The organism is Arthrobacter sp. D5-1 (assembly GCF_017357425.1).
Lineage (GTDB): Bacteria > Actinomycetota > Actinomycetes > Actinomycetales > Micrococcaceae > Arthrobacter.
In genome coordinates, this window is record NZ_CP014571.1 from 2745413 (window position 1) to 2801489 (window position 56077).

The window sequence follows — 56077 nt, forward strand, 5'->3', positions numbered from 1 at the left end:
TGTCCGCCCGCACGCGGGCAAACAGGAAGCCGGCGCCTACCAAAGCAGCCACGGCGACCAAGGCGCCGAGCCAAGGGACGGCGACCGCAATCAAGGCCGCCGGAAAAACGGCGGAGACAATGATCATGATGAAAACCGAGCTCCGGGCATGCACCCACAGGCGAAGCGTGTCGCGGGCCAGGTCCGGGTCCGCGAGCAGGGTCAGTTCCTCTTGGAGGGCAACGTCGTCCTCGCGGGTCCAGCGCGGGTCCGGCTTGAAGGCGAACATCATCACGACGCCCAGGGCCACCGCGGCGCCACTGCCCATGGCCAGCACGATCGGGTCCACATGGGACTCGCGCGCGTCCCCCAGCCCGGACTGTCCCACCAGTCCGGCTGCCACCACCGTGGTGATGAAAAGGCTCACTGTCAGTCCCAGGCCCATCATGACGCGCCTCATGACAACAGGCCTGGTGATGGACACCGCCTGGAGGAATACCGCCCATCCGCAGAAGGTGATGAGGGCTGCACCGCCGGTCACATAGGCGCCGAACGGCGCGAACGAGCTGCCGCCGTCGGCGTTCCACATCACGGCAACGGGGTTGGGAAGATCGTTGCGCAGCATTTGGGCGCACACCACGAATCCGACGGCGAGGAGCAAAGGAAAGGCAACCGCAAACCTCAGTGCGCGGAAGTCGAGAGTGTCCCGGAACGATCCCATAATCCAACGCTACTCCGTGGGGCGACACTGTGGTGTTCCCTCCTTGCCTTCGGGCCGTGGAGTGAAAGAATGGCTTCACACCAGCGTCCGGCCTCGAGTGGCCGGGCATCCCAAATCTTCCGGAGGCACCACTTGCCAGGCCTGAACCTCACGCGCGACGAAGCCGCGATCCGCGCCCGACTGCTCAATGTCGAGTCGTACAACGTCACTCTGGACCTGACCAAAGGCCCTGAGGTCTTCGGTTCCACCACGGTGGTGAAGTTCTCCGCGGCCCCGGGATCCACCACCTTCATTGATGCCATCACCCAGGCCGTCCACAGCGTGACCTTGAACGGAACCGATCTGGACCCCGCGGAAGTTTCGGACGGTATCCGTATCCACCTCCCGGACCTCGCCGCCGACAACGAGCTGGTGGTGGTCGCCGACGCTCCCTACATGAACACGGGCGAGGGACTGCACCGTTTCGTTGACCCCGTGGACGGCGAGGTGTACCTCTACACGCAGTTCGAGGTTCCGGACTCCCGGCGTATGTTCGCCGTCTTTGAGCAGCCCGACCTGAAAGCAACCTTCACTTTTAACGTCACAGCGCCGTCGCATTGGGATGTCATCTCCAACTCCCCCACGCCGGTTCCCGTTGAAGCTCCTGCCGGAGAAGACGGCGGCGCCCGGTCCGTGTGGGCATTCGCGCCTACTCCCCGCCTGTCCTCGTACGTCACTGCGTTGATCGCCGGACCGTATCAGTCGGTCCGTTCCGAAGTCACCAGCGCCGACGGGCGGGTTGTGCCGCTGGGAGTCTTTGCCCGCAAGTCGCTGATGCAGTACCTCGATGCGGACAACATCTTCACCCTGACCCGTCAAGGATTTGAGTTCTTCGAAGCACAGTTCGGCTGCCCCTACCCGTTTGAAAAGTACGATCAGTTGTTCGTCCCCGAGTTCAACGCCGGGGCCATGGAAAACGCCGGCGCCGTGACCATCCTGGAGGGCTACGTATTCCGTGGAAAGGTCACCGGCGCCCAGGTCGAACGGCGTGCCATCACCGTGCTGCACGAACTGGCCCACATGTGGTTCGGGGACCTGGTGACCATGCGGTGGTGGAACGATCTCTGGCTCAACGAGTCCTTCGCCGAATACATGTCGCACCTGGCCGCTGTGGAAAACACGGAATTCGACCGCGCCTGGACCACTTTCGCCTCGGTGGAAAAGTCCTGGGCGTACAAGCAGGACCAACTGCCCACCACCCACCCGATCTTCGCGGAAATCAACAACCTCGAAGACGTGGAGGTGAACTTCGATGGCATCACCTATGCCAAGGGGGCTTCCGTGCTCCGGCAGTTGGTGGCCTGGGTAGGTCCGGAGCAGTTCATGGCCGGCGTCCGCAGCTACTTCGCCAAGCACGCCTGGAAGAACACTGAGCTCACCGATCTCCTGGTGGAGCTTGAGGCGGCCAGCGGCCGCGACCTGGATGGGTGGGGCAAGCTCTGGCTTGAAACTTCAGGCGTCAACACCCTGGCTCCCGAGGTCAGCGTTGACGCTGACGGCATCATCACCGGATTCGCGATTCTGCAGACCGCGATCGACGAACAGCCAACCCTCCGTCCGCACCGCCTCGCGGTTGGCTTCTACTCGCTCTCCGGTGACGGCAAGCTGGAACGGTCCCACCGGGAGGAGCTTGATGTCGATGGCCCCCGCACGGAGGTCCCTGCCTTGATGGGCAAGGCACGTCCGGACCTCATCCTGCTCAATGACGACGACCTCGCCTACGCCAAGGTCCGCCTCGACCCGCACTCCCTTGCCACCGCCACGGCCCACCTGAAGGACTTCTCAGCCAGCCTGCCGCGCACCTTGGTATGGGGCTCGGCCTGGGATGCGGCGCGCGACGGCGAAACCCCCGCCCGTGGTTACGTGGACCTGGTCCTGGCCAACATTGCCCATGAAACGGATTCCTCGGTCATTCTGGTCCAACTTCGCCAGCTGGCCACCACCTTGACCTATTACGTGGCCGCCGAACACAAAGCCGAGGTCACCATCGCGGCCGCAGAAAAGCTGTGGGAGCTTGCATCCTCGGTGGAAGCGGGCTCGGATGCCCAGCTGCAGTTCGCCAAGTCCTTTGCCCAACTCGCGCGCGGCGGGCGCCAGCTGGACCGCATCCAGGCGCTGCTGGACGGAGCCGAAACCCTGGAAGGCCTCACGGTGGACCAGGACATGCGCTGGGAGCTCCTGACCGCACTGGTGGCCGGCGGGCGCCAAGGCCAGGAACGCATCGACGCCGAACTTGCCCGCGACAACACCTCCAACGGTCAAAATGCAGCCGCCCAAGCAAAGGCTGCCATCCCCACTGCTGAAGCCAAAGCTGCAGCGTGGGACGCGATCGTTGTCACCGGAGAACTCTCCAACGCGCTGCAGGCGTCAGCCGTGGCCGGGTTCATGCGGGTCCCCACCACTGACTTGCTGGAGCCCTACGCCGAAAAGTACTTTGACGCCGTGCCTGGAATCGTCAAGGAGCGCACTCACGCCCTGGCGCAGCAGATCGTGGTGGGACTCTACCCCGCGCAGCTTACGACGCAGGCAACGGTGGACCGTACGGACGAGTTCCTGGCGGCGCTTCCGGAGGACAGCGCGGCCCTTCGCCGGATGATGCTGGAGCACCGTGACGGCGTGGCCCGTGCTCTCCGCGCACGGGCTGCCGACGTCTAGGCCCGCACCTGACGAGGTCACTGCGGACAGTCGATGCCTGCTGGCTAGACTGTCCGCATGGGCCTCAACGAACACCATTACGCTCTGACAGTCCGCTGGACCGGAAACCTGGGTGAGGGCACGGCCGGCTACCGGGCCTATTCACGGGACCACGACGTGGAGATCCCGGGTCTGCCCACCCTTCAGGGCTCCGCTGATCCCACCTTCCATGGGGACCGTTCACGCTACAACCCGGAGCAGCTGCTGCTCGCTGCCCTCTCGCAGTGCCACATGCTGTCTTTTCTCCATGTGGCCGTCAAGCACGGGGTGGTGGTCACCGGCTACGAGGACAATGCCGAGGGCCTGATGAAGCTCAACCGGGACGGCAGCGGTCAATTCGAAAGCGTCACGCTCAAACCCCACGTCACCATAGCCGATGCCAGCCATTCCGAGTTGATGCCCCAACTGCACCATGAAGCCAACCAGGTCTGCTTCATCGCCCGCAGCGTCAACTTCCCGGTCCTCCACGAACCACGCACGACGCCGGCAGCGGCCTAGGTCTGTTGGGCCCGCCATAGTGCCACGAGACGTCGTTCGGTTTCGCGGCTGAGCCCGGCTTTGCGTTCCCTGTCCAATCCCCGGCTCCTTTCATCCTCGAGCGTGGCCGCCAACGTCTCCTGCCAGGGCCGCAGGACCATTCCGCGCTCACGTGCAGCTTTGTTGGACCGGGCCTGGAAGCCATCATGGTCCGCCGGCAACCACAAGGGAAGCGAGTCCGGTCCTGCCCAGTAGTCGACGCCGTGCTCAAGGAGCCACCCTTCGCCAGCCCGGACAACGTCCTGCACCGCTCCATCCCCGGTTCCGGTTCCAGCCGCCTGCCGGGACTCGGCCAGGTAGTCCTCAAAGCGCACGACGTCTCCCAGCGCGTTGTAGGTACCGGTCAGTCCTCCACCGGCGGATTGCAGGATCCAGGCGGCAAGATCCCGGACGTCAATGATCTGTGTTGCGGCATCCGGGATGTCAGGAACCAGCACCGGGTCAGTGTCAGCAGCGAATCGGGCGGGCCAGTATCCGTACCTGTCAGTGCCGTCCCCCGGGCCACTGATGAGACCCGCCCGCACGATGTGTGCCTTCTCCCCCACCACAGCCAGAGTCATCTGCTCAATAGCCGATTTGGATTCGCCGTAAGTCTCCGGGGTACCGGCCTGTCCCGCCGGCAGCGGCTCAAGCAGCTCCGCGCCCTCATCCGCGCCGGGTATCGAATGGTCTGCATAAACAGAGCAACTCGACACAAACGTCCAGTGCGCGGCGGCGGCTCCCAGCACGTCCAACGCCTCGCCCGCCTGCACGGGATCCCGCGATACCTCCACCACCGCGTCCCATCCGCCGTCGAGTTCAGCATAGGCCGCCGCGCCCAAGGCGCGGTCCCCCCTGACCCAGGTGGCGCCGTCGGGCGGGGTCATTGAGGTGCCACGGGCAATGCAGGTGACGTCATGTCCGGCGGCAACAGCCTGCCGGGCGGTTTCTGCGGACAGGAAGGCGGTACCGCCAAGGACCAGGATGCGCATACCGTCACGCTACGGCGCTAGGGTTGTAGGTGGACAGAGTGTTCCGCGCCCGGCGAACACGGGCCGACGACAAGGAGAAATTCACCCTTGACCTCCATCCCCCTGGCAGAAATTGTCACTTTGGAACCCGAAAAGATCGACCTCGTTTCAATCCTCATCACCGTAGGCGTGGGCCTGGGTGTGTGGATCGTGGCGCGGTTCATCATCTTGCGCATCACCCGGCGGGTTTCCGCCGGAAGTTCCTTCTTCAAGAAAGCGCACTTCAAGTGGGTGCAACCAGCCATCCGCGCGCTCGACCACGAGCGCCGCTCACAGCGCGCCGAGACAATCGGCACCTTGCTGACGAGCCTGGTGAGCGTTGTGGTGGTGGTGATCGTCATCATCTACGTCCTCAAGTACATGAACGTCGACGTCGCGCCGCTGCTGACCAGCGTGGGCATCCTGGGTGTCGCCATCGGCTTTGGCGCCCAGCAACTGATCCGTGATTTCCTCGCCGGAATCTTCATCACCATCGAAGACCAATACGGAATCGGCGATGTCATTGTCACCAGCGAAGTGATTGGTACCGTTGAATCCGTGGGCCTGCGCATCACCCGGGTCCGCGCTGAAGACGGAGCCATCTGGTATCTGCGCAACGGCGAGATCCTCCGCGTGGGCAACCGCTCGCAGGGTGACTACGTCCCACTGGAAACACCGGACACCACCATTGAGCCCGGCGCTGCAGCAACTGCGCCCGTCACAGCAGGCGCACCCCGCGTCACCAAAGCCGAGGAGAAGTCCAATGAGTAGCACAGCAGGCGGGCAACCCCCGGCACCCCAAACAGGCCCCCGACGCCAGCTGATGCAGAATGATCCCTTCAGCCAGCCCGCCTACACGGACAGTTTTTACGCCGCAGTGGGCGGTCACGAAACATTCGTCAAGCTCATCGACGTCTTCTACGACGGCGTTGCCACGGATCCCTTGCTTCGGCCCATGTACCCGGAGGAGGACCTGGGGCCGGCCAAGAGGCGCTTCCTGATGTTCCTGGAACAATACTGGGGCGGCCCCACCACCTATGGCGAAGAACGCGGCCATCCCCGGCTCCGCATGCGCCACATGCCGTTCCGGGTAACCCCCGAGGCCAAGGACCGCTGGCTGTTCCACATGCGCACGGCGGTGGACTCCCTGGAGCTCTCCCCTCTGCATGAGGGAACGTTGTGGGACTACATGGAACGGGCTGCGCTGACCATGGTCAACAGTCCTTCGTCCGGAGCCTGACCTTTAGAAGCCGAGTCCCAGGCCTGCGCCTGTGCGCACCAGCACATGGCCGCGGGGGCCGCTCAAACGGAACCAGCGGCCATTGCGGAAGACCTTCTGCTCGGCGTCGCCCAGGAAGCCCAGAGCGAAAGCAGCGAAGGCCGCGCCGGCAGGAAGGTTGCCGGCGTCTGGAAGCTCACGACCCCATACTGCTGCCCTAGCGCTGTTGACCACCGCCGCACCCGCCAGAGCCGGAATGACACCGGCCACCTCGGCTATGCCGGCCTCGGCCGCCGACCTGAGGTCGGCGTCGAGTATTGATCCCTGCGCTTCCCACCCGGAGCGCGGCGCCCCAACGCCGGCCCAGGACTCGGAAACGGTCGACGGCGGAATGGGCAGCTCCACGTCGTCGGCACCCGAGCGGGCCAACCGGTCCATAACGGACGCAAGCGTCACCGTCACATCGGCCTGGGCCGGCTCAGCCAGGGCCATGGTCCGCAGGCCGAGGATGGTGGGAGTGGACTCCCCCAGGATGCGCGGCCGCAGGACGCACACGTATGCGGCCAGGACACTGCCCGCGGCCTGGAGGCGGATGGCGCCGTCGTCGATGCTCTTTGCCCGCGTCACAAAGGTCTTCAAGTCAGCGAGGTCACGGGGATCGGCGAAGCGGAAGGACTGGGTCAAGACGTCTGTCACATCATCGACTCTACCGGCATGTCCCCGGTTGAGAGGGGTCGGGGCGGCGTCTAAAGTCGAACCATGACTGAGACGAATGCTGGCCTTGAAGTGGAAGCACCCGCAGAAGACCCCATGGATGTGCTGATCGGCCTGCTGGACCTTGGTGACTTTGACGGAGCCCGGACCAACGAGGACATCTTCCTGGGCCCATCGCAGAAACAGCCGAGGCACAGGGTCTTTGGAGGCCAGGTTTTGGCGCAGTCGATGATGGCAGGCATGCGAACAGTGGAACCGGACAGGGTGGCACACTCCATGCACGGCTACTTCCTGCGGCCGGGGGACGCCAACAAGCCCATCACTTTCGGTGTTGAGAGGTTGCGGGACGGGCGTTCGTTCTCCGCCCGGCGCGTTCACGCGTACCAGGACGGCGTGCCGATTCTCTCGATGATCGCGTCATTCCAGGTGGAGGACACCGGCCTGGACCACCAGGCAACCATGCCCGAAGGCATCCCCGACCCGGAATCCCTGCCCAGCACTGCGGAGCTGTTGTCGCAGTACGACCACCCGATGGCGCGGCACATGTCATCGGAACGTCCGTTCGACGTCCGCCACATTGACCCGGCGCTCTATGTTTCCCCGCCCACCCAGCACGTGGCAAGCAACGCCGTGTGGATGAAAACCATGGGACCGTTGCCCGATGATCCCAACCTGCACCGCGCGGCCTTGGCCTATGCCAGCGACTACACGCTGCTCGAACCTATTCTCCGCGCACATGGCCTCGCATGGATGACGCCGGGAATGAGCGTCGCCAGCCTCGACCACGCCATGTGGTGGCACCGCCCGGTACGGGTGGACGAGTGGATGCTCTACGTCCAGGAGTCCCCCAGCGCCCAAGGCGCGCGCGGACTCGCCACGGGCCGCATCTTCAACCGTGACGGACTGCATGTTGCCACCGTGGCCCAAGAGGGTATGGTGCGGATCCCGTAGGCTTTCGAGGCGCCGTGTGACGGCGGGAAGTTAAACCAGAAAGGCCGGTCCCTTGCGGGACCGGCCTTTCTGTGTGTACCTGGAATTCCTAGTCGCGGGTCAGGCGGCGGTGCGTGACGCGGTGCGGCTTGGCGGCATCGGGGCCAAGGCGCTCCACCTTGTTCTCTTCGTAGGAGTCGAAGTTTCCCTCGAACCAGTACCACTTGGACGGGTTCTCGTCGTCGCCTTCGTAGGCGAGAATGTGGGTCGCTACCCGGTCGAGGAACCAGCGATCGTGCGAAACAACCACTGCGCAACCAGGGAATTCGAGAAGGGCGTTTTCAAGGCTGCTCAGGGTTTCGACGTCGAGGTCGTTGGTAGGTTCGTCAAGCAGCAACAAGTTGCCACCTTGCTTGAGCGTCAAGGCAAGGTTGAGGCGGTTGCGCTCACCACCGGAGAGGACACCGGCCTTCTTCTGCTGGTCCGGGCCCTTGAAGCCGAACGCCGACACGTAGGCACGCGAAGGCATTTCGACCTGACCGACCTGGAGGAAGTCGTGGCCTTCCGAGACAACTTCCCAGAGGGATTTGTTCGGATCGATGCCGCCACGGGACTGGTCCACGTAGGAGATCTTCACGGACTCGCCGATCTTGAGCTCACCATCGTCCAAAGGCTCCATGCCGACGATCGTCTTGAACAGCGTGGACTTACCCACGCCGTTGGGTCCGATGACGCCAACGATGCCATTGCGGGGCAGCGAGAAGGAGAGGCCATCGATCAGGACGCGGTCGTCGAAGCCCTTCTTCAGGTTCTTGGCCTCGATGACCAGGGAACCCAGGCGCGGTCCCGGCGGGATCTGGATTTCTTCGAAGTCCAGCTTGCGCGTGCGGTCGGCCTCTGCAGCCATTTCTTCGTAGCGGGCAAGACGGGCCTTGGACTTGGTCTGGCGGCCCTTGGCGTTGGAGCGCACCCACTCAAGTTCTTCGGTAAGGCGCTTGGACAGCTTGGCGTCCTTTTTGCCCTGGACCTCCAAACGGGCCTTCTTCTTCTCCAGGTAGGTGGAGTAGTTGCCTTCGTATGGGTAGAGGTGGCCGCGGTCAACTTCTGCGATCCACTCTGCCACATGATCCAGGAAGTAACGGTCGTGGGTCACGGCAAGGACAGCACCGGGATACTGGGAGAGGTGCTGTTCGAGCCACAGCACGCTCTCGGCGTCCAAGTGGTTGGTGGGCTCATCGAGGAGCAGCAGGTCAGGCTTCTGGAGGAGCAGCTTGCACAGGGCCACGCGGCGGCGCTCACCACCGGAGAGGACAGTGACGTCGGAATCGGCCGGCGGGCAACGCAAGGCGTCCATAGCCTGTTCCAGCTGGGAATCGATATCCCAGGCATCGGCAGCGTCAATGGCTTCCTGCAACTTGCCCATTTCATCCAGGAGCGTCTCGTAATCAGCGTCCGGGTTGGCCATTTCTTCGGAGATCTCGTTGAAACGCTGGATCTTGCCGTAGATCTCGCCTACACCTTCCTGGACATTGCCCAGGACAGTCTTTTCCTCGTTCAGCGGCGGTTCCTGCAGGAGGATGCCCACGGTGTAGCCGGGGCTCAGGCGGGCCTCGCCGTTCGAAGGGGTGTCCAGTCCGGCCATGATCTTCAGGATGGTGGACTTACCAGCACCGTTCGGTCCCACGACGCCGATCTTCGCGCCAGGGTAGAACGACATGCTGACATCGTCCAGAATAAGTTTGTCGCCAACGGCTTTGCGAGCCTTGGTCATCGTGTAAATGAATTCCGCCATGCCCTTAAATCTAATGGCTCGGCCTGCTTAACTCACATTCGCGCCCCGAAGAGCCGCTAGCGGGCGTCTCCCACGAAGCATTTACCGGTAGCCAGCACGGGCAGTACGGTCACCAGGACACCACCGTCTCGGATTTGCCCCACGACGCAGCTCCCTCCGGTCAAAGCGGCTGCCTCCAGGGCATCGACGTCAAGGCCCGTGGGCGTACGGCTGACAGAGACTTCCACGTTGGCCTTCGGAATCCCGGCCGACACCAAGGCCGATCGGAGTGCTTCCTGGTCCGGCTTGGGGTTGCCGGCCACGAGGTTTTTCAACGTGGTTTCGACGGTTGCCGAGGTGGCGGCCACGGCAGGATCCACCGGAGCTGTGGCTTGGGCAGAGGTGGAGGGGGCCGGGACGGTCCCTGGTTGCGCCGTGGACCCCGTGCTTGAAGTGCAACCAGTCAGCGCAATTGTTACCGCTACCGACAGCGACAATGCTGCACCGCGGATTTTCGCTGCCCCCGTTGACTTGCCACCCGGCGTCGTTCCCCTGCTCATCACTTAGACATTGTGCCATTCACACGGGGGGCTCACCGGCAGGGTTCGGCTGAAGGGATTTTGGTAACCCGGCTGAGGAATGGCGCAAACCACCATGAGCGGAAGGCCCGTGATGCCGTTGCATCGAAGTTCTTGAAGCGAGGCGATAAAGGAACATCCCCCTTGGAAGCTTGTCCAAGGGGGATGCGGTGGTGCCCCAGGAGGGAATCGAACCCCCGACCGGCGGATTAGAAGGCCGCTGCTCTATCCCCTGAGCTACTGGGGCGCACTGACGCCGTCACCACCATGGGCGGCTGGCGCCACAAAGAGTTTACAGTGCCATCGGCGGGTAGCCCGCCATCTCATCACCAGCGGCCTCCATTCCTCCACAAGGGCCCGTTCGCCAGGGTTATGCACATAGGCCCCCGCGGCACTGCCTTCGACGGCTTCACTGGATGAAGCTGAAAGAGCCGGACAGGCACTCCCTACATCCAGAAGGACCACCAATGAATGACATCATCACCGTCCGGGGCTTCGTGGCCTCGGAGGTTAAGAGTTCAACAACCACACGGGGAACGGCTACAGCATCGTTCCGCCTGGGAACCACAGAGCGCCGCTATGACCGGGCGAGCAACACGTGGGTTGACGGCAACACCAATTGGTATACGGTGCAATCTTTCCGATACCTTGCCGGACACGTTGGGTGCAGCGTCAAAAAGGGGCAGCGTGTGCTGGTCATGGGAAAGCTCCGGTTGAGGCAATGGGAACATGAAGGCCGCGTCTACCATGTAGCGGAAATCGACGCCGAATCCGTGGGACACGACCTCATGTGGGGCTCCGCCAACTTCACCCGCATGAACGGCACCTCTGCTCCAGCGGACTCCGCCGCTGCAGACACTGTGCCCTCGGACGAGGCTCTGTCCAGCCCCGCCCCGGGTGGCCCCGGGAGCAGCGGCGAGTGGGACACTGAGGATGCCGAACAAGCTCCTCCGGAGGACGAGTCAGTAGCAGCCGGGATGGATGATCCCGATGGAACCGGGCCATTGATGGTGAACACCTCGACAGGAGAGCTGGTGGGTGCTGGCGCTTGAACCTTGAGCCTGGTGCCCGTAACCCGCCATTCCGGCCGCGACGGTGAGGCCTATTCTGGGTCCATGGCACAGCACGAGGATGCACTCAGGCTAGAGACGGCACCTGCGTCCTGGGCGGCAGTTGAGGAGCTGTTTGGGACCAAGGGCGAACCATCCCGGTGCTGGTGCCGGTGGTTCGTCCTTGCCGGCAAGGATTGGGACACCACGTCTCCGGATGATCGAAAGGAAATGCTGAAGTCAGCTTTCAGCAATGAACCGGCGCCGGGGGTCATGGCCTTCAGGAACGGTGATCCAGTGGGTTGGTGCGCTGTTGAGCCCCGGGCAACCTACGGACGGCTGAAACGGTCACCAGTCCTGAGGGCAGTACCATCGGCCACCACGGACGACACCGCGCTTTGGGCCATCAGCTGTTTCGTCGTGGCACCACGTCATCGCCGCACCGGGGTGTCGGCCGCGCTCCTGGCCGCCGCCGTAAGCCATGCGTTCACCCACGGCGCGGAAGTCGTGGAGGCCTATCCCGTCGACACAGGGCTCAGGACCAAGGCGACCTCAGCGGAGCTCTACCACGGCACTCTGTCGCTTTTCCTGGCTGCCGGATTCGGCCCGGTCTCCGAATCCGTGCCAGGCCGGCCCGTGGTGAGGCTGGCCAAGGGCCAGGCGGCGCCCTGAGGCCGTGCCTGATTCAGAGCGTGCCTGATCCAAAGCCTGCCTGATTCAAAGCGTGGCCTGTTATGCGGCAGTGCCGGAATCAAGGGAGGGTCAGGATCATCGGGCCGTCCGCCGTGATGGCAACCGTGTGCTCGCTGTGGGCTGCTCTACGTCCGTTCGCCGATCGCAGGGTCCATTCGTCCTCATCATGGTAGTAATCGTCCTTGCCTCCCAGAATCAACATGGGCTCGATGGCGATGACCAGGCCCTCCTCCAGCTTCATGCCCCGCCCCGGACGCCCGATGTTGGGAACGGGAGGTTCGGCATGCATGGTCCGGCCGATGCCATGTCCGCCGTGATCGGCCAACAGGCCGTAACCTGCGCGTTTGGCTTCACCACCTATGGCGTAGGCAAGATCCCCCATTTTGTTGCCCACGCGCGCTGCTTCTATTCCCCGCGCCAGTGCGGCATCCGTTGCATTTATGAGTTCCTGGTCCAAGGGATCGCCCTCCCCGACAATGAAGCTGATGGCGGCGTCTCCGCACCATCCCTCCAGGAAAGCACCGCAGTCAACGCTCAGCAGATCGCCGTCTTCAAGGGCATAGCCGTTAGGGATACCGTGCACCACGGCATCATTGACACTGGCGCAGATCACGCCGGGAAACGGCACGGACGCCCAGCGGGGATGATAGTCGAGGAAGGCGGGCCTGGCGCCGGCGTCGGACATCACTGCCGCCGCGACGTCGTCAAGCTCCTTCAGGGAAACTCCCACGGCAGCGTGCTTCTTGACGGCCTTCAAAGCATTGGCCACCACCCTGCCGGCCTCACGCATCAACGTAATCTGCTCGGGAGTTTTCAGCATTGACATCAAAGGTCCTCCGTTGCTGGGCGTGCCCTCAGGGGCTGGTTGTGCGGCCAACTGCGGCCACGTTGCCCACTCTACGACTCCCCGGCTATGCCTGGGAGGGTCTCCGGGCAATGGCAGGAGACCCTCCGCCATATATCGGTCCTACAGTGGACGCATGACCAAGGAACTGGTGGACTCGATCCGCTCCTCACTCCGCTCGTCCGGGGACGCTGAACGGGCGCTTGGTGCCCAGAAGTACATGAAGTCGGCCATGCCCTCACTCGGGGTCAGGGTTCCCGAGGTGCGGAGCATCGTCAAAGCAGCAGCAAGAGAGTTTCCTGTCTCATCCCCTGACGAGCTGCGGGAGGCGGTTCTCCTGTTGTGGCGCGATGCCGAGGCACGCGAAGAGCGGTACGCAGCCATTGACCTGACGGGCCAGCGGATGGTGAAGGAAGACCTGGACATGCTGCCCGTGTACGAGGAAATTATCCGGACAGGAGCCTGGTGGGACCTGGTGGATGGAGTTTCGCCCCGGATATGCGCACTGATGCTTGCGCATAAGCCGACGATGACCCCCTTGCTGCTTCGCTGGGCCGAGGACAACGACCTGTGGATCCGCCGGGCTGCAATTACTGCCCAGCTGGGGGCGAAGTCCATGACCGATTACGGCTTGCTGGCTGCAGTCATCGAACCCAATTTGCACAGCAGGGAGTTTTTCATCCGCAAGGCCATCGGCTGGGCGCTGCGCGAATACAGCAAATCAGATCCCGAATGGGTCCGGAATTTTGCCGCAGATAACGCGTCATCGCTGAGTCCCTTGTCCCTTCGTGAGGGGACACGGCTTTTGTCGTCGAGCTGATGCGGCTCAGATGATCGGACGGAGGCCTGGCTCGTCGTGTTTCCGGAACAGGCTCTTGGTTTTAGGGTCCACAAAGATCAGGTACACGGCGAAGAGCAAGGCAATGATGGCCGCTGCATTCCGCGCCAACGTCAAAGCCAGGCCCAGGTCTTCGCTCTGGAGGTACGGGAAGACGTCCAGCTGGTCCGAGATCGCGTAGACCATGAAGAAGGAGACCACGAAATAGACGGCCTTGACCTGCCAGTCATTGCGGATACCGGTCACGGCAAAGAGCGGAATCAGCCAGACCACGTACCAGGACTGGATCATCGGAGCCAGAATGACGATAGCTGCAAACGCCAGAGTGAGACGGCGCATCAGGCGGTCGTAGTCACCGCGGAAGACCTGCCAGGCGATGGCGCCCACCATGAGCACCTTGCCGGCGTCGTAAACCCACTTGGCCATGCCCCAGCCATCCAGTCCAAAGACATTGAAGATGGACGCCACGACCAAGCCGATCAGGCCGATGGGGGCGTACCAGATCCAAACACTGCCCGGAGCTGACAGGCCATTGATCCAGCCAAATCCGAAGCCATTAACCATGCTCATGGCATACAGCAATCCGAAGCTCAGCCCGGCGGTCAAGAACCAGAAGGCGAACTTCCGTGGCCAGGAAGCCCCCTTGCCGGCCCACAAGAGCCCAATAAAGGGAAGGAACACCACCGTAATGGGCTTAACGGAGATGGAGAGGGTGACCAGCACCAAGCCCAGGATCACGCGACGTGTTGCGCAGTAGTAGAGTCCCGCAAGGGCCAGCCCGATCATCAGGGCGTCGTTGTGGACACTGGCAATGAAGTTGGTGAGGAAGAGCGGATTTGCGGCTGTCAGCCACAGTGCCCGGTGCGGATTCACTCCGTGAAGTTCCGCCAGCTTGGGTACGTAGATGATGCAGAGGACGATTCCCACAAGGGCAACCAGCCGGAACAACATGATGCTTGCTTCAGGTTGGACATTGGTCACCCAGACGACGAACTGCTCGATCCACAGGAACAATTGCCCGTACGGCACCGGCGCTTCGGTCCACATCTTGTCCGCACCCAATTGGAAGTAATTGGGCAGCGCGGAAATCCCATTCTCGTAGGGATTGATGCCTTCGACCATCAGACGGCCCTGACCGATGTACGCGTAAACGTCCCTGCTGAAGAGGGGAACGGTGAACATCATGGGCAATCCCCACGCAGCCACGGCCTGAAGCGTTGCCTTCCGCGCCTCCAGCCCCCAGACCCGGACGCGTTGACCCAAGCGCAGCCAGGCCCGGACCAGCAGCATTCCACCGACGGCCAGCAGGACAATCGACAGGGCGACTCCAACACCTTCGGTGCGCATCCAGATGAAGAGTGGCAACCTCCGAAGTTCGGAGACCGGAGCCAGCCAGCCCACGCCCAGGGACCCGAAGACCATGAACATGGAGCCGATGAAACCGGCAATCAGCGGCGAACGGGCATTATCAACCTCGCTGGCCGCAGCATCTGCCGTCGGCGCTGCTGTCCCTGCCTTCTGGGCGGCGGGTACTGGCACCGTCATGTGGTCGTCATCCAATCGTTCGCCCGGTACATTCGGGAGAAATTCTGCGTCTTTGGGACTTTCCACGGCAGGAAGAAAAAGACACTGCCGCGCTCAAAAATCGTACCATCAGAGCACTTCGAAGCGGCTGAAGGATAGGCTGGGCGCGTGCCTATTACTAATGAACGCATCGTCTGGATCGACTGCGAAATGACCGGCCTGGACCTGAATAACGACGCCCTGATCGAGGTTGCGGCGCTGGTGACGGATTCCGAGCTCAACATCCTCGGCGACGGCGTCGACGTCGTCATCAAGCCGGACGATGCTGCCCTGGAACAAATGAATGATTTTGTGCGGGACATGCATACCCGGTCAAAGCTCCTCGACGAACTCCCCCATGGGAAGACCATGGCCGAGGCCGAAGCCGAGGTACTTGAATACATCGAGAAGTGGGTTCCGGACCCCCGTAAAGCGCCTTTGGGCGGCAACTCCGTGGGAACAGACCGCATGTTCCTGGCCAGGGACATGCCAAACATCGTGGAGCACCTCCACTACCGCGTGATCGATGTCAGCACCATCAAGGAACTCTCGCGGCGTTGGTTCCCGCGCGCCTACTTCCAGTCGCCTGCCAAGCACGGCGGGCACCGCGCCCTCGGCGACATCAAGGACTCCATCGACGAACTTCGCTACTACCGCCAGGCCGTCTTCGTGCCCGCGCCCGGACCGGACACGGCCACGGCACAGCGCATCTCCAGGGACGTCATGGCCACTGCGGAGACCTTGGGCTCCACAGAAACTGTGTGATCTGCACCATTTTTCAAGGTTTTTTCGCCAAAACCGGCAAAAGTGGACTTTGCACCCCTAAACAGCAGGTAAGCTATTTGTCGTTGCCTTGAAGGAAAGCCGGTCAAACGGTTCAGCCCCAAAAGGCACATGGTGGGCTTAGCTCAGTTGGCAGAGCGCCTGGTTGTGGTCCAGGAGGTCGCGGGTTCAACCCCCGTAGCTCACCCCACCGAGATTGGCTGCAGAGCCGGTTTCCACAAAGGCCGCACCGGTTATCCGGTGCGGCCTTTGCTTTTTAACCCTGAAGCGGACCTGCGCCGCTACGGACTCCAGCGATCAACAAAGGAAGAACTGACATGACCGTCCTGCCAGTCACCATTTGGGGCGAACCTGTTTTGCATCGCCGGGCCAGCGAAGTGGAGGTCTTCGACGACCAACTCCGCGTGCTGATCGCGGATATGTTCGAGACCAACGACGCCGCCAACGGGGTAGGGCTCGCAGCCCCTCAGATCGGTGTGGGCAAGCGCCTTTTCGTCTACAAGTACGCCAACGACGACGACGTTCCGGAACAGGGCGTGGTGGTCAACCCGGTACTCACCCTCTCCAAAGTCTCGGGAGCTCTCCCGGACCCTGACGAGCATGTTGAGGGTTGCTTGTCCTTCCCGGGAGAGTACTACCCGTTGCAGCGTGCTGAATGGACGCGCGTCCAGGGCTTCGACGGTGACGGCAACCCTGTGGACTTTGAAGCGACCGGCTGGTTTGCCCGGATTCTGCAGCACGAGTTCGACCACCTGGACGGCAAGCTGTACGTTAACCGGCTGGTGGACAGGTACGCAAAGAAGGCCCTCAAGCAAGCGAAGAAGCACGGCTGGGGCGTGCCCGGCCTGACGTGGATGCCCGGCGTCGATCCCGATCCTTTTGGACACTGAGCCATGACCCCGACCCCGCACACTGGACTCTTCGAACTCCTGGACATCAGCGGCGACGACGCGGAGGAGTGCACCGCCCTTCTCGCAACTCCGCCCGGCGAAGCGGTGCTGCGCGCCATGGCTGCCATGGACGAGCGGCTGGGTTCCTTTCCAGTGGACAGCATCCAGGAAGACAACCCCGACGAATCGGTCTGGATCGAAGCACTGCTCCGCTTCTCCCCCACCGTCCACGCTTATCACCTGAAGCTCGGTATCAGTCCCGAAGTCTCTGCGGCATCGCTGGCTGACATGGGACTGCAGCTCAGGATCAACCGGCGGGTCCATGGCAGGTTCGGCCTCGATACCTGGGGCTGGATGACCTTGCACATGGCAGGGAACCTGTTCAGGCTGGGCCGCCTGCAGTTCCATCTGGTCCGCAGCCCGGAGGAAACCGCTCAAGCCGGTACCCCCGCGGCTGACGGTCACTGGGTACTCGGCGTCCACATTCCAGAAGATGGCGGGCTGTCCCCCGCCTCGGTGGATGCCAGCTTGTCCGAGGCCCGCCTGTTCTTCCCCCGATACTTCCCTGATAAGCCAGCAGCCGTTGCCACGTGCGATTCGTGGATGCTGGACCCCTATCTTGCGGACCACCTGCCTGAGAGCAACATTGCCTCGTTTGCCCGGCGCTTCACGCTGGACCGTTGTTCTGAAGCCCCTACCGACGCCGTGTATTTCACCTTCCGGCAGCGCGGGCTCCAGGACCTGGACAAGCTTCCCCGGGAGACGTCACTTCAGCGGGTGGTCTTGGAGAGAATCGACGACGGCGGCACCTGGCAGTTGGGGCACGGTCACCTCGAGCTGTAGATGGTCTGTTGCTCCGGACAGGAGGAGAGGACGCCCTTCATGGCGTCCTTTTCCGCCTGTGTTACCCAGAGCTTGTACGCGGCCTTCACGGAAATTTGCCGGGCGACGTAGTGGCAGCGGAAGTTCTTGTTGGCCGGCAGCCACGTCGCAGCGTCACCCGCCCCTTTTTTGACGTTCGCAGGACCGTCGGCCGCAATCAGGTTCAAAGGATCGTTGGCGAAAGTCTGCCGCTGCTGAACGGTCAGGTGTTGTGCCCCTTTTTGCCATGCGTCCGCCAAGGCAACCACATGGTCGATTTGGACGGCCGCACTTGTTTCCTGCCCCCGCCTGAAAACCACCTGTGCCCCGGTGTAGGGTTCGTTGAAACTGCCACCGGCCACCTTGCAGGAAGATCCTTCTGTGAACTCGACAGCGGAAAGGTCACGCCGGAGGATGTCGTTCCTGGTGTCGCACCCGTTACGGTCGGCATCGGCCCAGGCCTGTCCGAAGGCCGCCCGGTCATAGTCTGATTTGGGGGCCCTGCCCTTGACCTGCAGCCGGTCCAAGGCATCGGCGGCCTTCTCGGCAGTCACCGGGGCGGCGCCGCGCACGGGTTTCATCCAGAGGGGGTTGTAAACGGGCGCTTCGCTGGGTCCTGCTACCCATGGATCTGCTGCGGAGAATTGGCCCGCGGTGAAAAACCAGGACAGCGCCGCCACGATGGTTGCGGCAGCCAAGGCGAGAATCGTCCATGCTTGCCGGGATCTGCGGCGGGCGCGTTTGTAGGCAGACCAGGTGATACTCAAGGGACTCCGTCCAGTGGGGGCAGGCATGTCCTACGAGCGTAGGACAAGGCCCCGACAGAAAGAGCCGGTATCCACAGTGTGTAGGAGAAGTCACACCGTGGGGCGGATCTCCGGGTTTATTGCTCGCGCAGCACGCGTTGGAGGTCCTCGGTTGCCAGCGCGAGGAGTGCCCGCAGTTGCTCCACCCGTTGGTCCGGGACGTCGCCGGAGGCGTTGGCCGCAACAGCCTGATCCAGGAGTTTTTGGGCTTGTTTGTGATTGGCTCGGGCTACGTCCAGTGCGTGTTCCAGTGCTGTTTCGTGCTCCAAAGTTGATTCATTTTCCATGAACCCATTTTGGTCAGGTTTCCCGGCTGATACCAGTGATTCAGCCGGGAAACCCGCGAATACTTACGGCTACTAGGCGCCGGCCGTTTCCAGAACGGCGATGGGAGCCACGACGTCGCGGGCAGGGAACGACGGCGGGTTGACGCCGGCCATTTCCTCCATGACACGGACAACCTGGCATGAGTAACCGAACTCGTTGTCGTACCAAACGTAAAGTACGAGGTTCTTGTCATTGGAGATCGTTGCCAGGCCGTCGACGATGCCTGCACGGCGCGAGCCGACGAAGTCCGTTGAGACAACATCGGGAGAATCGATGTAGTCGATCTGCTTCCGAAGATCGGAGTGCAAGGACATTTCGCGAAGGAAGTCGTTGACTTCGTCCCGGGTGGTGCCCTTTTCCAGGTTCAGGTTGAGGATTGCCATGGAAACATCCGGCGTGGGAACGCGGATGGCATTGCCGGTCAACTTGCCCTGAAGTTCCGGCAGAGCCTTGGCCACGGCCTTGGCGGCACCGGTTTCGGTGATGACCATGTTCAGCGCAGCGGAACGTCCGCGGCGATCGCCCTTGTGGAAGTTGTCAATAAGGTTCTGGTCGTTCGTGAACGAGTGCACTGTTTCCACGTGGCCGTGGATGATGCCGAACTTGTCATTGATGGCCTTGAGCACCGGTGTAATGGCGTTGGTGGTGCAGGAAGCAGCAGTGACGATCTTGTCATCGTCCGAGATGTCCTTGTGGTTGATGCCGTGGACGATGTTCTTGAGGTCGCCCTTGCCCGGAGCTGTGAGCAGGACGCGGGCAGCACCCTTGCTTTGCAGGTGCTGGGAGAGGCCCTCAGCGTCGCGCCAGCGGCCCGTGTTGTCGACTACCAGGGCGTCCTTGATTCCGTAGGCGGTGTAGTCCACCGTGGCGGGGTTGTCCGAGTAGATGACCTGGACCTGGACGCCGTTGGCAGTGATGGTGTTGGCTTCCTCGTCAACGCGGATGGTGCCCTCGAAGGAGCCGTGCACGGAGTCGCGGCGCAGCAGGCTCGCGCGCTTCACAAGATCATTCTCGGCGCCCTTGCGCACTACGATCGCACGGAGTCGAAGGCCGTGTCCGCCGCCGGCCTTTTCGATGAGGATGCGGGCCAGGAGACGGCCGATCCGGCCGAAGCCGTAAAGCACGACGTCGGTGCTGGTCCGGTCGTCAGCGCCGCGCTTGCCCACGATCTCGGCAAGTTCAGCGCGCAAGTACTCGTCCAGGGAGGCGCCATTGCCTTCTGCCCGGAACTTTTCGGTCAGGCGCGCGATGTCAATGGCTGCTGCGCCGAGTTCCAGCTCCGACAGGGCGTTCAGCAAGGGTGCGGTCTCTTCGAGCAGGAGCTCGTGGTTGCTCATCCGGCGGGCAAATCGGTGCGCCTTGAGGATGTTCATGGTGGACTTGTTGATCAGGCTGCGGCCATGGATGCTGGTGACCACGTTGTTTTCCCGGTACAGCCGGCCGATCACCGGAATCATGGCCTCGGCGAGAGCCTCCCGGCCCATCCACTTATCAAGACAAGAATCTGACGTCTGGCTCACAGAACTACCTTCCTTGGGTCAACCACATACGTCCTCGTATGCAGATGGCAGCGGCCGCCCGGAGTAGTCCTGCGGCACATGCGCCGGCGGGCTTCGGTCCACCCACAGCGCCTTGAACGAGAGCAAAGAAAATCCGCCGGCTGCGAACGCAGTCCCGGCGGCAGAACATCTACGTTCAGTAACCATTCTAGGGCGGAAGGAGGGGGCGTAGGCCGCCCAGGGGCGTGAAATCACTCACACGGCGCGTTTACGCGAGTCATAAATGGATGGGTCGACCGATACGCCGGGTTCTGTCATCCCCTACCGTTACCGGAAAGGGAGTGGCGGCCATCCATCTACGAACGCCGTTGCCGACGCCCTCCAGCAGCCTACCCGGACACTCGGGCGAGCAGCCCTCAAACGTGTCCTGTCTGGCCTTGCTCCGGGTGGGGTTTACCTAGCCTCCCCGGTCACCCAGGGAGCTGGTGGTCTCTTACACCACCGTTTCACCCTTACCTGCTGCTCCGCGATGAAAAACATCACGCAGCGCAGGCGGTCTGTTCTCTGTGGCACTGGCCTGCGGGTTACCCCGAGTGGGCGTTACCCACCACCCTGCTCTACGGAGCCCGGACGTTCCTCGAGCCACTTTCGTGACGCGCGACCGCCTGGTCGACCCATCCGTCGTCCAGTCTACCGGCGTTGGGACCGGCCAAAGTCCGGCGGTAATATCGACGGGTGCTGATTCTGCTGCCGCCTTCCGAAGGCAAGACCCCTGCCCCCAAAGGTCCCGTCATCGAGTGGGAGTCGCTGAGCTTTCCGGAGCTGAATCCTTACCGGGCAAAAGTGCTCGAGGCTTTGGGCACAGTGAGCGCACACGAGGACGCACTTTCCCTCCTGGGCGTCGGCGCCTCGTTGCGGGACGACGTCGAACGTAATACCCGGCTCCATACCGAACCGGCAGCCCCTGCGTACCAGGTGTATTCGGGCGTGCTTTACGATGCCCTGGGCTATAACAGCATGACGCCAACCCAGCGCCGTAAGGCCACTGAATCCATTCTGGTGGTGTCCGCCCTCTGGGGCGCCATCGGCTTTGGCGACCATGTGCCTGCCTACCGGCTGTCCATGGGAACGGCACTGCCCGACGTCGGACGCCTCGCCTCGTTCTGGAAGCCGCAGCTTAACGCCGCCCTCGCCTCACGTGCCGACGGCGAACTCATGGTGGATTGCCGCTCCAGCACCTATGCCGCTGCTTGGGCTCCCCCAGCCGCGCAGACGGTCAACGTCAACGTCTTCAATGAAGCCAACGGCAAGCGCACAGTGGTGAGCCACTTCGCCAAGCACACCCGCGGAGAATTGGCGCGGCACTTGATCACCCGGCGTGGCAAGGCGCCGGCAACCCCGGATCAACTCCTGAAGGCTGCCGGCGAAGTCTGGACGGCAGAACTCGTTGAGGGCACTTCCCGCAAGCCCCACGCGCTCAACATCATCCTGTCCAGCTGAGTTCGGGCCGGCCAGGTAAGGCCCTGTCAGTTCCAGTCTGCCGAACGGACCAGGATAACGCCTGAGTCCGGGCAGAACACGATGTCATCGTCCGCGGCGGCTTTGACTTCGGCGAGGTCTCCCGGGCTGAGCATCATGCCGGATCCCTCGGATTTGCCGTGGAACAGCCGGGCAGCGCCCACTCCCCTCTTGGCAATGGTCTTCTCGTATACGGCCAGGAGGCCGGCATCCAAAGCCTCCGCAAAAGCCGCGCGCTGGCCCCGCACCACCGTCTCTTCAGCAGCGATCTCTGCGATCGCCTCATCGAGTTCTGCCCGGATGCTGCCGAAGGATCCCTGGATGTCATCGACGATCACCTGCTGGGCAGCCTGGCGTTCGCGCAACGTATCCAAGCGTTCCAGGATCTCGAGCTCGACGTCTTCAAGGTCAGAGCGGCGCTTGTTCAGTGAGGCAATGTCGCTTTGGAGCGCCACCAGATCCTTGGACAGGCCGGTGCCGCTGTTGAGCCGGGTCTCGTCACGCTCAATGCGGGTGGCCACCTGCTCCACGTCGGCTTCCGCCCGGCGAAGTTCGGCCTCGGCGTCATGGACGGCAACTTTGGCTGCCCCCAGCTCGCCGTTGGCCACGTTCAGCGCATCCGTGAGGTCCGTGATCCGGGGATCCGTCTCCAGGACTTTCCGACGGCCGGCCAGCGACTTCAGCTTGGCATCCAGTCCCTGCAGTTCAAGCAATTTCAGTTGTTCTGCCGGTGCTGCTTTCGCCACGCTTACCTCCGCTTATCGATGCCGGGCCTGGAGATCAGTTCCGGCCGGACCGGCCCCATCCTGTTGAGACCGTCCGTATCCTTCTAGACTCTAGTCCCCGCCGGGAGTGAGTATGAAGTCCCAGGGATCGCTGTTGGTGCTGCTGACACGGATCTCGACGTCGTAGCCCTGGTCTGCGAGCACGTTGCCCAGCGCTTCTGCGGCGGCAGGCAGCCACAGCCACTCGCTGGCAAAGTGTGAAACGTCGATCAAATATGGCCGGCCATTGCTTGCACCCTCACGGGCTTCGGAGGCCGGGTGGTGGCGCATGTCAGCGGTCACGTATACGTCGGCATGGCTGGCACGAACGGCGTCGAACAAGCTGTCGCCGGCGCCGCCGCAGACGGCAACCCGCCGCACCAGCCCGTCCTTGTCACCGGCCACGCGGACGCCGCCGGCCACTGCAGGCAGCATTTCAAAGACCCTCGCCGCGAAATCACCGAGCGTGATGAGTTCCGGAAGGTCACCCACGCGGCCGATGCCCTCTTCAGGCAAGCCGTTGGCAGCCGGAGTCAGCGGCTCCACGTTTTCCAGTCCAAAGGCGTCAGCCAGGACGTCCGAGACTCCCCCGACTGCGGAGTCGCCGTTGGTGTGGACGGTCAGAAGGCCCGTTCCGGCCTCGATCAACCGGTGGACCGCCAAGCCCTTGGCAGAGGTGGCGGCCACGGAGTTCACCCCTTTAAGGAGCAGAGGGTGGTGGGTGATCAGCAGTCCGGCGCCCCACTCAATGGCTTCGTCGATGACAGCCAACGTGGGGTCTACTGCGAAGAGGACCTTGGTCACGGGGACGTTGGGGCGTCCCACCACCAAGCCAACTTCGTCCCAGTCCTCGGCCAGTGACTCGGGCCAGAGTTCTTCAACAGCAAGCAACACCTGGCCAAGCGTGGGGTCTCCGCCGGCGTCAACTGTTTCGTCCTCTTCAACTGCTTGGTCATCATCGACCGAATCCGCATCAGAAATACCGGTGTTTACTGCTTCCATGCTCTTATTCTTCCCTACTTCTTCCCTTCCACGGCGGATGAGGCAGTTCCGCCACCCGCAGGCCTGCCGGTTGCCGTAATTCTCCCGTAAGGTGAAGCGGGAATCATCAAGCCCTCCGATCCATTGAAGAGAACATGAAAACTTTCGTACTTGGCGGTGGCTGCTTTTGGTGCTTGGACGCCGTTTACCAGAAAACCCGCGGTGTCAGCTCAGTTGTTTCGGGCTACACGGGCGGCCACGTCCGCAATCCCGACTACTACCAGGTCTGCTCAGGAACCACGGGCCATGCCGAAGTGGTGGCCGTAACCTTCGATGAAACCGTGGTCCCCGAAGAGGTCATTCTGGACATGTTCTTTGCCCTGCATGACCCCACCACGCTGAACCGGCAAGGCTATGACGTCGGTACCCAGTACAGGTCTTCGATGTTCTACACCACCACGGAAGAAAAAGTGCTGTTCGAGGAAGCCATCGAGCGTGCCCAGGCGCTCTGGTCGGATCCGATTGTGACGGAAGTCAGCCGCCTGCCTGAGTTCCACGAGGCCGAGGAAGTCCACCAGAATTACTACGCCAAATTCCCCTATCAGGGTTACTGCCAGGTGATTATTAACCCGAAGCTGGCCAAGGCCCGGAAATATTACTCTGCATGGCTTACTGCTTAGCGGTGTTTCGATCCGGCTGGTTAGGCTGACCTCAGCATTCCCTCTTCAGAGATAGGCGAAATTTTCATGGCTAGGATCTACGACGACGTCACGCAGCTGGTCGGCCGCACACCGCTGGTCCGCTTGAACCGGCTTACCGAAGGCCTTGACGCCACGGTTGCCGTCAAGCTTGAGTTCTACAACCCGGCCAACAGCGTCAAGGACCGCATCGGTGTGGCCATCATTGACGCTGCCGAGAAGTCCGGCGCTTTGAAGCCCGGCGGAACCATCGTCGAAGGCACCTCCGGCAACACCGGCATCGCACTGGCCCTGGTGGGCGCAGCCCGCGGCTACAAGGTCATCCTGACCATGCCGGAGACCATGTCCACCGAGCGCCGCGTCATGCTGCGCGCCTACGGTGCCGAAATCGTTCTCACGCCCGGATCCGAAGGCATGCGCGGCGCGGTGGAGAAGGCCCAGGAAATCGTCGCCAACACCGAGAACTCCATTTGGGCGCAGCAGTTTGCCAATGAGGCCAACCCGGCAATCCACCGCACCACCACTGCCGAGGAAGTCTGGGAAGACACCGACGGTGAAGTGGACATCTTTGTTGCAGGCGTGGGCACCGGCGGCACCATCACCGGCGTCGGGCAGGTCCTCAAGGAACGCAAGCCGGGCGTGCAGATCGTGGCTATCGAACCCAAGGACTCCGCGATCCTGAACGGTGGCGCTCCGGGTCCCCACAAGATCCAGGGAATCGGCGCCAACTTTGTTCCGGAAATCCTGGACACCAACGTCTACGACGAAGTCCTGGACGCCACGCTGGAAGATTCCGTCCGTGTTGCCCGTGAACTCGGCGCCCGTGAAGGCATCCTCGGTGGCATCTCCTCCGGTGCGATCGTGTGGGGTGCCCTCGAACTGGCCAAGCGCCCCGAGAACGCCGGCAAGTTGATTGTCGCTGTTGTCTGCGACTTTGGAGAGCGTTACATCTCCACTGTGCTGTTCGACGACATCCGCGGCTGAGACAACGCCTGCAAACCTTCACTTCCTGTAGAAAGGTCTTTGTGAGCTTCTTCGCAAGGCTTAAGGAAGACCTCGACGCCGCCCGGTCACACGACCCGGCGGCTCGAGGCTCTTTCGAGAACTTTTTCGCATATTCCGGCCTGCACGCCATCTGGGCCCACCGAGTGACGCACCGGCTGTGGCAGAATCCGGCGCTCCGTTTTCCGGCGCGCCTGATCTCCCAGCTGGCAAGGTTCCTGACGGGCATCGAGATCCATCCTGGTGCCACCATTGGCCGCCGGTTCTTCATCGACCACGGGATGGGTGTAGTGATCGGAGAAACCGCCGAAATCGGCGAGGACGTGATGATCTATCACGGCGTAACACTTGGCGGCCGTTCGCTGGCCAAAGTCAAGCGGCACCCCACCATCGGCGACCGCGTCACCATCGGCGCAGGCGCAAAAGTCCTGGGTCCCATCACTATCGGTGCCGGCAGCGCAATCGGTGCCAACGCCGTGGTGGTCAAGGACGCGCCACCGGAGTCCATCATCACGGGCATACCTGCCACCTGGCGGCACCGCGACGCGAGGTCCGAAACCAAGCCCGCCGTGGATCCCGCGGAGTACTACATCGAATACCGGATCTAGCCCGCCAGCCTTCTGTAGAAATTCCAGAAGACAGCATCGAACGCACGGTCCGGAAGAATCCTTCGCATTGCCAGGACGCTCCAGGCTCCCCTGCCCACCGGGTAGCGGGTCCTGGGGCGTTTTGCCGTTGCGGCCCGAACGATGGCGTTGGCAACAACCCGTGCCGGGGTCGACAACACGTGGCCCTCTCCCGATGTGGACGCCAAAGCAGCAGCCACAACATGAGCCTGCTGCTGATAAGGCCCGTCGCCGGACGTAGCCAGCAGGCTCTCCCCGGCAATGGTGCCCCATTCACTGTTGGTCCCTGACGGTTCGATGATAACGACGTCGATGCCGTGCGGCTTCAGTTCCAGGCGCAGGGCGTCGCTCATGCCTTCGACGGCGAATTTGGTTCCGTGGTACCAGGCGCCCAATGGTTCGTAGATTTTTCCGCCTATGGACGTGACATTGATGATCCTGCCGGAGCCGGCGGCACGCATCCCTGGGATCACGAGCTGGGTCATCCTGGCCAGGCCCATGACGTTGACGTCGAATTGACGCCTGCCCTCGGCAATCGGTACTTCCTCGAGGGATCCGTAGGAGCCATAACCCGCGTTGTTGACCAGCACATCGATGTGCCCGTGGGCCGCTTCCACCAGTGCCACCGCCGACGCCATGGATTCCTCCGAGGTGACATCCAAGGACATGACCATGATGCCGTGGCGTTTCAGTGGTTCCATCTTCTCCACGCGGCGCGCGCCGGCGTATACCGTGAATCCGGCCGCACTCAGGGCGATGGCTGTGTCAAAGCCAATTCCTGTGGAGGCCCCGGTGACCACCGCAATACGGGATGCCATGGCGGTTCTCCTTCTTTCGCGTACGGCAAAGGCCGGCCCTCCCCAGCTTAACGGGGATGGACCGGCCTTTGACGGGACGGTGATGCTAGTGGGTGTCGACCGCCGAGATCTCGGACTTGTCTTCGCCCCACAGTGTGTGGAACGTACCCTCGGTGTCCACACGGCCGTAGGTGTGTGCTCCGAAGAGGTCGCGCTGGCCCTGGATCAGGGCAGCGGCAACGCGCTTGCGGCGCAGGCCGTCGTAGTAGGCCAGCGAGGAGGAGAACACCGGTACCGGGATGCCCAACTGGACTGCGGTGGCCACGACGCGGCGCCACGCCGGGAGTGCCTCGGCGATGGCCTTGGTGAACGCCGGCGCGAACAGCAGGTTGGCGGGCTTCTCTTCCGCGGCATATGCCTTGGTGATGTCCTTGAGCAGTTCTGCACGGATGATGCAGCCTGCACGCCAGAGCGAAGCGATCTCATCCAGCTTGAGGTCCCAGCCGTACTCCTTGGCTGCAGAGGTCAGCATGTCCAGGCCCTGGGCGTAGGAGACCAGCTTGGAGGCGTACAGTGCCTGGCGGACGTCCTCGACGAAGGTCTCGGGGATTTCCACGGAGGCTTCTTCGCCGGCGAGCAGTTCCTGGCCAAGCTTGCGCTGCTCGGTCTGGGAGGACAGTGCGCGGGCGAAAACGGACTCGGCGATGCCGGAGACCGGGGAGCCGAGTTCCAGGGCGGAGATGACCGTCCAGCGGCCCGTGCCCTTCTGGCCTGCGGCATCGACGACGACGTCCACGAACGGCTTGCCCGTCTTGGCGTCAACGTGTCCCAGGACCTCAGCGGAAATTTCGATCAGGAAGGAGGACAGATCGCCCTTGTTCCATTCTGCGAAGATCTTGGACTGCTCGGCGGGCTCGATGCCTGCACCGGAGCGGAGGAGGTCGAATGCTTCACCGATGACCTGCATGTCGGCGTATTCAATGCCGTTGTGGACCATCTTGACGAAGTGGCCGGCACCGTCGGTGCCGATCCAGGCGCAGCAGGGTTCGCCGTCGACCTTGGCGGAAATCTTCTCCAGCAGCGGGCCGAGGGCGTCGTAGGACTCGCGGGAGCCGCCGGGCATGATGGATGGGCCGTTAAGGGCGCCTTCTTCGCCACCGGATACACCGACGCCGACAAAGTGGAGATCCTTCTTTGCCAGCGCGGCCTCGCGGCGGCGGGTGTCCTCGTAGTGCGAGTTGCCGGCGTCGATGATGATGTCACCGGCTTCAAGCAGCGGTTCGAGCTGTTCGATCACGTTGTCAACAGGAGCACCTGCCTTGACCATAATGAGGACGCGACGGGGCTTTTCGAGGGAATCGACGAGCTCCTGCAGCGTTTCCGTGCGGATGAAGTCGCCATCCGTGCCGTGCTTTTCGAGCAGGGCGTCAGTCTTTTCCACGGAGCGGTTGTGGAGAGCCACGGTGAAGCCGTTGCGGGCGAGGTTGCGGGCCAGGTTGGCGCCCATCACCGCAAGGCCGGTGACACCGATGTGTGCTGACATCAAAACTCCAATTCGTTCGTGTACAAACAGTCCTGCCGTGCCCCCCTGGGGGCACACAGGAAGCGATTTCAAAACCAGGGGCTGTAATAAACCATACGTATTAAAACCTAGGGCGGGAAAGCGGTGCCCACGTTATGGAAGCTCCCCGCGTCATAAACAGTCTATGATGAGCGCCCGGATCCACCCGTGCATGCGACGCCGGGTCCTGCACGCAGGCGACCCGTGCGCCACTATGCTTACCTCTATGTCGACCAGCCTCCACCACCGCGCCGTTGAGCATTTGGGAACCCGGATTGTGGGTGGCGCCCTGCCAACCGGACATGTGATGTTGGCGGAGCACTTGGAAGACGAACTCAAAGTGTCCCGCTCGGTAGTACGGGAAGCTGTGCGCGTCCTGCAGTCGCTGGGCCTCGTGGAGACCATCAAGCGGGTGGGCATTCGGGTCCTTCCTGCGCACCGGTGGAATCCTTTCGATCCCTTGGTGATTCGTTGGCGGCTGGCAGGCGAAGGGCGTGGCGCCCAGTTGCGGTCTCTCGCAGAGCTGCGTTCCGCCGTCGAGCCCGTTGCTGCAGAACTTGCCGCAGGCAATGCACCGGAAAGCCTCCGCCAAGAGCTGGTGGGTATTTCTTTGGCCATGAAGGAAGCCGGCGACGCCGGCGATATGGCCAGGTTCTTGGACCTTGACATCCGTTTCCACGCCCTGGTGCTGTCCGGCTCGGGCAACGAAATGTTCGCCAACCTCATTGGCCAGGTCACCGAGACACTCACCGGACGTACGGTGCACGGACTTATGCCTGAACACCCCCAGAAGCAGGCGTTGCAGTGGCACATGGACGTCGCCCACGCGATCGACGCCGGAGACGGTTCCCTGGCGCGGGACGCGGCGGCAAAGATCATGCGGCAGACCATAGCGGAGCTGGCACCCAGCTGGGATGACCAGCCCCGCGTCTTCGTGCCTGTGTCCAAAAACTAGCCGGCAGTTATCCGAAGTTCAGCAGGACCTTGCCGGATTCGGCGGAGTTCCTGGCTACCTCAAAGGCTTCCAATCCGTGGGCGAGGTCAAATTTGTGCGTCACCACGGGCTCCACGAACAGCGACCCATCGGCTAAAGCAGTAATAACGTCGTCTATTTCGTCATTGAAGCGGAACGAGCCGAGCAGTTCCAACTCGCGGGTGATGGCCAGGGAGATGAACACCGGTTGCGGTCCTGACGGCAGCAGGCCAACCATCACTACCTTGCCGCCGCGCGTGGCTCCCTTGATGGCCGAGGCCAGTCCGTAATGGCTTCCCGAGGACTCAATAACGACGTCGGCATCCACTGCCGCTATGGCCTCCGCTTCATCGCCCTTGAGGACTTCATCCGCGCCAACAGCGCCGGCGATTTCCAGCGGCTTGTCATGCATGTCGACAGCGACGATCCTGGCCGCGCCGGCACGCTTGAGGACTGCGACGGCAAGGGCGCCGATCGGGCCACTGCCGATCACCAGGGCCGTCTTGCCCTTGACGTCGCCCGCGCGGGCGACTGCGTGCCATGCAACACTGGCCGGTTCGACGAGCGCAGCGGTGCGAAGGTCCAGGTTTTCCGGCAGCGGGCGGAGCATCCTGGAGGGCAGGTTGGCGTAGCGGCTGAACGCGCCGCCCGTATGCGGATGCCGGGCAGCACTGCCCAAGTACGTGCAGCCAGGGGAGAGGTTCGGCCGGTCTTCCGGATACCTGGCGTCCCCAGGGGCCGGCGTCGCTGGATGGACGGCCACCGGCGTTCCCACGCCAGGGCCGGAACCATCGGCGGCCTGCTGGACCACCACTCCCACAATCTCGTGCCCGAGGACCATGGGTTCTTTGAGGATCGACTCCCCTGCCGCACCATGCAACCAGTAATGAAGGTCTGAACCGCAGATCCCGCCGTAGGCAATCTCCACGATCGCTTCCCCGGTAGCCGGTGCGGTCAACGGGATGTCTTCGATCCGGAGATCGCCCTTTCCATGGGCAACCACAGCGGGCCCGAAAGCCGGAAGAGTGATGTTCATCAGACCACCACCGTCATTCCGCCGTCGACGAAGATCGTCTGGCCGTTGACGAAGTTGGACGCTTGGGAGGCAAGCCACACCACGGGTCCGGCAAGATCGGCCACCGTCCCCCACCGGTTGGCCGGTGTGCGGCCCAGTATCCAGGAGTTGAAGTCGGAATCATCCACCAGGTTCTGCGTCATTTCCGTGTGGATGTACCCCGGCGCGATGCCGTTGATCTGCAAACCGGACGCGGCCCACTCAGCAGTCATGGCGCGGGTCAGGTTCCGGAGGCCGCCCTTGGCAGCCACATACGGTGCGATGGTTGGCCGGGCAAGGTCCGTCTGGACCGAACAGATATTGATGATCTTCCCTTGTCCCCGGGGGATCATGTGCCGTGCGGCTTCCCTGCCTACCAGGAATGCACTGGTCAGGTCCGTGGTGATCACCCGGTCCCAATCCTTGACGTCCAGGTCGAGCATGGGAACGCGGTGCTGGATCCCGGCGTTGTTCACCAGGATCTCCAGTGGGCCAACGTTCTCCTCCACCCAGGCAACTCCCGCAGCAGCGGACGCAGCGTCCGTAACGTCGAAGGCGCGGCTGTGCACCCGGGCCGCCGGATAATCCACCGCCATGGCTTGATGGGCCGCTTCAAGCCGCTCCGGATTGATGCCATTGAGCACAACCGTAGCGCCGGCATCGGCCAGGCCCCTGGCCAACGCGTTACCAATCCCCCTGCTCGAACCAGTGACCAAGGCAACCCGCCCTGTCAGATCAAAAAGTCCACTCATCTTTTGTTCTTCATTCCTTCTGTGGTTGCGCCGGTTCAGTTGGTGTTCGCCGACGCTGCGTGCGCCCGGCTCAGGTTTGCGATGGTTTGGCGGACTACGGCGAGGTCCTGGTCGCCGAGGCCCTGGCGTTTGAGTTCTGCGTAGAGTTCAATCGCGGCTGCAGCCATGGGAACGGCGGAACCAACGGCTTCCGCGCTGGACACCACGAAGCCAAGGTCCTTGTGCATGAACTTGGCCGGACCGGTAGGTACGTAGTCCTTGGCGGCCAGTCGTGGACCAACGATGTCCAGAACCCGGCTTCCCGCCAGCCCGCCGGACAGGACGTCAAAGAGGGCTCCCACTTCCATACCGGACCGTTCGGCGAGTTCGGCGGCTTCGGCGAGCGCCGCCGTCGTGGTTCCGACAATCAGTTGGTTGCACGCCTTGGCGAGGGATCCTGCTCCCAGTGGTCCCATCCGACGAACGGTGGTCCCCATGGCGCCCAGCAGTGGTTGCAGCGTTTGGAAACCGGATTCGGTGGCTCCGACCATGATGGCCAGTGTCCCGTTTTGCGCACCGGCTGTGCCTCCACTGACCGGCGCGTCCATCACCACGGCGTTGCCACTGCTTGCCTCATGGAGTGTCGTACCGAACTGCTGTACCGCTGTTGGCGAGACACTGCTCATAATCACGACGGCGGTGCCGGGCTTTGGCGGTTGGTTCCGCCATGAGCCAAGCAGGTCCTCGGCGGCGCCTTCAATGAACGGCAGGTCCGGGAGCATGAAGATGATGGCGTCCTCGTCACGGAGTTCCGCGACGCTTGCTGCGCGACGAACGCCGGTCAGCCCTTCGAAGGCCGCATCGGATCGGTTCCAGCCCGTGACGGACCAGCCGGCTTTGGCGATGTTGGCGGCCATGGGTGCGCCCATGAGTCCCAGGCCCACGAAGCCCACTCGGTGACTGATCATGGAAGGTAACACCTCACTTCTTTGTGGTCATCTTTAGGAATTCTGTTCAATATCCTAGCCGCCATTCAGTATGATGAACACCATGACGACTGATGAACTTACCATCGCCATCGCTGTGCCGCTCGAAGCAGAGCACGTAGAGCTGATCCGCGCTGTAGATCCCTCTGTAACAGTTCTCTACGAACCCGATCTGCTGCCCCCCGAGCGGTTTCCTGCCGATCACGCAGGCGATCCCGACTTCAAGCGCACGCCCGAGCAGGAGGAGCGCTACTGGTCCCTGCTGAACCGGGCGCAGGTTCTCTACGGCTTCCCCAATGAAAGCCCCGCCGGGCTGGCACGCATCGCTGCCAGCAACCCCCACCTGCAGTGGATCCACGCCATGGCCGCCGGCGCAGGCGGAGCAGTTAAAGCCTCAGGCCTGGACACCGAAACCCTGCAGAAGTTCCGCGTCACCACATCCGCAGGCGTCCACGCGCTGCCGCTGGCAGAGTTCTCCGCGTTCGGCATCCTCAACGGATTCAAGCGCAGCGCAGAGATGGCACAAGACCAAGCCGCCAAGTTCTGGCCCGGGCTCCGCACCCCCACCAAATTGGCCAACGGCTCCAAGGTGGTCATTGCCGGGCTCGGTGAGATCGGCATGGAGACGGCACGCATCGCACGCGCCCTGGGCATGAAGGTCAGCGGAACCAAGCGCAACGTCGAAGCCATCGATGGGATTGATGAGGTCACCGGCAACGATGGACTTCCCGGACTGCTGGCAGGCGCCGACGCAGTGGTCAACACCCTCCCCGGCACTCCTTACACGGAGAAGCTGTTCAACAGGGACATTTTCGCTGCCATGAAACCCGGCACAGTCTTCGTCAATGTGGGCCGCGGAACAGTGGTGGACGAGGACGCATTGCTCGAAGCACTCGACAACGGTCAGGTCTCCTACGCTTGCCTTGATGTCTTCGCCGTGGAGCCGCTCCCCCAGGACAGCCCCCTGTGGAGCCACCCCCGGGTACTGGTGTCTCCGCACACCTCCGCCCTGAGCTCTGCGGAGAACCGCCTCATCGCCGAACGGTTCTGCAGCAACCTCCGCACGTTCCTGGCCGGCGGCGAACTGCCCCACCTGGTGGATCCCGTCCACTTCTACTAGGCCCCGCAGCCACCCGCGGTGGCTGCCGGCTTCAGACATACGTTCCTGCAATGGGCACGGCCAAGGGCAACCATGGCCGTGCCTATTGTCGTACCGGCTGAGGTAGCATCGCCCCATGGCAGACTCGGAGAGTCTTCAACGCTTCACCGTGCGCCTGTTTCCGGACTACGGGGACACGGCGCTCTGGCTTGACGGTCCCATCGACTACTCCCTCACGAGGCTGCCTGAAGGCCTGGTGCATGAGCTCCTGGACTGGGAACAGTTCTACTACGAGTCTCTGACACGCGATTTCACCTGGAAGTCAGCGGAGACTGCTGCCAGATACACCGCTGAAGGTCATCGCCTGGCCCAGCGAGTGGCGGACGAACTCGGCGATGGTTATGAAGTTGAGTTCTGGCCCTCTGAAGAAAATGCCCGGCCGCACCGGTTTTGCGGCACCAGGGCCCCCAACCCGCAGGTAGTTGCTGCCTTCGATGCCCTTGCAGCTGCGGCACACGCAGAAAAGGAGCGAATCGCGCGTTCTTTGGCCTACGCCCCACCCGGAACAGGCACCGGATGGTTCGCAATCTCTCCCCTGTCAGGCAGCGTTTTCAGGCCGATGCAGGCAGAACAGGAATAGTTCGGCAAGCGCCAGTTCCCTGCAAAACAGCGTGGCACCCTCCGTGTGGAGGGTGCCACGCTGTGTTTGTGGTGCCGGGACGCTACTTGGCGTCTTCGGTGCTGACGAGATCGCGGCCCGCCGTCTCCGGAGTGAAGAAGGTGGTGACGAAGGAGATGAGCGCCAGGACCAGGGAGTAGATGGCCAGCACCCACCACGAGTGGTTGGTGGCCGCCAGCATGAGCGCACCCAGCAGGGGTGCGAGTCCGCCGGCCAGGACGGCTGAGATTTCCCGGCTCATGGCCACACCGGTAAAGCGGTACTGGGAGCCGAACAGCTCCGGCAGCAGCGGGCACTGGGGGCCCAGCATCGACTGGACGCCGATGGCGATGCCCACGGACATGACAACCCACACCAGAGTGACGTTGCCCAGGGTGACCAGGTAGAAGGCAGGAACCGCAATGATGGCTTGGAACAGGGCCCCGTAGCGGTACACCGGAACGCGGCCGAACCTATCGGACAGCGCGCCGAACGTCACCACCAGGACCGCAGCGAACCCAGCGGCGATCAGCAAGCCCACCGGACCGATCGAGTTGTTTCCGGCAAAGACGCCTGCCGGCATGCTCATGAACGACACCAGCAGGGCCGAGTAGATCGATGAATTGCCGTTTTCGCCCATACGGAGCCCGATGCCCAGGAGCACATTCTTCTTGGAGTGCTTCCACAGCGCACTGATGGGGTTCTTGACCACATTCTTGTGCTTCTCCAACTCCTGGAAGGCAGGCGTTTCCTTGAGCTTGAGGCGAATGAAGATGGCCACCGCGATCAGGATGAAGCTGGCCAGGAAGGGCACCCGCCACAGCCAGCCCTGCAGGACGGCCTTGTCAGCCATGGCAATCAAAGCAAAGGTTCCCGCGCCGAGGAGGGTACCCAGTTGGATGCCCACGAAAGGCAATGATGCGAAGAAACCACGACGACGGCGCGGAGCTACTTCGGAAATCAACGTAGTGGCGCCGGCCTGTTCTGCGCCTGCGCCAAGGCCCTGGATGATCCGCAAGGTCACCAGCAGGACAGCCCCGAGCATTCCGGCCTGCTCGAAGGTCGGAAGCAACCCAATAGCGAAGCTTGCCGTACCCATCAAGGCAATGGTCAGGATCAAGACCATCTTGCGGCCAAACCTGTCGCCGATGTAGCCAAAGATCAACCCGCCGAAGGGCCGCGCCGCGAATCCAACGCCATAGGTGGCGAAGGAGGCGATCAGAGCACCCTCCGGGCCCAGGGGGGAAAAGAACAATGGGCCAAAGATCAGCGCGGAAGCCAATCCGTAAATGTAGAAATCGTAGTACTCCAAGGCTGAGCCTACGGAGCTGGCCAAGGTAGCCCTGCGCAGCTGTTCCGGCTCAACAACAGCATCGTCAGCATCAGCTGCGAGCCGTTCATTAGTACGAGTTATCACAAGCACTCCCTCAAAATCACCCCAGGCCCCCGTTGGCCCGGCGAGATAGCGATGGCATCACCGCCAAGATCACTATGATGAACAGCGTACAGCTTGTTGAACTCGCTGCCAAGGTTGTAATCAGATTTATTTATGGCGTCCCAGGGAGATAAGGGATTAGCCCATCGGGTTACCCAGTGATCGCGCCAACTCCTTGAGTTCCTTGACCATCAAGGCGCCCTGCTCCTCGGAGTAGGTGGCCTTCAGCGCAGTCACCGAAAGTCCCAAACTGGGACCGTGGGCTCCATGCGTAGGGACGGGCACAGCGAGGCAGACCACACCCACCGTCGACTCCTCATCTTCGAAGGCGAACCCCTGCTTCCGGATGGCAGCTATTTGGGACTTGAGTTCCTCTGCGGTGCGAAGTGAGTTGGCAGTCATGACCGGCAGTTCCATGCCGTCAGGGAACATCGATTCAATGTCGTGATCATGCAGTTGCGCCAGCAGGGCTTTGCCAACGCTGCAAAGGGAGACCGGCATCTTGTCGCCAATATTAGAGGTCAACCTCACCGCAGGATGCCCCTCATAGCGGGCCAGGTAGATGACGTGGTCGCCGTCGAGCATGGCGATGCGCACCGTCTCACCCGAGAGGGTAGGCGCCTGCTCGCAGTATTTGTAGAACTCCTGGACCTCGTCGAGCCGGCTCAGGTAGGCGGCGCCCAGCTCCACCAGTTTCCGCCCCAAGGCAAAGTCGGCGCCCTGCCTGGTAATGAGGCGGGCTTCCTCAAGCGCCAGCAAGAGATTGGACGTGGACGATTTGGGGATGCCAAGTTCGCGGGAAAGATCACTCAGCGTCAGCCGACCCGACGGAGATCCTGCAAGCGCCTCAAGAACCGCTGCTGCGCGGGTCACGGCAGGGGCAGGCGACGAAGCACCCAGCCCCTCGGAACGGGTGGTGCGGGAATCGGCCATGATTCTCCTTTGTCAGAACTCTCTCATCGCGTTCATTCAGCTGAACACTTCCCATCATAGTGTGTCGCCCTGCTGCCACCATGAGGCAAGACCCAACCGGTTCTTCGACACGTTCCTGCCGCTTGGCATGCTCAGCTTTCCAAACCGAAAAGTTCTCTGTATATTCATTTTCGAGCTCTCCACCGCGGCATCCCCCAATAGTCGCGGTGGAGAGCTCATCCATTTCCCGGGGAACCTAGGCCGCGGCCACTTCTTCGCCCCTGAGGCACCAACCTCCTCCGGCACCGTCCCGCATTAGCTCCCACGTAGCAATGCCGGACCGGATATTGCTTCCCAAGCGAACCTGAACCTGCCAGATCTCCACATCAACGCGGCCTTGCCCCCTCGGCATTCGCCGTGACTGCTCCCACCATGGGACGCGCTCAAACCAACGCACAGGCTCGACCACGATCCGCCATTCCCGATTGCCCCTCACCACCACCGCGGGCGTGCCCTGCGTGCTGCTGCGGATATATACGTGCTCCATGGAGAAAAATCCTAGAAGCCGGCCCTGACATTAAAGGGTTGTGGAGAACGTGGCCTTCGCGCGAAAAAACCCCGCCACTGCCAGCCAAAGGCTTGGAGTGACGGGGTTTCCATCGGTGGGTCCTACCGGGATCGAACCGATGACATCCACGGTGTAAACGTGGCGCTCTACCAGCTGAGCTAAAGACCCATTGTGCGGTTTCAGTGCCTCAGCGCTTCAACCAACGAACAACGACTCTACATGATCAATCGGGAGAAACACCAATCGGCGGATTCGCGCCTGGAAGATCCGGCAAATTCCGTGCCAAATAGTCCAAGGCGCCGCTGACTCCGAGCTCGAGTTTCAGGGTGGCATAGCTGTCACCCCGGGTGGCTCCCCGATTGATGATGACTACCGGCTTTTCGGCCTTGGCAGCGTGGCGCACGAAGCGCAGCCCGCTCTGCACGGTCAGCGACGAGCCTGCTACGAGGAGTGCCTCCGCTTGATCAACCATGGCGTAGGCGCGCTCAACGCGGTCCTTGGGAACGTTTTCGCCGAAATAGACGAAGTCGGGCTTAAGTATCCCTCCGCACCTGGGACACACCGCCATGATGAACGAGGTGATGAGCTCCGGATCCTCAACCGTTGCATCAGCATCCGGAGCCATTTCCACGAGCCCGGACTCCAGGGCGGCTTCAAGGAACCCTGGATTGATCTCCTCAAGGATCGCTGCAATGAGCCGCCTGCTGAATATATGGCGGTTCTCCAGACAGACCACCTGGTCAAAGCGCCCGTGCAAATCCACCACATTGACGCTGCCGGCGTCCTCGTGGAGCCTGTCGACGTTCTGAGTGATGAGGCCGGACAGGAGGCCCCGGCGCTCCATCAGCGCGACCGCGGCGTGTCCGGCGTTGGGGTCGGCATGCCTCAAGTGGGACCACCCAAGATGATTCCGGGCCCAATAGCGCCTGCGGTTGGCCTCGCTGCCGATGAACTCCTGGAAGGTCATGGGATTCCGGGGTGCAGAACCTGGCCCTCGATAATCCGGAATACCGGAGTCGGTGCTGAGTCCGGCGCCCGTCAGCACCGCCAGACGCTTTCCACCCATGGCCTCTACAGCCTTCCTGACTGACAGAAGCTCATCGGGATCAAGCTGCGCCGCCGGCGCAGGAGCCATGCTGGCAAAACCAGTCATTCCCACGCCGGGCCGGCCGGCACTCATGCTTGCTGCTGATCGAGCGCCGTGAGCGCGAGGCGGTATTCAGCCAAGTCCCTCGCTTGTCCACGTGGATTGACGACGACGTACCGGATGATCCCCGCGGCGTCGATGATGAACGTTCCCCGCAGAGCCATACCACTGACGTCGTCGAAAACCCCATAGGACCTTGCCACCGCCCCATGGGGCCAAAAATCGGCCAGGAGGTCAAATCCATAGCTTTCCTGGTGGGCGTAAGCGCGCAGGGTGAATTTACTGTCCACGGAGACCGCAAGTACCACGGCGTTCGAATCCTCGAACGCCGAAATGTTGTCGCGAATCTCACAGAGTTCACCGGTGCAGATCCCGGAGAACGCGAAGGGGTAGAACACCACAACTACGTTGCGGCCCCGGTAATCCGACAGGCGGACAGGCTCGCCAAACTGGTTTACGAGCTCAAAGTCCGGCGCAGTTTGGCCCGGCTGCGGTACAACCGCAGGCGCCGGCGCCAGTCGGACATCGGTCACTTGTTCTTCTTCGGCACCAGTCGGGTGGCGCTCCAGTCTTTCGACACCCCGGCAGAGGTGGTGAGGTGCAACCCGGACGTGGGGGCCGCATCCTGGATATCAGCCGGAGAAACATAGTTGTCACGGCCTGACTTAGGGGTCATCACCCAGACAACTCCGCCTTCCTTCAGCGTGGTGAGCGAATCCATGAGGGCATCAACAAGATCGCCGTCGCCATCCCGCCACCAAAAGACAACGGCATCTACTACGTCGTGGTCGTCTTCATCCAACAGCTCAGAGCCCGTCACATCTTCAACGTCATCACGCAAGTCGAAGTCGACGTCGTCGTCGTAGCCGCGCTCCTGAATCAGATCCCCATCTTTGAAACCCATTCGTTCCGCCACATTTACCGATGTGGCGGCGTCGGCCTCGCTCACGTTTCCTCCTTTTGAAGTGACTTCCATTACTAACAGCCAACACCCTTTGGGCGTGTGCTTCAAGCCATTGTCCCTGCCACGGGCCACATTCCGCATTCCCCGGGGTGTTTCGGGGCTGTGACACTCACGTGCTTTCCGTCACGCAGGCCGGCGGGGTGTGACATACAACGCCCTTCAGGGCCCACGGCTACGCATCCCAGCGCAGTGAAAGCTAGAGTGGCCATGAGCGCTCTGGCTGCAGGGCGATCGCCCCGCAGAATTCTACTGGGCAGCCAAGCGCTCACAAGACCTGCCCGGCGCATCCGACCGGGCTGTTGAAACCGAAATGTCGCACACGACGCGTTCACGACGGGCAGTTACCCTGCCAGACCTGAGGCGCCGATGCATGCGCCTAAAGGAAGGTTGGACGTGGCTGCAGGAGAAGAGACCTCACACATCCTCAGCGGGTTGACTGCCCAGCTGCCTGATCGTGATCCGGAAGAGACCGCGGAGTGGATTGAGTCCCTTGATGCGTTGATCGCGGAGCAGGGTACCGAGCGTGCCCAGTACATTATGCGTTCGTTGCTTCAGCGTGCCGGCGCGAGGTCGGTGGGTGTGCCGATGGTGACGACCACTGATTATGTGAACACGATCCCGGTGGACCAGGAAGCGCCGTTCCCGGGGAACGAGGAGTTCGAGCGCCGGTATCGTGCGTACATGCGGTGGAATGCCGCGGTCATGGTCCACCGTGCGCAGCGTTCCGATATTGGTGTGGGCGGGCATATTTCCACCTATGCCGGGGCCGCGACGTTGTATGAGGTGGGGTTCAACCACTTCTTCCGCGGCAAGGACCACCCCTCCGGCGGGGACCAGGTGTTCTTCCAGGGCCATGCTTCCCCTGGCATGTACGCCCGGGCGTTCATGGAAGGCCGTCTGACCGAGGAGGATTTGGACGGGTTCCGTCAGGAGAAGTCCAAGGCCGGCCATGCGTTGTCTTCGTACCCGCACCCGCGCCTGATGCCGGATTTCTGGGAGTTCCCGACCGTGTCGATGGGTATCGGCCCGATGAACGCGATCTACCAGGCCCAGTCCAACCGGTACCTGCAGAACCGTGGCATCAAAGACACCTCGGACCAGCAGGTCTGGGCGTTCCTCGGTGACGGGGAAATGGACGAGCCCGAGTCCCGTGGTTTGCTCCAGCTCGCCGCGAACGAGAACCTGGACAACCTGAACTTCGTGATCAACTGCAACCTCCAGCGCCTGGACGGACCGGTCCGCGGCAACGGCAAAATCATGCAGGAACTCGAAGCGTTCTTCCGCGGTGCGGGCTGGAACGTGATCAAGGTCGTTTGGGGCCGGGAATGGGATTCCCTGCTGGAAGCAGACCAGGACGGGGCGTTGGTGAAAATCATGAACGAAACCCCCGATGGTGACTACCAAACCTACAAAGCCGAGTCCGGCGGGTTCGTGAGGGAACACTTCTTCGGCAAATCCCCGCAGACCAAGGACATGGTCGCGGATTTGGACGACGAACAGATCTGGGGCCTCAAACGCGGCGGCCACGACTACCGCAAGGTCTACGCCGCGTACAAGGCCGCGACCGAGTTCAAGGGCAAACCCACCGTGATCCTGGCCAAAACGGTCAAGGGCTACGGACTGGGCCCGCACTTCGAAGGCCGCAACGCCACCCACCAGATGAAGAAACTGACCATGGAAGACCTCAAAGCCTTCCGTGACCACCTCCGCATCCCCATCAGCGATGACCAACTCGACGCTGACCTCTACCGGCCCCCGTACTACCACCCCGGCATGGACGCCCCCGAAATCAAGTACCTCATGGAACGCCGGGCCGAGCTCGGCGGGTTCGTCCCCGAACGCCGCCGCAAACACACCGAGGTCACCTTGCCCGACGCGAAGTCCTACGACGTGGCCAAGCGCGGATCCGGGAAACAACAAGCCGCCACCACCATGGCCTTCGTCCGTTTGCTCAAGGACCTGATGCGGGACAAGAACTTCGGCGCCCGGTTTGTGCCCGTCGTCCCGGACGAATCCCGGACCTTCGGGATGGACGCGTTCTTCCCGACCGCGAAAATCTACAACCCCAAAGGCCAGAACTACCTCTCCGTGGACCGCGACCTCGTCCTGGCCTACAAAGAATCCCCCGCCGGACAACTGATCCACCCCGGCATCAACGAAGCCGGCGCCGTCGCAGCCTTCACCGCCGCCGGGACCGCCTACGCCACCCACGGCGAACCCCTCGTCCCGATCTACGTGTTCTACTCCATGTTCGGCTTCCAACGCACCGGCGACTCCTTCTGGGCCGCAGCCGACCAAATGACCCGCGGCTTCATCATCGGCGCCACCGCAGGACGGACCACCCTCACCGGCGAAGGACTCCAACACGCCGACGGACACTCCCCCCTCCTGGCCTCCACCAACCCCGCCGTGAAAACCTACGACCCCGCCTACGGCTACGAAATCGGCCACATCATCCGCCACGGCCTCGAAGAAATGTACGGCGAGGCCTCCGAGGACCACAACGTGATGTACTACCTCACCGTCTACAACGAGCCCATCACCCAACCCGCGGAACCAGAAAACCTGGACATCAACGGACTCCTCAAAGGCATCTACAAACTCGCAGACGCCCCCACCGCGGACGGCACCAACACAGCGAACCGCCCCACCGCGAACATCCTCGCCTCCGGCGTGTCCGTGCCCTGGGCCCTCGAAGCCCAACGGATCCTCGCCGAAGACTGGAACGTCGCCGCCGAAGTCTGGTCCGTGACCTCCTGGAACGAACTCCGACGCGACGGACTCGCCGCCGAAGAACACGCCTTCCTCAACCCCGGCCAACCCGCCCGCACCCCGTTCATCACCGAACAACTCGCCGGCCACACCGGACCCGTCATCGCCGTCACCGACTACATGAAAGCCGTCCCCGACCAAATCCGCCAATTCATCCCCAACGACTTCGCCTCCCTCGGAGCAGACGGCTTCGGCTTCTCCGACACCCGCCAAGCCGCACGCCGCTACTTCAAAAACGACACCCACTCCATCGTCGCCAAAACCCTCCAACTCCTTGCCGCCAAGGGAGAAGTTGAAGAAGGTGCCTTGGAGAAGGCCATCGAGAAGTACCGGCTCCTGGATGTGAATGCCGGCACCACCGGCGGAGCAGGCGGAGACGCCTAACAACCGCAGGAAAACCCTCGGACGCAGTCCGGTACCAAGGGCCACTCCAGCACCCAACGAAACGGCGGCTTCCACCGAAAGGTGGCGGCCGCCGTCGTGGTTTAACCGTGGGGGAAGAGTCTCCAGGTCATGTGAGCAGCAACAACACAAGTTGTAGCCTTCTCACAAATGGAGCTTGCCCGGGATGGGCCGTATGCTCGTTCCATGGCAGAGCCGAGCAAAACCACCACCAAGCGCAAGGCAGCAACCCAGGCATTGTCGCCTGAAAAGGCCGAAACTCTGCGTCAACTCCGTGCCAATGTGGGCCAACTGTCCACCAGCACCATGCGCCAACTCGAGAAGTCCCTGCCCTGGTACAGCCGTTTGAGCTCCGATGAGCGCTCGGCGCTGGGGCTCGTGGCACAGAACGGCATCGCGGCATTCGTGACCTGGTACGAACGGCCGAGCTCACCGTCATGGATTCTCACGGACGTGTTCGGCAACGCCCCCACGGAACTGACCCGATCCATCAGCCTGCAAAAAGCCCTGCAGCTGATCCGCATCGTCGTGGAGGTGGTGGAAGACCAGGTACCGGTGATCGCGCCGGAATCGGATCAGCCCTCACTTCGCGAAGCGGTCCTCCGGTATTCGCGGGAAGTGGCCTTCGCGGCTGCGGACGTCTACGCCCGGGCCGCCGAGTCCCGCGGCTCCTGGGATACCCGCCTGGAAGCACTGATTGTGGATGCCATCCTTCGCGGTGAGAACACGGATGCTTTGCGGTCCCGGATCGCAGCCCTTGGCTGGAAAGCCCAGGAGCGCTTCACGGTGATGGTGGGGAATTCGCCGTCGGAACCAAGCGCCAGCTATGTCAGCGAGCTCCGCCGGACTGCCGGGCGTTTCGCCGAGGACGCCCTGGTGGGAATCCAGGGTGACCGGCTCATCCTGATCCTTGGTGGTGTCCAGGACCGCGACACCGCATACCTCAAACTCAGCGAACTTTTTGCGCCGGGCGCAGTGGTCTATGGGCCCGAGGCCGGGTCTTTGTTGGAGGCCAGCAGCTCGGCCCAGGCAGCATTCGCGGGTCTCACTGCCGCCCGCGCATGGCCTTCCGCTCCACGTCCAGTTGCCGCCGACGACCTGCTTCCGGAGCGTGTTGTCTCCGGTGATGACGCAGCCCGCAGGTCCTTGATCAAGAACATCTACCGGCCGCTGCTTGCCGCCTCCAACGGGTTGGTGGAGACTCTGGGAACCTACCTGGAGCTGGGGCATTCACTGGAAGCAACGGCACGCGAACTGTTCGTCCATGCCAACACAGTGCGCTACCGTTTGAAGCGTGTCTGCGACGTAACGGGCTGGGATCCGCTCCTCCCAAGGGAAGCTTTCGTCCTCCAAACCGCCCTGGTGGTAGGCCGGCTTTCAGCGCAACCGAAAGCCGCTCCCGAACGTCATACGTCGCGTTCACAGAACTGAACCGTTGTAGACTTCCTACAAACTGACCCAGTGAGCTTGGTGTACCAAAACACCAGTGGATCACGTGGCAATTTGGAAAGCTGGATACGTGCTTGCAATCGTCTGCCCTGGACAGGGCTCCCAGACCCCCGGATTTTTGGCCCCTTGGCTGGAACTCCCCTCCGTCGAAGGCCAACTGGCCAACCTGAGCGAGATCGCAGGCATTGACCTCAAGGCCCACGGCACCACCTCCGATGAAGAAACCATCAAGGACACTGCAGTGGCCCAGCCGCTGATTGTCGCGGCAGGGCTGGTAGCTGCTTCGTCTTTGTTCGACGTCGAGCTCAGTACCCTCCCCGTGATCCTCGCCGGCCACTCCGTAGGCGAGATCACGGCTTCTGCCTTGGCCGGCGTCCTCACGGAAGCTGAAGCCATGACCTTCGTCCGGGAACGCGCCAACAGCATGGCCGCTGCTGCCGCTGTCACCCCTACCGGCATGAGTGCTGTGGTGGGCGGCGATCCCGCTGAGGTACTGGCAGCCATCGAAGCCGCCGGAGCAACGCCCGCGAACGTCAACGGTGCCGGACAGACAGTCGCAGCGGGCACCTTCGACCAGCTCAAGGCCTTGGCAGAAAATCCGCCGGCTAAAGCGCGCGTGATCCCCCTCAAGGTTGCAGGAGCATTCCACACCTCCCATATGGCTCCGGCCGTCAGCGCGCTCGAGTCCCTCAAACCGTCGCTTTCACCCCAGAGCCCGGCCGTTCCTTTGCTGTCCAACTACGACGGCAAGGAAGTCACTGCCGGACCTGCCGCCGTCGACAGCCTGATCGCCCAAGTGTCCCGTCCCGTCCGCTGGGACAAATGCATGGAAACGCTCGTCAGCCGCGGTGTCACCGGCGTGATCGAACTGGCCCCAGCCGGCACCCTCGCAGGATTGGCCAAGCGCGGCATGCCCGGTGTCAAGACCGTCGCTGTCAAAACCCCGGATGACCTGTCCGCGGCTCTCGCTCTCTTCGCAGAATTGGAGGGACAGGCATGAGCACTCCCGTGTTGAACAAGGCAGTTGTCAACGAGAACGCCCGTATCCTCGGCATCGGCGCCTACCGCCCCGATGTCATTGTCACCAACGACGACGTGTGCCAGTGGATCGACTCCTCCGACGAATGGATCCGCCAGCGCACCGGCATCATCACCCGTCACCGCGCCGCTGCTGACATCAGCGTCATCGACATGGCTGAAGGCGCCGCACGCGAAGCGTTGCAGCACGCAGGAATCGACGCGTCCCAACTGGGCGCCGTCATCGTGTCCACCGTGACGCACCCTTATGCCACGCCGTCGGCTGCCGCTGCGCTCACCGAACGTTTGGGCGCGACGCCGGCACCCGCCTTCGATATCTCGGCCGCCTGTGCCGGGTACTGCTATGGCGTGGCCCAGGCCGATGCCCTGGTTCGTTCCGGCGCAGCCCAATACGTCCTGGTGGTTGGCGCGGAGAAGCTTTCCGATGTCATCGACAACCACGAACGCACCATCTCGTTCCTCCTCGGCGACGGCGCAGGCGCTGTGGTGGTTGGCCCGTCCGACACTCCTGGCATCGGCCCCTCCGTCTGGGGCTCAGACGGCAGCAAGTGGGACGCCATCGGCATGACCCACTCCCTTGAGGACGTCAAGAAGCTGGGCGAATCCGCCCGGCACTCCGATGAAATCGACGATCCCGCCATTCTTTCGGCAACCCAGGATGTTTGGCCCACCCTGCGGCAGGACGGTCAGACCGTGTTCCGCTGGGCCGTGTGGGAAATGGCCAAGGTTGCCCAGCAGGCTCTGGATGCCGCCGGCATTGAAGCAAGCGACCTCGCTGCCTTCGTTCCGCACCAGGCAAACATGCGGATCATCGACGAGATGGTCAAGAAGCTGAAGCTTCCCGAATCCGTTGTCATCGGCCGCGACATCGCCCAAGCGGGCAATACCTCCGCAGCGTCGATCCCGCTGGCAACGCACCGCCTGCTTCAGGAGAACCCTGAGCTGAGCGGCGGCCTGGCCCTGCAGATCGGGTTCGGCGCCGGACTGGTCTTCGGCGCCCAGGTAGTGGTCCTGCCGTAGACCGGGACTCGTCCCGGCTACCACCAGCCAACTGAATACGACTTACAAACCCAAACCGTAAACCGCGGTTTGCCCCCTTTCCGGCAGTAGCCGGTACAACAAGAAAAGGAGCCAACAATGGCTAGCAACGAAGAAATCCTGGCCGGCCTGGCTGAAATCGTCAACGAAGAGACGGGCCTCGCCACCGAAGCCGTAGAGCTGGACAAGTCCTTCACCGAGGACCTGGACATCGACTCCATCTCCATGATGACCATCGTTGTCAACGCTGAAGAGAAGTTCGGCGTTCGCATCCCGGACGAAGAGGTCAAGAACCTCAAGACCGTCGGCGACGCCGTCAGCTTCATCGCCAACGCACAGGCCTAGTCCTGACACCAGCTGTGCCGGGCCGGGATTAACGTCCCTGCGCCCGGCACAGCCGCAATACCACCCAAAGACTTTTTGCCTCCCCTTGTGAACGCTGCAGGAGGGATGGCTGATCCGACAGAGAGTGATCGCATGGCACGCAAAGTAGTCATAACCGGTCTGGGGGCCACCACTCCCATCGGCGGCGACGTACCCACAATGTGGAAGAACGCGCTGAAAGGGGTCTCCGGCGCCCGCACGCTCGAAGACGAGTGGGTGGCCAAATACGACCTCCCCGTTCACTTTGCTGCCCGGTGCTCGACGCCGGCACTTGAAGTTCTGAGCCGCGTCGAGGCCAAGCGCATGGACCCATCCACGCAGTTTGGTGTCATCGCCGCACGTGAAGCGTGGTCCGACTCCGGTATCGAAGAGATCGACCACGACCGTCTCGCGGTAGCCTTCGCCACCGGAATCGGCGGCGTCTGGACCCTGCTGGACGCTTGGGACACGCTCAGGGACAAGGGTCCCCGCCGGGTCCTGCCCATGACCGTTCCCATGCTCATGCCCAACGGTGTGGCCGCAGCGGTCAGCCTTGACCTCGGCGCCCGCGCTGGAGCGCACACCCCGGTTTCGGCATGTGCGTCCGGCACCGAAGCACTCCACCTGGGCCTGGACCTGATCCGCTCCGGCAAAGCAGACGTCGTAGTATGCGGTGGCGCTGAAGCTGCCATCCACCCGATGCCGTTGGCCGCGTTCTCCTCCATGCAGGCATTGTCCCGCCGCAACGACGAGCCGGAGCGCGCCTCCCGCCCGTACGACACCGACCGGGACGGTTTCGTCATGGGTGAAGGTGCCGGCGCACTGGTCCTCGAAGCCGAGGAACACGCCATTGCCCGCGGCGCCCGCATCTATGCAGAACTGGCCGGAACGTCCGTCACAGCGGATGCCTACCACATCACCGCACCGGACCCCGAAGGCCTTGGTGCGACCCGGGCTCTGAAGGCGGCAATGTTTGATGGCCGCATCCAGGCCGAAGACGTGGTGCACGTCAACGCACATGCCACCTCGACTCCTGTCGGCGACAAGCCCGAGTACACGGCGCTGCGCGCTGCTCTGGGGACCCACGTAGACAACGTGGCGGTCTCTGCCACCAAGTCGCAGATGGGCCACCTCCTGGGCGCTTCAGGGGCCGTTGAGGCTGTCTTGACAGTACTGGCGGTCTACGAGCGCAAGGCCCCAGTGACCATCAACCTCGAAAACCAGGATCCCGAGATCCCCCTCGACGTTGTGACCTCCGTCCGCGACCTGCCATCCGGTGACATCGTGGCGCTGAGCAACTCCTTCGGCTTCGGAGGACACAACGCCGTCATTGCGGTCAGGAACGTCTGACCGGACTCGGAGCACGCTCCTTTATCGACGTTTGGTTGAAGCGTGAGAAGGGCCCCACCATCAGGTGGGGCCCTTCTCATTGCTATGGAAGACGCTTCTCGTCGGATTTAGTTGGATGAGGTCGGCGGACTCTGTGCGCTGAGCCTACCTGGTGCTGCCCTGCTAACCGACTTGGTGCAGCCAGCGAACCGGTGCGCCCTCTGCTGCATGCCGGAAGGGTTCGAGTTCCTCGTCCCACGCCTCACCCAGCGCCAGGGACAACTCATGGTAGACAGCCGAGGGGTCGCCTGCACCTGATTCGTAGGCGTAACGGATGCGGTCCTCGGTGACCATGATGTTGCCATGGACATCCGTGACGGCATGGAAAATTCCGAGCTCCGGGGTGTGGGACCAACGGGCACCGTCCACTCCCTGGCTCGGTTCTTCGGTGACCTCGTAACGCAGATGCGCCCAACCCCGAAGGGCTGATGCCAACTGCGCACCCGTGCCGGGCGTTCCCGTCCACGACAACTCGGCCCGGAACATTCCGGGCGCAGCAGGTTGAGGGGTCCACTCAAGATCGGTCCGCTTGTCCACGACCGATCCAATGGCCCACTCGACGTGCGGGCAAAGTGCCGTAGGGGCCGAGTGCACAAACAGGACACCGCGGGTTGTTGCAACAGACATTCCATCCTCCATAGCTGTAGGTACGTCTTCCCCAACGACCTCTGCTTGGATGTTTGCTGTTGCTGCCGGATGACATGAATTACGCGGGCCCTGACAGGCTATTCAGTTATGTGAAGTGCTACTGACGATCTTGGCACAAAGATAACCCTCAACTGTGAATTGAAGGTTTCCCCGTGGTGCTCTTATTTTGCCGTACGGCGCCGCTTTCCGCCAGTGCGGCTCATGGGCGGGCCTACTCAGGCCCTGGGGTGCGCCTGCTGGTAGCTTTTCCTCAGCCGGTCCACGGACACATGGGTATAAATCTGCGTGGTCGCCAGGCTGCTGTGTCCCAGAATTTCCTGGACGGCGCGCAAGTCCGCTCCGCCGTCCAAAAGGTGGGTTGCCGCGCTGTGCCTGAGCGCATGCGGTCCCGTGGCCGACGTATCGCCCAAGGCTTGCAGCAGCTCGCTGACCACGGCCCGGATCTGGCGTGGATCAACCCGGTTGCCCCGTACGCCCAAAAAGAGGGCCGGCCCGCTGCTGGCGGTGACCACTGCAGGACGTCCCCTACGAAGCCAGTCATCGACTGCCACAGCTGCCGGGACTCCATACGGAACAGTTCGCTCCTTGTTTCCCTTGCCCACAACCCGGAGAGTCCGACGGTCCGGGTCGAGGTCATCAATATCCAGGCCGGCAAGTTCTCCGACGCGAACTCCGGTGGCGTACAGGAGTTCCACCATGGCCCGGTTGCGAACAGCCATGGGGCCCCCTTCCGCGGCTGCCGTATTCAGGTCATCCACCATCCGGGTAACCTGCTGCTGCTGAAGGACTCCTGGCAGGGATTTGTCCCGTTTGGGAGCCTGCAGGCGGATCGCCGGGTCAGTGGCAATAAGCTCTTCCCTCAGGGCCCAGGCGGTGAAAGACCTGGCCGTGGCAGCCCGGCGGGCCAGGGTGGCCCGGGCCATGCCCGCTTCACTTTGCGCACCCAGCCAGCGGCGCAGGGAACCCAGCTCGAGCTGGCCGAGCTCTTCGATACCTTCCTGCACGGCAAAACCGAGGAGGCTCTCCACATCTGCAAGATAAGCACGCACAGTGTGCGCCGACCTCGCCCGTTCACCCTCCAGGTAGCGGCGAAAACCAGCAAGGGCGCTGAGCATCGATGATGGCAGTGATTGTCCGTTCACACGTCCCACTGTGCCAGCATCCGGCACCGACAGGACGGATCAACATGTTTCCAATCCTGGTCAGGTATTTTTGGCCCGTTTCCAGGCGCCTCGTTCTGAGCTGGCCAATCCCATGAGTCCCAGTCGTCCAAGGCCTGCCCGCACAGCATCCGGGCTCAGGCCTGCCACCACAGTCAGCTTTTCCACTGAACTGGTGGAACGGAGGGGCAGGGCATCCAAAAGAATGAGATCTTCCAGCGACAAACCATCGTGTACTGACACGTCGGCGCTTTTTTCCTCACTGGTGGATTCGCCGATTGCTCCGGCCAGTTCGGCGATCTCACCCACGTCAGTGACGCACACAGCTCCTCCATCCCGCAGCAGGCGGTGGCAACCTGCGGAGTTGGCGCTGTGAATGGATCCCGGCACGGTGGCGACAACCCTGCCGATCGATTCAGCATGATGAGCAGTATTGAGGGCACCTGAACGCCAACGAGCCTCTACCACGACGGTGACGGACGCCAGGGCTGCAATGAGCCTGTTCCGCTGCAGGTTTATTTACCGGACTAAGTGCTCGGTTAACGACGCGTGTCGCCGGTACTTGAGCAGATCCTGGGCGGGATGCTTTTTGTCGTGGATCTTTCGAATCGTGTTTCTGCCCCGCGCAGGATTGAGGGCCTGACCGTTGCAGAAGTCGGGCAGGTCGCTACTCGCCCTGGTATCCCGGGGTTCGTGATTGTGGATCCGGCGGGTGTGGAGTTTGCTCCTGCGACGGATTACTTCCTCGAATTAGTCGCCAGCGACTACTCGCCTCAGACGGTGCGGACCTACGCTTTATCGTTGCTCCGGTTCCTTCGGTTTTTGTGGGCAGTCGGAGTGGGGTGGGATCACGCAAGCGCCCTTGAGGCGCGGGACTTCGTGTTGTGGGCCCGTCAGGTTGAGAAGTTCGTGGGGAATCGCAGCGAGCCCGGGCGTCGGCCGAGCCGGAATATGATCACGGGCAAGGGGCATCCCGGGACGCGATACTCTCCGGCAACGATCAATCACACCACGACCGTGTGCAAAGCCTTTTATGCGTACCAGCTGCGGCAGGGCCAGGGACCTGTCGTGAACCCTTTTGATCTGCGCCGGGGCCGTGCGCACGCGCATCACGATCCTGGCCGGGACTTTGCGGTGATCCGGCGTCAGCCGTTGCGTCAGCGGGAGGCGCGGAGGGTGCCTCGGTCGATCCCGGATGAGCGGTTCAATGACCTGTTCCGGCGGTTGCGCTCGAACAGGGACCGGGCGCTGGTGGCCTTCTATGTCAGCAGCGGTGCGCGGGCCAGCGAGCTGCTCGGACTCACGGGCGACCGGATCAACGTCGGTGATCAGCTGATCGGTGTTTACCGCAAGGGCGGTCAGTTGCAGTGGCTTCCTGCCGCGCCGGATGCCTTCGTTTGGCTTCGGCTCTACCAGCTGGAAGCTGGCGTGGCCGGGGCAGATCAGCCGGTCTGGCTGACATTGCGCGGCGAACCACGTCCACTGGGATACGAGGCCATGCGGGCGGTCCTGAAGCGATGCAATAGTTCGCTGGGGGCGAACTGGACGCTGCACGACCTGCGGCACACGTTCGCGATCCGTGCCCTCGAAGGAGGCATGGGCCTTCACGAGGTCCAGGAACTGCTGGGGCACAAGTGGTTGGAAACGACCACTGTTTACTCCACCCCGCACATGGACGACGTCATCGAGCACTACCGCACCAAGATCACCACCAGGTCCCCGGTTGCCGAGGACAGTTCACCGGCAGGCCAACGCTATAACCCTGATGAGCTGAGCGTGCTTTGGGGGAACCAGTGACCGCGGCGGGTCGTAGTATCCAGACCGGACGGCGGAGCTGGAACGACCTCACCCCTTTGCCGCCGCTGGAGCAAGAGCCGCCGTCACCGTCGGACATCCCCCACGGTCCGCTGGCGCGGGCAAGCATTCAGGACATCATTGACCAGCTCGAGCAGTGTGGTCGGTACTGGCCCAGGGCAGAGCGCCACCGGGCACGGATGCGGCGGATCCTCCGGCATCTGGATCAGTTGCCGGGTGAAACCTGGCAGGACCGCTGGACGCTGTTTGAAAGCCAAACCGGGCCTGACACCCTCACGTGGCGGACCACGATCAACGGGGCCGCTACTAAGAACGCGGAGAACAAGAATGAGATCGAAGCGCTCAACGCCGCGATGGGCCCGATACTGGCGATGGACGTCTTCCGTCCGTCCCACCGCTGGCTTGCCGGCCAGCGGTTTGCCTTCTTGAAGGCACTCAGCCGTTTCCGGGATCCCGCCAACACCGCCAAAATCGAACAAGCCCTGATAGACGCGAAGGTCTCCCCGGTGCAGGCAAACAACGGGCTGCTCACCCTTGGCCGCGTTCAGGCCCACACCGGCAAGTCGATCCGGCAACTCACAGCCGAAGACATCCTGGAGCACAGCACGCAACTGCCGGGACGACTGATCAATCTCAGCCGCAGCGGTTTGAACGCCATATGGCCCGTCCTGCACGGCCTGGGATGGATCAGCCACGAATCCCAGGACATGCCATCACGGCGGCGGGTCGGACAACGAACCGTTGAGGAAATGGTCGACTACTCCGGAATTACCGGGCCATGCCGCGAACCCCTCATCCACTACCTGCAGATCCGGTCCGCCGCGCTGGACTACTCCTCGCTCTCTGGCCTGGCCAGGAACCTGACCGGTGTCTTCTTCGCGGACATCCTGAAGCACCACCCAGACCAAAGCACCTTCGCGCTGACCCAGCAGCAGGCCGAGGCCTGGAAGACCAGAAGCCGAGTGAATCCAGACGGGAGCACGCGCCGCGGTCACCACGGCATCTACTACGCGGTCCGCGCGTTCTACCTCGACATCAGCCAGTGGGCACTCGAAGACGCATACTGGGCCCAGTGGGCTGCCCCGAGCCCGATCACTTACGCAGAAACCCGCGGCTACCTCAAACAGCGCCGCGCCACCACCGCGACGATGCAGCAACGCACCCGCGCACTGGCTCCGGTGTTGCCCCGAATGGTTGAGACAGCCGAGCAGGCGCTGCGCGACGCGGAAGCAGCCCTGACCGCCGCCCTCGCCGCGGGTGCCGGTAACACCATCGACGTGGACGGCCGGGCATGGGAAGTCTTTCGCCGCAGCGAAGATGCGCCGGTGCGGATACGCCGCAACGGAGAAGACCGCGACTTGTCCTTCGAAGAGGACAACGCCTTCTGGACCTGGGCCCTTGTCGAGACCCTCCGCCATACCGGCGCCCGGATCGAGGAAGTCCTCGAACTCGTGCACATGAGCATCCAGCCCTACAAGCTCCCGGCGACCGGTGAGACCATCCCGCTGCTGCACTTCGCCCCAAGCAAGACCGACACCGAACGTCTGATGGTGGCCAGCCCCGAACTGGTGCACATCCTCTACCGGGTGCTCTCCCGAGTCACCCAGCCACAAACAGGCAGCGTGCCCCTGACGCAGCGCTGGGACCCGGGCGAGAAAGTGCTCAGCTCACCCATGCCTCACCTGTTCGTCCGCCGTTACGGGGCCGGGCCCCTCCGGGTCATGTCCACGGCCACCATCGCAGGCCTGCTCAATGACCTGGCAGAACGCGCAAACATCAGAGTCGGCGGAACCCGGGTCAGATTCACCCCACACGACTTCCGCCGCATCTTTGCGACCGAAGCCCTGGCCAGCGGACTGCCGCCCCACATCGTTCAAGTCCTGATGGGACACGCCAGCCTGGCGACAACTCAGGGATACGCAGCGATCTATCCCCAGGACATCATCCGGCACCACCGCACCTTCATCGAGAAGCGACGCGTCACCAGGCCCACCGAGGAATACCGCGAACCCACCGCCGCAGAATGGGACGAATTCGAAGCCCACTTCGTCCAGCGCAAACTGAGCCTCGGCAGCTGCGGACGCGCCTACGGCACCGGCTGCCAACACGAACACGCCTGCCTGCGCTGCGCACTCCTGCGCCCCGACCCCACCCAAATCGACCGGTTTCAGGACATCATCGACAACCTCCGGGAGCGCATCACCGAGGCCAAGCAACACGGCTGGCTCGGAGACGTCGAAGGCCTGCGCGTCACCCTCAACAGCGCCGAGATGAAACTCGCGCAAATGTATAAGCTTCACAGCCAACACCAAGGAGGAACCGTCGAACTCGGCACCCCGCGGGTCCGGAATTCAACAACTCAAAAAGAGCGCTAACGAGGATCGCGGCCTCGACCTCGGCTGTTGGAACATGACAGCATGGACAGTAGCTCCAGCAGTGGCGGCAACGGTGAAAGAACGAACGCCGCGCCAGGGGGCCGGCCGCAACACACAAGGGATATCCATGATGGAAGATCCACGACTGACGGCACAAAATCTCATTGAACTGGACGAGACTTACCTTCAGGACCTGTGGGTGAGCTACTGGGGCAACGGCGGTAACGCAGAGTTGATCGAGTTCGACGCCTACCTGCACGGCCTAATTCAGCAGGACGACTACGACCTACGGATTCTCGGTTGGGCAATCGAAGAAGTACTGGCCCATCCCTGACCTCAGTAGTCCGGATAAGGAACCGGTAGCGGGTAGGTGCGGACCCAGGCGGCACCTCCGAGATGACAGCACCTTGGGTGGCAACAGCCCGGAGCAGGTCCTCGTTGCCGGAGGGGTAGAAGCGGTCCACACCGCCGGCCATCACGGCAATGGTGGGCAGCCCGGCTCCCCCGCCGCTGAGCGCCCCACGGTGAGCATGGGCATCAATGCCATAGGCGCCTCCGGAGACCACCGTGTAGCCACGCTGCGCCAAGCCAAACGCGAAGTCTCCCGTAACGGACGCGCCGTAGCTCGTACTGTCCCTGGATCCGACCAAGGCAATGGTTCGCACCAAGGGCGGCAGCGGCTGTTCCTGGCCCCGCCACCAGAGACAGAGCGGTTTCTGGAGTCCAAGGTCCTCCAGTTGCTCCGGCCATAACTCATCCCCGGGAATGATGAAGCGCCCACCCAGCCGACGCATGGTTTCAAGGTCACGCTCCGGTGCAAGGTCACTGACGCGCGGCGCCCATCTCCGGAGACTGGCCGGGAGCCCTACCCACGTGGACGGTCCCCCTGCCTCAACCAGCAGTGCGGTAATCTCCTGCTCCACAGTGGGACCTGCCGCCAGTTCCCCGGTCGCCACACCCAGGGCATCAACCGCCCCGAGAGCCCGTACCAAGGCGAGCCCAACGGAGTCCTGCGGCTCCATAAGCCGGGCAAGTGCTGCCCGGGCAATCCGTTCTTTGTCCTGCATCCCCGCTGTTGCCACTGGATTGGTTCCCTTCGATTCATGGTCTGTCATGGCGCACCCGCCGCTTGTCGCAGACTGAGCGCTTGGCCGATGTGGTCAACGTCCGGTGTCCCGCTGTGTCCCAGGTCGGCGAGCGTCCATGCCAACCGAAGGACGCGATCGTAACCGCGGGCAGTCAATGTGCCGCGTTCCAATGCGGTGTCCAGGATCCGGGTGGTCCCCGACGCCAGCCGCAGTTCGCCTCGCAAGGTGCGTCCTGGAACTTGGGAGTTCGTTTCAAGCCCCAATTGCCGCAACCGATCCAACTGGGCTTCCCTCGCCGCCAATACCCGGGCCGCTACAGTGCCTGTGTCTTCTTCCCGTCCTGCTTGACCGAAATCCGCCAGGGAGACCCGTTCAACCTGGAGCTGGATGTCTACCCTGTCCAGCAGCGGACCCGACATCCTCCCGAAGTACCGCCGCCGCATCATGGCAGTACAGGTGCAGTCCATGCCCTTGCCTGACGCCTTCCCGCACGGGCAAGGGTTTGCAGCAAGGACGAGTTGGAAACGGGCTGGGTACGCCGCCGTTCCTGCGGAGCGGTGAATGACGAGCTCCCCACTCTCCAGCGGTTGCCGGAGCGCATCGAGCACACGGCGTTCATATTCCGGGGCTTCGTCCAGGAACAGCACGCCGCGATGCGCCCGAGATGCAGCACCCGGGCGTGGAAGTCCGGATCCACCGCCAATGATGGCCGCAGCTGTGGCACTGTGATGAGGATTCTCGAAAGGCGGCCTACGGATCAGCCGCACTGCCGAGGATTGTACGGCGGCCAACGAATGGATGGCCGTCACCTCCATCGCAGCGTTATCTGCCAAATCCGGGAGCAGTCCGGGCAGACGCTCCGCCAGCATCGTTTTTCCAGCACCCGGCGGCCCTGTCAGCAGCATGTGGTGGCCGCCGGCGGCGGCGACTTCAAGCGCCCTGCGCGCCTCGCCTTGGCCCGACACATCGCAGAGGTCCGGCACCAAGGCATGGTCGCCGCCGCCGTCGTCGTCAGGGACGCAGCCGTCCCCGGGGTCGTAGTCGAGGGCCAACTCCTTGGGGTCGGCCCCGAAGTCGAACGCGAGCCTGGCGAGCGTCTTGTACCCGCGGACGTTCGCCCCCGGTACCAAGGAAGCCTCCACGGCGTTTGAGTCAGCTACCACGACGTCGGGATAGCCAGCCTGAACGGCCGCCATCACCGCCGGCAGGATGCCCCGGACCGGCCGCAACCGGCCGTCCAAACCAAGTTCCGCGATGAATACCGTCCCGTCGATGGAACGGACGTCGTTGGCGGCACACAGAACCGCCATGGTAATCGCCAGGTCGAAGCCGGAGCCCCGTTTTGGGAGCGACGCCGGTATCAGGTTGGCCGTAATTTTTCGCCGGCTCAGGGGTATCCCGGAGTTTTGGGCAGCCGAGCGGATTCGCTCCTTGGCTTCGTTCAGAGCAGCGTCCGGCAGGCCCAGAATGACAAAGTTCGGAAGTGTCTGGCCTATATCGGCTTCAACCTCCACGATGTAGCCGTTGAGGCCCACCAAGGCAACGCAGTAGCTGCGCCCCACTCCCATTCAGCCCACACCCCGCAGGTGGTCAAGCTCCGGCTCGCCCACGCCGTCGTCGATGACCGACACGACGTCCACGCGCCTCCGGAGTGCCTTCAGCTCGTGTTCCCGGCACCACGATGAAGCCAATCGGTGGAGGCGGGCCAACTTGGCAGTCCCCACAGCTTCAAAAGGATGCCC

The 56077-nt window shown here is 62.7% G+C and carries 54 protein-coding genes, 3 tRNA genes, 1 other RNA gene and 2 pseudogenes (2 of these 60 cut by a window edge); 28 read left to right on the forward strand and 32 right to left on the reverse strand.

Annotated elements, in window-relative coordinates:
• Window positions 1–700, reverse strand: the 5' portion of a protein-coding gene (locus AYX22_RS12475; RefSeq protein ID WP_207593748.1) for a hypothetical protein. Its footprint begins 305 nt before the window's first position; the window shows 700 of its 1005 coding nt (coding positions 1–700); the start codon lies at window positions 698–700; its stop codon lies off the left edge, out of view.
• A 132-nt stretch (window positions 701–832) separates the two neighbouring features.
• On the opposite strand from AYX22_RS12475, the gene pepN reads away from it, so the two are divergent.
• Window positions 833–3394 carry an aminopeptidase N gene (pepN, locus tag AYX22_RS12480; protein ID WP_207597572.1) on the forward strand — a complete coding sequence of 854 codons (2562 nt, stop codon included), beginning with the start codon at window positions 833–835 and terminating at the stop codon, window positions 3392–3394.
• Window positions 3395–3451: 57 nt separating this feature from the next.
• Complete coding sequence (locus tag AYX22_RS12485) at window positions 3452–3931, forward strand: OsmC family protein (protein ID WP_207593749.1); 480 nt, start codon at window positions 3452–3454, stop codon at window positions 3929–3931.
• Here AYX22_RS12485 and AYX22_RS12490 read toward each other — a convergent pair.
• On the reverse strand, window positions 3928–4941 hold the full coding sequence (locus AYX22_RS12490; RefSeq protein WP_207593750.1) for an NAD-dependent epimerase/dehydratase family protein: 1014 nt from the start codon (window positions 4939–4941) through the stop codon (window positions 3928–3930). The genes AYX22_RS12485 and AYX22_RS12490 overlap by 4 nt on opposite strands.
• Window positions 4942–5028: 87 nt before the next feature.
• Here AYX22_RS12490 and AYX22_RS12495 point away from each other — a divergent pair, with 87 nt between their 5' ends.
• Both AYX22_RS12495 and AYX22_RS12500 read left to right on the forward strand, forming a co-directional pair.
• Window positions 5029–5730 (forward strand): mechanosensitive ion channel domain-containing protein, encoded by a 702-nt coding sequence (locus AYX22_RS12495; RefSeq protein WP_207593751.1) that lies wholly within the window; start codon window positions 5029–5031, stop codon window positions 5728–5730.
• On the forward strand, window positions 5723–6199 hold the full coding sequence (locus AYX22_RS12500) for a globin (RefSeq protein ID WP_278251928.1): 477 nt from the start codon (window positions 5723–5725) through the stop codon (window positions 6197–6199). Before AYX22_RS12495 ends, AYX22_RS12500 begins: the two co-directional genes overlap by 8 nt.
• Before the next feature lie 3 nt (window positions 6200–6202).
• Here AYX22_RS12500 and AYX22_RS12505 read toward each other — a convergent pair whose 3' ends face one another.
• Window positions 6203–6874: a hypothetical protein gene (locus tag AYX22_RS12505; RefSeq protein WP_207593752.1), complete on the reverse strand. Its 672-nt coding sequence runs from the start codon at window positions 6872–6874 to the stop codon at window positions 6203–6205.
• Between the two features lie 63 nt (window positions 6875–6937).
• On the opposite strand from AYX22_RS12505, the gene AYX22_RS12510 reads away from it, so the two are divergent.
• Window positions 6938–7843 carry an acyl-CoA thioesterase II gene (locus AYX22_RS12510; RefSeq protein ID WP_207593753.1) on the forward strand — a complete coding sequence of 302 codons (906 nt, stop codon included), beginning with the start codon at window positions 6938–6940 and terminating at the stop codon, window positions 7841–7843.
• 88 nt (window positions 7844–7931) lie between these two features.
• Here the strand turns inward: AYX22_RS12510 and ettA are convergent, their stop codons facing one another.
• From ettA to AYX22_RS12525, 3 genes are all read right to left on the reverse strand, one after another.
• A complete protein-coding gene (ettA, locus tag AYX22_RS12515; RefSeq protein WP_207593754.1) occupies window positions 7932–9614 on the reverse strand; it encodes an energy-dependent translational throttle protein EttA in 1683 nt (560 codons plus the stop codon).
• 56 nt (window positions 9615–9670) lie between these two features.
• A complete protein-coding gene (locus AYX22_RS24085; RefSeq protein ID WP_242703323.1) occupies window positions 9671–10153 on the reverse strand; it encodes a hypothetical protein in 483 nt (160 codons plus the stop codon).
• 189 nt (window positions 10154–10342) lie between these two features.
• Window positions 10343–10418 (reverse strand) — tRNA-Arg (locus tag AYX22_RS12525).
• Between the two features lie 220 nt (window positions 10419–10638).
• Between AYX22_RS12525 and AYX22_RS12530 the strand changes: the two genes are divergently transcribed.
• Entirely contained in the window at window positions 10639–11223 is a 585-nt protein-coding gene (locus tag AYX22_RS12530; protein ID WP_207593755.1) for a single-stranded DNA-binding protein, read from the forward strand.
• A gap of 63 nt (window positions 11224–11286) precedes the next feature.
• Entirely contained in the window at window positions 11287–11892 is a 606-nt protein-coding gene (locus tag AYX22_RS12535; protein WP_207593756.1) for a GNAT family N-acetyltransferase, read from the forward strand.
• A gap of 79 nt (window positions 11893–11971) precedes the next feature.
• Here the strand turns inward: AYX22_RS12535 and map are convergent, their stop codons facing one another.
• Complete coding sequence (map, locus tag AYX22_RS12540) at window positions 11972–12739, reverse strand: type I methionyl aminopeptidase (protein ID WP_207593757.1); 768 nt, start codon at window positions 12737–12739, stop codon at window positions 11972–11974.
• Window positions 12740–12893: 154 nt separating this feature from the next.
• Here map and AYX22_RS12545 point away from each other — a divergent pair, with 154 nt between their 5' ends.
• Window positions 12894–13577, forward strand: a complete 684-nt coding sequence (locus tag AYX22_RS12545; RefSeq protein WP_207593758.1) for a DNA alkylation repair protein — start codon at window positions 12894–12896, stop codon at window positions 13575–13577.
• Window positions 13578–13583: 6 nt separating this feature from the next.
• On the opposite strand, the gene mptB is transcribed toward AYX22_RS12545, so the two are convergent.
• A complete protein-coding gene (mptB, locus tag AYX22_RS12550; protein WP_207593759.1) occupies window positions 13584–15140 on the reverse strand; it encodes a polyprenol phosphomannose-dependent alpha 1,6 mannosyltransferase MptB in 1557 nt (518 codons plus the stop codon).
• Between the two features lie 189 nt (window positions 15141–15329).
• On the opposite strand from mptB, the gene orn reads away from it, so the two are divergent.
• From orn to AYX22_RS12570, 4 genes are all read left to right on the forward strand, one after another.
• The gene (orn, locus tag AYX22_RS12555; RefSeq protein WP_242703632.1) at window positions 15330–15923 is read left to right on the forward strand and encodes an oligoribonuclease; all 594 of its coding nucleotides are present in this window, start codon (window positions 15330–15332) and stop codon (window positions 15921–15923) included.
• Between the two features lie 132 nt (window positions 15924–16055).
• Window positions 16056–16131, forward strand: a tRNA-His gene (locus AYX22_RS12560).
• A gap of 127 nt (window positions 16132–16258) precedes the next feature.
• Window positions 16259–16831 carry a peptide deformylase gene (gene def, locus AYX22_RS12565; RefSeq protein ID WP_207593761.1) on the forward strand — a complete coding sequence of 191 codons (573 nt, stop codon included), beginning with the start codon at window positions 16259–16261 and terminating at the stop codon, window positions 16829–16831.
• 3 nt (window positions 16832–16834) lie between these two features.
• Window positions 16835–17674, forward strand: a complete 840-nt coding sequence (locus AYX22_RS12570; protein WP_207593762.1) for an acyltransferase domain-containing protein — start codon at window positions 16835–16837, stop codon at window positions 17672–17674.
• On the opposite strand, the gene AYX22_RS12575 is transcribed toward AYX22_RS12570, so the two are convergent.
• From AYX22_RS12575 to rnpB, 4 genes are all read right to left on the reverse strand, one after another.
• Window positions 17659–18459, reverse strand: a complete 801-nt coding sequence (locus AYX22_RS12575; protein ID WP_207593763.1) for an HNH endonuclease family protein — start codon at window positions 18457–18459, stop codon at window positions 17659–17661. The two genes, AYX22_RS12570 and AYX22_RS12575, sit on opposite strands and share 16 nt — an antisense overlap.
• 116 nt (window positions 18460–18575) lie before the next feature.
• Window positions 18576–18785: a hypothetical protein gene (locus tag AYX22_RS12580; protein ID WP_207593764.1), complete on the reverse strand. Its 210-nt coding sequence runs from the start codon at window positions 18783–18785 to the stop codon at window positions 18576–18578.
• A 72-nt stretch (window positions 18786–18857) separates the two neighbouring features.
• Complete coding sequence (locus tag AYX22_RS12585) at window positions 18858–20309, reverse strand: glyceraldehyde-3-phosphate dehydrogenase (protein WP_242703633.1); 1452 nt, start codon at window positions 20307–20309, stop codon at window positions 18858–18860.
• A gap of 299 nt (window positions 20310–20608) precedes the next feature.
• An RNA gene (rnpB, locus tag AYX22_RS12590) (RNase P RNA component class A) lies at window positions 20609–21001 on the reverse strand.
• A 58-nt stretch (window positions 21002–21059) separates the two neighbouring features.
• Between rnpB and AYX22_RS12595 the strand changes: the two genes are divergently transcribed.
• Window positions 21060–21824 (forward strand): peroxide stress protein YaaA, encoded by a 765-nt coding sequence (locus AYX22_RS12595; RefSeq protein WP_207593766.1) that lies wholly within the window; start codon window positions 21060–21062, stop codon window positions 21822–21824.
• A 26-nt stretch (window positions 21825–21850) separates the two neighbouring features.
• Here AYX22_RS12595 and AYX22_RS12600 read toward each other — a convergent pair whose 3' ends face one another.
• A complete protein-coding gene (locus AYX22_RS12600) occupies window positions 21851–22588 on the reverse strand; it encodes a C4-type zinc ribbon domain-containing protein (protein WP_207593767.1) in 738 nt (245 codons plus the stop codon).
• A gap of 90 nt (window positions 22589–22678) precedes the next feature.
• Window positions 22679–23608: a Nif3-like dinuclear metal center hexameric protein gene (locus tag AYX22_RS12605; protein WP_207593768.1), complete on the reverse strand. Its 930-nt coding sequence runs from the start codon at window positions 23606–23608 to the stop codon at window positions 22679–22681.
• Between the two features lie 134 nt (window positions 23609–23742).
• On the opposite strand from AYX22_RS12605, the gene msrA reads away from it, so the two are divergent.
• From msrA to epsC, 3 genes are all read left to right on the forward strand, one after another.
• Window positions 23743–24267 (forward strand): peptide-methionine (S)-S-oxide reductase MsrA, encoded by a 525-nt coding sequence (gene msrA, locus AYX22_RS12610; RefSeq protein WP_089595334.1) that lies wholly within the window; start codon window positions 23743–23745, stop codon window positions 24265–24267.
• Window positions 24268–24333: 66 nt separating this feature from the next.
• The gene (gene cysK, locus AYX22_RS12615; protein WP_017200618.1) at window positions 24334–25269 is read left to right on the forward strand and encodes a cysteine synthase A; all 936 of its coding nucleotides are present in this window, start codon (window positions 24334–24336) and stop codon (window positions 25267–25269) included.
• A 41-nt stretch (window positions 25270–25310) separates the two neighbouring features.
• Window positions 25311–25895, forward strand: coding sequence for a serine O-acetyltransferase EpsC (epsC, locus tag AYX22_RS12620; RefSeq protein ID WP_011775089.1), 585 nt, complete (start codon window positions 25311–25313; stop codon window positions 25893–25895).
• On the opposite strand, the gene AYX22_RS12625 is transcribed toward epsC, so the two are convergent.
• Both AYX22_RS12625 and gndA read right to left on the reverse strand, forming a co-directional pair.
• Entirely contained in the window at window positions 25892–26731 is an 840-nt protein-coding gene (locus AYX22_RS12625) for an oxidoreductase (RefSeq protein ID WP_207593769.1), read from the reverse strand. The two genes, epsC and AYX22_RS12625, sit on opposite strands and share 4 nt — an antisense overlap.
• Window positions 26732–26816: 85 nt before the next feature.
• Window positions 26817–28253 carry an NADP-dependent phosphogluconate dehydrogenase gene (gene gndA, locus AYX22_RS12630; protein WP_014922062.1) on the reverse strand — a complete coding sequence of 479 codons (1437 nt, stop codon included), beginning with the start codon at window positions 28251–28253 and terminating at the stop codon, window positions 26817–26819.
• A 244-nt stretch (window positions 28254–28497) separates the two neighbouring features.
• Between gndA and AYX22_RS12635 the strand changes: the two genes are divergently transcribed.
• Window positions 28498–29226 (forward strand): FCD domain-containing protein, encoded by a 729-nt coding sequence (locus AYX22_RS12635; protein ID WP_089595337.1) that lies wholly within the window; start codon window positions 28498–28500, stop codon window positions 29224–29226.
• A gap of 7 nt (window positions 29227–29233) precedes the next feature.
• On the opposite strand, the gene AYX22_RS12640 is transcribed toward AYX22_RS12635, so the two are convergent.
• The 3 genes from AYX22_RS12640 to AYX22_RS12650 are packed head-to-tail and all read right to left on the reverse strand — an operon-like array spanning window position 29234 to window position 31997.
• A complete protein-coding gene (locus tag AYX22_RS12640) occupies window positions 29234–30280 on the reverse strand; it encodes an L-idonate 5-dehydrogenase (RefSeq protein ID WP_207593770.1) in 1047 nt (348 codons plus the stop codon).
• Complete coding sequence (locus AYX22_RS12645) at window positions 30280–31050, reverse strand: SDR family oxidoreductase (RefSeq protein WP_207593771.1); 771 nt, start codon at window positions 31048–31050, stop codon at window positions 30280–30282. The genes AYX22_RS12640 and AYX22_RS12645 overlap by 1 nt, the downstream gene beginning before the upstream one ends.
• Window positions 31051–31085: 35 nt before the next feature.
• On the reverse strand, window positions 31086–31997 hold the full coding sequence (locus tag AYX22_RS12650; RefSeq protein ID WP_207593772.1) for an NAD(P)-dependent oxidoreductase: 912 nt from the start codon (window positions 31995–31997) through the stop codon (window positions 31086–31088).
• 70 nt (window positions 31998–32067) lie between these two features.
• On the opposite strand from AYX22_RS12650, the gene AYX22_RS12655 reads away from it, so the two are divergent.
• Entirely contained in the window at window positions 32068–33135 is a 1068-nt protein-coding gene (locus AYX22_RS12655; RefSeq protein WP_207593773.1) for a D-2-hydroxyacid dehydrogenase, read from the forward strand.
• A gap of 115 nt (window positions 33136–33250) precedes the next feature.
• Entirely contained in the window at window positions 33251–33754 is a 504-nt protein-coding gene (locus AYX22_RS12660; RefSeq protein ID WP_207593774.1) for a hypothetical protein, read from the forward strand.
• An 82-nt stretch (window positions 33755–33836) separates the two neighbouring features.
• Here the strand turns inward: AYX22_RS12660 and AYX22_RS12665 are convergent, their stop codons facing one another.
• The 7 genes from AYX22_RS12665 to AYX22_RS12695 form a co-directional block, all read right to left on the reverse strand.
• The gene (locus AYX22_RS12665) at window positions 33837–35195 is read right to left on the reverse strand and encodes an MFS transporter (RefSeq protein ID WP_207593775.1); all 1359 of its coding nucleotides are present in this window, start codon (window positions 35193–35195) and stop codon (window positions 33837–33839) included.
• A gap of 150 nt (window positions 35196–35345) precedes the next feature.
• Window positions 35346–36140, reverse strand: a complete 795-nt coding sequence (locus tag AYX22_RS12670; RefSeq protein WP_089595344.1) for an IclR family transcriptional regulator — start codon at window positions 36138–36140, stop codon at window positions 35346–35348.
• 235 nt (window positions 36141–36375) lie between these two features.
• Window positions 36376–36666 carry a hypothetical protein gene (locus tag AYX22_RS12675; protein WP_207593776.1) on the reverse strand — a complete coding sequence of 97 codons (291 nt, stop codon included), beginning with the start codon at window positions 36664–36666 and terminating at the stop codon, window positions 36376–36378.
• A 116-nt stretch (window positions 36667–36782) separates the two neighbouring features.
• A tRNA-Val gene (locus tag AYX22_RS12680) sits at window positions 36783–36855 on the reverse strand.
• Window positions 36856–36910: 55 nt separating this feature from the next.
• Window positions 36911–37867, reverse strand: coding sequence for an NAD-dependent protein deacetylase (locus AYX22_RS12685; protein WP_207593777.1), 957 nt, complete (start codon window positions 37865–37867; stop codon window positions 36911–36913).
• The gene (locus AYX22_RS12690; protein ID WP_207593778.1) at window positions 37864–38367 is read right to left on the reverse strand and encodes a peroxiredoxin; all 504 of its coding nucleotides are present in this window, start codon (window positions 38365–38367) and stop codon (window positions 37864–37866) included. The genes AYX22_RS12685 and AYX22_RS12690 overlap by 4 nt, the downstream gene beginning before the upstream one ends.
• Window positions 38364–38783: a DUF3052 domain-containing protein gene (locus AYX22_RS12695; RefSeq protein WP_207593779.1), complete on the reverse strand. Its 420-nt coding sequence runs from the start codon at window positions 38781–38783 to the stop codon at window positions 38364–38366. The genes AYX22_RS12690 and AYX22_RS12695 overlap by 4 nt, the downstream gene beginning before the upstream one ends.
• Window positions 38784–39164: 381 nt before the next feature.
• On the opposite strand from AYX22_RS12695, the gene aceE reads away from it, so the two are divergent.
• The 6 genes from aceE to AYX22_RS12725 all read left to right on the forward strand — a co-directional run bounded on the left by aceE (window position 39165) and on the right by AYX22_RS12725 (window position 47210).
• Complete coding sequence (gene aceE / locus AYX22_RS12700) at window positions 39165–41954, forward strand: pyruvate dehydrogenase (acetyl-transferring), homodimeric type (protein ID WP_207593780.1); 2790 nt, start codon at window positions 39165–39167, stop codon at window positions 41952–41954.
• Window positions 41955–42158: 204 nt separating this feature from the next.
• Entirely contained in the window at window positions 42159–43403 is a 1245-nt protein-coding gene (locus AYX22_RS12705) for a helix-turn-helix domain-containing protein (protein WP_089595416.1), read from the forward strand.
• Window positions 43404–43491: 88 nt separating this feature from the next.
• Window positions 43492–44421: an ACP S-malonyltransferase gene (locus tag AYX22_RS12710; protein WP_207593781.1), complete on the forward strand. Its 930-nt coding sequence runs from the start codon at window positions 43492–43494 to the stop codon at window positions 44419–44421.
• A complete protein-coding gene (locus AYX22_RS12715) occupies window positions 44418–45479 on the forward strand; it encodes a beta-ketoacyl-ACP synthase III (protein WP_207593782.1) in 1062 nt (353 codons plus the stop codon). Before AYX22_RS12710 ends, AYX22_RS12715 begins: the two co-directional genes overlap by 4 nt.
• Window positions 45480–45596: 117 nt before the next feature.
• Window positions 45597–45842, forward strand: a complete 246-nt coding sequence (locus tag AYX22_RS12720) for an acyl carrier protein (RefSeq protein ID WP_011692310.1) — start codon at window positions 45597–45599, stop codon at window positions 45840–45842.
• Between the two features lie 132 nt (window positions 45843–45974).
• Entirely contained in the window at window positions 45975–47210 is a 1236-nt protein-coding gene (locus AYX22_RS12725) for a beta-ketoacyl-[acyl-carrier-protein] synthase II (RefSeq protein WP_207593783.1), read from the forward strand.
• A 162-nt stretch (window positions 47211–47372) separates the two neighbouring features.
• Here AYX22_RS12725 and AYX22_RS12730 read toward each other — a convergent pair whose 3' ends face one another.
• From AYX22_RS12730 to AYX22_RS12740, 3 genes and pseudogenes are all read right to left on the reverse strand, one after another.
• Window positions 47373–47876, reverse strand: coding sequence for a DUF3145 domain-containing protein (locus tag AYX22_RS12730; RefSeq protein WP_026005636.1), 504 nt, complete (start codon window positions 47874–47876; stop codon window positions 47373–47375).
• Between the two features lie 236 nt (window positions 47877–48112).
• Window positions 48113–49012: a tyrosine recombinase XerC gene (locus AYX22_RS12735; RefSeq protein ID WP_207597575.1), complete on the reverse strand. Its 900-nt coding sequence runs from the start codon at window positions 49010–49012 to the stop codon at window positions 48113–48115.
• An 87-nt stretch (window positions 49013–49099) separates the two neighbouring features.
• A pseudogene (locus tag AYX22_RS12740) lies at window positions 49100–49570 on the reverse strand (DNA-processing protein DprA); the annotation flags it as partial.
• 555 nt (window positions 49571–50125) lie between these two features.
• Between AYX22_RS12740 and AYX22_RS24090 the strand changes: the two are divergent.
• From AYX22_RS24090 to AYX22_RS12755, 3 genes are all read left to right on the forward strand, one after another.
• Window positions 50126–50854 (forward strand): tyrosine-type recombinase/integrase, encoded by a 729-nt coding sequence (locus AYX22_RS24090; protein WP_242703324.1) that lies wholly within the window; start codon window positions 50126–50128, stop codon window positions 50852–50854.
• Entirely contained in the window at window positions 50851–53247 is a 2397-nt protein-coding gene (locus AYX22_RS12750) for a site-specific integrase (RefSeq protein ID WP_207593784.1), read from the forward strand. Before AYX22_RS24090 ends, AYX22_RS12750 begins: the two co-directional genes overlap by 4 nt.
• Window positions 53248–53374: 127 nt before the next feature.
• The gene (locus AYX22_RS12755) at window positions 53375–53581 is read left to right on the forward strand and encodes a hypothetical protein (protein ID WP_207593785.1); all 207 of its coding nucleotides are present in this window, start codon (window positions 53375–53377) and stop codon (window positions 53579–53581) included.
• A 16-nt stretch (window positions 53582–53597) separates the two neighbouring features.
• Here AYX22_RS12755 and AYX22_RS12760 read toward each other — a convergent pair.
• From AYX22_RS12760 to AYX22_RS12770, 3 genes and pseudogenes are all read right to left on the reverse strand, one after another.
• Window positions 53598–54362 (reverse strand): annotated as a pseudogene (locus AYX22_RS12760) (DNA-processing protein DprA); the annotation flags it as partial.
• The gene (locus AYX22_RS12765; protein ID WP_207593786.1) at window positions 54359–55903 is read right to left on the reverse strand and encodes a YifB family Mg chelatase-like AAA ATPase; all 1545 of its coding nucleotides are present in this window, start codon (window positions 55901–55903) and stop codon (window positions 54359–54361) included. The pseudogene AYX22_RS12760 and the gene AYX22_RS12765, both read right to left, overlap by 4 nt.
• Window positions 55904–56077, reverse strand: partial view of a YraN family protein gene (locus AYX22_RS12770; protein ID WP_207593787.1) — the end only. 192 nt of this gene lie beyond the right edge of the window; only the last 174 of its 366 coding nucleotides appear in the window; its start codon lies beyond the right edge, outside the window; it ends in the stop codon at window positions 55904–55906.

Bases quoted from the DNA above. Each gene is read 5' to 3' on its own strand.
- AYX22_RS12535 (WP_207593756.1), top strand. From the start codon at position 11,287: ATGGCACAGCACGAGGATGCACTCAGGCTAGAGACGGCACCTGCGTCC.
- map (WP_207593757.1), bottom strand. From the start codon at position 12,739: ATGTCAATGCTGAAAACTCCCGAGCAGATTACGTTGATGCGTGAGGCC.
- AYX22_RS12705 (WP_089595416.1), top strand. From the start codon at position 42,159: ATGGCAGAGCCGAGCAAAACCACCACCAAGCGCAAGGCAGCAACCCAG.
- AYX22_RS12645 (WP_207593771.1), bottom strand. From the start codon at position 31,050: ATGAGTGGACTTTTTGATCTGACAGGGCGGGTTGCCTTGGTCACTGGT.
- AYX22_RS12685 (WP_207593777.1), bottom strand. From the start codon at position 37,867: ATGAGTGCCGGCCGGCCCGGCGTGGGAATGACTGGTTTTGCCAGCATG.
- msrA (WP_089595334.1), top strand. From the start codon at position 23,743: ATGAAAACTTTCGTACTTGGCGGTGGCTGCTTTTGGTGCTTGGACGCC.
- AYX22_RS24085 (WP_242703323.1), bottom strand. From the start codon at position 10,153: ATGAGCAGGGGAACGACGCCGGGTGGCAAGTCAACGGGGGCAGCGAAA.
- AYX22_RS12655 (WP_207593773.1), top strand. From the start codon at position 32,068: ATGATGAACACCATGACGACTGATGAACTTACCATCGCCATCGCTGTG.
- AYX22_RS12720 (WP_011692310.1), top strand. From the start codon at position 45,597: ATGGCTAGCAACGAAGAAATCCTGGCCGGCCTGGCTGAAATCGTCAAC.
- AYX22_RS12730 (WP_026005636.1), bottom strand. From the start codon at position 47,876: ATGTCTGTTGCAACAACCCGCGGTGTCCTGTTTGTGCACTCGGCCCCT.
- ettA (WP_207593754.1), bottom strand. From the start codon at position 9,614: ATGGCGGAATTCATTTACACGATGACCAAGGCTCGCAAAGCCGTTGGC.
- AYX22_RS12585 (WP_242703633.1), bottom strand. From the start codon at position 20,309: ATGGGCCGGGAGGCTCTCGCCGAGGCCATGATTCCGGTGATCGGCCGG.
- AYX22_RS12715 (WP_207593782.1), top strand. From the start codon at position 44,418: ATGAGCACTCCCGTGTTGAACAAGGCAGTTGTCAACGAGAACGCCCGT.
- AYX22_RS12570 (WP_207593762.1), top strand. From the start codon at position 16,835: ATGACCCCGACCCCGCACACTGGACTCTTCGAACTCCTGGACATCAGC.
- AYX22_RS12725 (WP_207593783.1), top strand. From the start codon at position 45,975: ATGGCACGCAAAGTAGTCATAACCGGTCTGGGGGCCACCACTCCCATC.
- def (WP_207593761.1), top strand. From the start codon at position 16,259: ATGACCGTCCTGCCAGTCACCATTTGGGGCGAACCTGTTTTGCATCGC.
- AYX22_RS12675 (WP_207593776.1), bottom strand. From the start codon at position 36,666: ATGGAGCACGTATATATCCGCAGCAGCACGCAGGGCACGCCCGCGGTG.
- AYX22_RS12670 (WP_089595344.1), bottom strand. From the start codon at position 36,140: ATGGCCGATTCCCGCACCACCCGTTCCGAGGGGCTGGGTGCTTCGTCG.
- mptB (WP_207593759.1), bottom strand. From the start codon at position 15,140: ATGACGGTGCCAGTACCCGCCGCCCAGAAGGCAGGGACAGCAGCGCCG.
- AYX22_RS12580 (WP_207593764.1), bottom strand. From the start codon at position 18,785: ATGGAAAATGAATCAACTTTGGAGCACGAAACAGCACTGGAACACGCA.
- AYX22_RS12650 (WP_207593772.1), bottom strand. From the start codon at position 31,997: ATGATCAGTCACCGAGTGGGCTTCGTGGGCCTGGGACTCATGGGCGCA.
- AYX22_RS12500 (WP_278251928.1), top strand. From the start codon at position 5,723: ATGAGTAGCACAGCAGGCGGGCAACCCCCGGCACCCCAAACAGGCCCC.
- AYX22_RS12765 (WP_207593786.1), bottom strand. From the start codon at position 55,903: ATGGGAGTGGGGCGCAGCTACTGCGTTGCCTTGGTGGGCCTCAACGGC.
- gndA (WP_014922062.1), bottom strand. From the start codon at position 28,253: ATGTCAGCACACATCGGTGTCACCGGCCTTGCGGTGATGGGCGCCAAC.
- orn (WP_242703632.1), top strand. From the start codon at position 15,330: ATGACCGGCCTGGACCTGAATAACGACGCCCTGATCGAGGTTGCGGCG.
- AYX22_RS12640 (WP_207593770.1), bottom strand. From the start codon at position 30,280: ATGAACATCACTCTTCCGGCTTTCGGGCCCGCTGTGGTTGCCCATGGA.
- aceE (WP_207593780.1), top strand. From the start codon at position 39,165: ATGCATGCGCCTAAAGGAAGGTTGGACGTGGCTGCAGGAGAAGAGACC.
- AYX22_RS12625 (WP_207593769.1), bottom strand. From the start codon at position 26,731: ATGGCATCCCGTATTGCGGTGGTCACCGGGGCCTCCACAGGAATTGGC.
- AYX22_RS12530 (WP_207593755.1), top strand. From the start codon at position 10,639: ATGAATGACATCATCACCGTCCGGGGCTTCGTGGCCTCGGAGGTTAAG.
- AYX22_RS12735 (WP_207597575.1), bottom strand. From the start codon at position 49,012: ATGCTCAGCGCCCTTGCTGGTTTTCGCCGCTACCTGGAGGGTGAACGG.
- AYX22_RS12660 (WP_207593774.1), top strand. From the start codon at position 33,251: ATGGCAGACTCGGAGAGTCTTCAACGCTTCACCGTGCGCCTGTTTCCG.
- AYX22_RS12635 (WP_089595337.1), top strand. From the start codon at position 28,498: ATGTCGACCAGCCTCCACCACCGCGCCGTTGAGCATTTGGGAACCCGG.
- AYX22_RS12605 (WP_207593768.1), bottom strand. From the start codon at position 23,608: ATGGAAGCAGTAAACACCGGTATTTCTGATGCGGATTCGGTCGATGAT.
- AYX22_RS12510 (WP_207593753.1), top strand. From the start codon at position 6,938: ATGACTGAGACGAATGCTGGCCTTGAAGTGGAAGCACCCGCAGAAGAC.
- AYX22_RS12755 (WP_207593785.1), top strand. From the start codon at position 53,375: ATGATGGAAGATCCACGACTGACGGCACAAAATCTCATTGAACTGGAC.
- AYX22_RS12485 (WP_207593749.1), top strand. From the start codon at position 3,452: ATGGGCCTCAACGAACACCATTACGCTCTGACAGTCCGCTGGACCGGA.
- cysK (WP_017200618.1), top strand. From the start codon at position 24,334: ATGGCTAGGATCTACGACGACGTCACGCAGCTGGTCGGCCGCACACCG.
- AYX22_RS12490 (WP_207593750.1), bottom strand. From the start codon at position 4,941: ATGCGCATCCTGGTCCTTGGCGGTACCGCCTTCCTGTCCGCAGAAACC.
- AYX22_RS12545 (WP_207593758.1), top strand. From the start codon at position 12,894: ATGACCAAGGAACTGGTGGACTCGATCCGCTCCTCACTCCGCTCGTCC.